This is a genomic window from Paenibacillus caseinilyticus, from assembly GCF_027533645.1.
GTDB classification, from domain to species: domain Bacteria; phylum Bacillota; class Bacilli; order Paenibacillales; family NBRC-103111; genus Paenibacillus_G; species Paenibacillus_G caseinilyticus.
Genome location: NZ_JAQAGY010000008.1, coordinates 55,646 through 111,589, shown reverse-complemented (window position 1 = coordinate 111,589; position 55,944 = coordinate 55,646). Strand labels below are relative to the sequence as shown.

Annotated in this window: 61 protein-coding genes, 2 riboswitches and 1 other annotated feature (2 of these 64 only partly in view); of the genes, 55 read left to right on the top strand and 6 right to left on the bottom strand. The window is 57.3% G+C overall.

Annotated elements, in window-relative coordinates:
* Positions 1 to 115 carry the 3' portion of a dihydrolipoamide acetyltransferase family protein gene (locus O9H32_RS14105; RefSeq protein ID WP_269866749.1) on the top strand. It extends 1,250 nt beyond the left edge of the window, so the window shows 115 of its 1,365 coding nt (coding positions 1,251-1,365); its start codon lies off the left edge, out of view; its stop codon occupies positions 113 to 115.
* A 5-nt stretch (positions 116 to 120) separates the two neighbouring features.
* Here the strand turns inward: O9H32_RS14105 and prli42 are convergent, their stop codons facing one another.
* Entirely contained in the window at positions 121 to 216 is a 96-nt protein-coding gene (gene prli42, locus O9H32_RS14100) for a stressosome-associated protein Prli42 (protein ID WP_269866748.1), read from the bottom strand.
* A gap of 73 nt (positions 217 to 289) precedes the next feature.
* On the opposite strand from prli42, the gene O9H32_RS14095 reads away from it, so the two are divergent.
* A complete protein-coding gene (locus O9H32_RS14095) occupies positions 290 to 1,432 on the top strand; it encodes a M20/M25/M40 family metallo-hydrolase (RefSeq protein WP_269866747.1) in 1,143 nt (380 codons plus the stop codon).
* A gap of 171 nt (positions 1,433 to 1,603) precedes the next feature.
* Here the strand turns inward: O9H32_RS14095 and mciZ are convergent, their stop codons facing one another.
* A complete protein-coding gene (gene mciZ, locus O9H32_RS14090; RefSeq protein WP_269866746.1) occupies positions 1,604 to 1,867 on the bottom strand; it encodes a Z-ring formation inhibitor MciZ in 264 nt (87 codons plus the stop codon).
* A 173-nt stretch (positions 1,868 to 2,040) separates the two neighbouring features.
* Here mciZ and O9H32_RS14085 point away from each other — a divergent pair, with 173 nt between their 5' ends.
* The 15 genes from O9H32_RS14085 (at position 2,041) to sigF (ending at position 14,330) form a co-directional block, all read left to right on the top strand.
* Positions 2,041 to 2,610, top strand: a complete 570-nt coding sequence (locus O9H32_RS14085; RefSeq protein WP_269866745.1) for an NUDIX hydrolase — start codon at positions 2,041 to 2,043, stop codon at positions 2,608 to 2,610.
* The gene (locus tag O9H32_RS14080; RefSeq protein WP_269866744.1) at positions 2,607 to 3,794 is read left to right on the top strand and encodes an endonuclease Q family protein; all 1,188 of its coding nucleotides are present in this window, start codon (positions 2,607 to 2,609) and stop codon (positions 3,792 to 3,794) included. Before O9H32_RS14085 ends, O9H32_RS14080 begins: the two co-directional genes overlap by 4 nt.
* Before the next feature lie 146 nt (positions 3,795 to 3,940).
* The gene (gene spoIIM, locus O9H32_RS14075; protein WP_406627314.1) at positions 3,941 to 4,585 is read left to right on the top strand and encodes a stage II sporulation protein M; all 645 of its coding nucleotides are present in this window, start codon (positions 3,941 to 3,943) and stop codon (positions 4,583 to 4,585) included.
* Positions 4,586 to 4,699: 114 nt separating this feature from the next.
* A complete protein-coding gene (gene fur / locus O9H32_RS14070) occupies positions 4,700 to 5,149 on the top strand; it encodes a ferric iron uptake transcriptional regulator (protein WP_269866742.1) in 450 nt (149 codons plus the stop codon).
* A 144-nt stretch (positions 5,150 to 5,293) separates the two neighbouring features.
* On the top strand, positions 5,294 to 6,418 hold the full coding sequence (gene ald / locus O9H32_RS14065) for an alanine dehydrogenase (protein WP_269866741.1): 1,125 nt from the start codon (positions 5,294 to 5,296) through the stop codon (positions 6,416 to 6,418).
* 141 nt (positions 6,419 to 6,559) lie between these two features.
* A complete protein-coding gene (locus O9H32_RS14060; RefSeq protein ID WP_269866740.1) occupies positions 6,560 to 6,802 on the top strand; it encodes a YqzK family protein in 243 nt (80 codons plus the stop codon).
* A 136-nt stretch (positions 6,803 to 6,938) separates the two neighbouring features.
* A complete protein-coding gene (gene xerD / locus O9H32_RS14055) occupies positions 6,939 to 7,838 on the top strand; it encodes a site-specific tyrosine recombinase XerD (RefSeq protein ID WP_269866739.1) in 900 nt (299 codons plus the stop codon).
* A gap of 297 nt (positions 7,839 to 8,135) precedes the next feature.
* Positions 8,136 to 8,963, top strand: coding sequence for a purine-nucleoside phosphorylase (locus O9H32_RS14050; protein ID WP_269866738.1), 828 nt, complete (start codon positions 8,136 to 8,138; stop codon positions 8,961 to 8,963).
* Positions 8,964 to 9,361: 398 nt separating this feature from the next.
* Entirely contained in the window at positions 9,362 to 9,766 is a 405-nt protein-coding gene (locus tag O9H32_RS14045) for a flagellar protein (RefSeq protein WP_269866737.1), read from the top strand.
* A gap of 415 nt (positions 9,767 to 10,181) precedes the next feature.
* Positions 10,182 to 10,556, top strand: coding sequence for a cupredoxin domain-containing protein (locus tag O9H32_RS14040; RefSeq protein ID WP_269866736.1), 375 nt, complete (start codon positions 10,182 to 10,184; stop codon positions 10,554 to 10,556).
* 145 nt (positions 10,557 to 10,701) lie between these two features.
* Positions 10,702 to 11,259 (top strand): YhcN/YlaJ family sporulation lipoprotein, encoded by a 558-nt coding sequence (locus O9H32_RS14035; RefSeq protein WP_269866735.1) that lies wholly within the window; start codon positions 10,702 to 10,704, stop codon positions 11,257 to 11,259.
* Between the two features lie 91 nt (positions 11,260 to 11,350).
* Positions 11,351 to 12,529 carry a D-alanyl-D-alanine carboxypeptidase family protein gene (locus O9H32_RS14030; RefSeq protein WP_269866734.1) on the top strand — a complete coding sequence of 393 codons (1,179 nt, stop codon included), beginning with the start codon at positions 11,351 to 11,353 and terminating at the stop codon, positions 12,527 to 12,529.
* A gap of 236 nt (positions 12,530 to 12,765) precedes the next feature.
* Positions 12,766 to 13,119: an anti-sigma F factor antagonist gene (gene spoIIAA / locus O9H32_RS14025; protein ID WP_269866917.1), complete on the top strand. Its 354-nt coding sequence runs from the start codon at positions 12,766 to 12,768 to the stop codon at positions 13,117 to 13,119.
* Positions 13,116 to 13,562, top strand: a complete 447-nt coding sequence (gene spoIIAB, locus O9H32_RS14020; protein ID WP_269866733.1) for an anti-sigma F factor — start codon at positions 13,116 to 13,118, stop codon at positions 13,560 to 13,562. Before spoIIAA ends, spoIIAB begins: the two co-directional genes overlap by 4 nt.
* Positions 13,563 to 13,574: 12 nt before the next feature.
* Positions 13,575 to 14,330 (top strand): RNA polymerase sporulation sigma factor SigF, encoded by a 756-nt coding sequence (gene sigF / locus O9H32_RS14015; RefSeq protein WP_269866732.1) that lies wholly within the window; start codon positions 13,575 to 13,577, stop codon positions 14,328 to 14,330.
* Between the two features lie 155 nt (positions 14,331 to 14,485).
* Here the strand turns inward: sigF and O9H32_RS14010 are convergent, their stop codons facing one another.
* Positions 14,486 to 14,695: a DUF378 domain-containing protein gene (locus O9H32_RS14010; protein ID WP_269866731.1), complete on the bottom strand. Its 210-nt coding sequence runs from the start codon at positions 14,693 to 14,695 to the stop codon at positions 14,486 to 14,488.
* 202 nt (positions 14,696 to 14,897) lie between these two features.
* On the opposite strand from O9H32_RS14010, the gene O9H32_RS14005 reads away from it, so the two are divergent.
* The 25 genes from O9H32_RS14005 to O9H32_RS13885 all read left to right on the top strand — a co-directional run bounded on the left by O9H32_RS14005 (position 14,898) and on the right by O9H32_RS13885 (position 41,084).
* Positions 14,898 to 15,545 (top strand): stage V sporulation protein AA, encoded by a 648-nt coding sequence (locus tag O9H32_RS14005; protein WP_269866730.1) that lies wholly within the window; start codon positions 14,898 to 14,900, stop codon positions 15,543 to 15,545.
* Positions 15,542 to 15,967, top strand: coding sequence for a stage V sporulation protein AB (locus tag O9H32_RS14000; protein WP_269866729.1), 426 nt, complete (start codon positions 15,542 to 15,544; stop codon positions 15,965 to 15,967). Before O9H32_RS14005 ends, O9H32_RS14000 begins: the two co-directional genes overlap by 4 nt.
* A gap of 52 nt (positions 15,968 to 16,019) precedes the next feature.
* The gene (locus O9H32_RS13995; RefSeq protein WP_269866728.1) at positions 16,020 to 17,951 is read left to right on the top strand and encodes a spore germination protein; all 1,932 of its coding nucleotides are present in this window, start codon (positions 16,020 to 16,022) and stop codon (positions 17,949 to 17,951) included.
* Between the two features lie 243 nt (positions 17,952 to 18,194).
* The gene (gene lysA, locus O9H32_RS13990) at positions 18,195 to 19,529 is read left to right on the top strand and encodes a diaminopimelate decarboxylase (RefSeq protein ID WP_269866727.1); all 1,335 of its coding nucleotides are present in this window, start codon (positions 18,195 to 18,197) and stop codon (positions 19,527 to 19,529) included.
* A 179-nt stretch (positions 19,530 to 19,708) separates the two neighbouring features.
* Positions 19,709 to 20,140: a peptidylprolyl isomerase gene (locus tag O9H32_RS13985; RefSeq protein ID WP_269866726.1), complete on the top strand. Its 432-nt coding sequence runs from the start codon at positions 19,709 to 19,711 to the stop codon at positions 20,138 to 20,140.
* 28 nt (positions 20,141 to 20,168) lie between these two features.
* Positions 20,169 to 20,351: riboswitch (FMN riboswitch) on the top strand.
* 332 nt (positions 20,352 to 20,683) lie between these two features.
* Complete coding sequence (gene ribD, locus O9H32_RS13980) at positions 20,684 to 21,841, top strand: bifunctional diaminohydroxyphosphoribosylaminopyrimidine deaminase/5-amino-6-(5-phosphoribosylamino)uracil reductase RibD (RefSeq protein WP_269866725.1); 1,158 nt, start codon at positions 20,684 to 20,686, stop codon at positions 21,839 to 21,841.
* Between the two features lie 3 nt (positions 21,842 to 21,844).
* On the top strand, positions 21,845 to 22,513 hold the full coding sequence (gene ribE, locus O9H32_RS13975) for a riboflavin synthase (protein ID WP_269866724.1): 669 nt from the start codon (positions 21,845 to 21,847) through the stop codon (positions 22,511 to 22,513).
* A 60-nt stretch (positions 22,514 to 22,573) separates the two neighbouring features.
* Positions 22,574 to 23,812, top strand: coding sequence for a bifunctional 3,4-dihydroxy-2-butanone-4-phosphate synthase/GTP cyclohydrolase II (locus O9H32_RS13970; RefSeq protein WP_269866723.1), 1,239 nt, complete (start codon positions 22,574 to 22,576; stop codon positions 23,810 to 23,812).
* 37 nt (positions 23,813 to 23,849) lie between these two features.
* A complete protein-coding gene (gene ribH / locus O9H32_RS13965; RefSeq protein WP_269866722.1) occupies positions 23,850 to 24,320 on the top strand; it encodes a 6,7-dimethyl-8-ribityllumazine synthase in 471 nt (156 codons plus the stop codon).
* Positions 24,321 to 24,363: 43 nt separating this feature from the next.
* Positions 24,364 to 25,149 (top strand): segregation and condensation protein A, encoded by a 786-nt coding sequence (locus O9H32_RS13960; protein WP_269866721.1) that lies wholly within the window; start codon positions 24,364 to 24,366, stop codon positions 25,147 to 25,149.
* Complete coding sequence (gene scpB, locus O9H32_RS13955) at positions 25,118 to 25,726, top strand: SMC-Scp complex subunit ScpB (RefSeq protein WP_269866720.1); 609 nt, start codon at positions 25,118 to 25,120, stop codon at positions 25,724 to 25,726. Before O9H32_RS13960 ends, scpB begins: the two co-directional genes overlap by 32 nt.
* Positions 25,727 to 25,855: 129 nt before the next feature.
* Positions 25,856 to 26,533 carry a DUF2953 domain-containing protein gene (locus tag O9H32_RS13950; RefSeq protein ID WP_269866719.1) on the top strand — a complete coding sequence of 226 codons (678 nt, stop codon included), beginning with the start codon at positions 25,856 to 25,858 and terminating at the stop codon, positions 26,531 to 26,533.
* A gap of 113 nt (positions 26,534 to 26,646) precedes the next feature.
* Positions 26,647 to 27,153, top strand: coding sequence for a GerW family sporulation protein (gene ytfJ, locus O9H32_RS13945; protein ID WP_269866718.1), 507 nt, complete (start codon positions 26,647 to 26,649; stop codon positions 27,151 to 27,153).
* Positions 27,154 to 27,381: 228 nt separating this feature from the next.
* A riboswitch (cyclic di-GMP riboswitch) is annotated at positions 27,382 to 27,473 on the top strand.
* A gap of 187 nt (positions 27,474 to 27,660) precedes the next feature.
* Entirely contained in the window at positions 27,661 to 30,129 is a 2,469-nt protein-coding gene (locus tag O9H32_RS13940) for an EAL domain-containing protein (RefSeq protein ID WP_269866717.1), read from the top strand.
* Between the two features lie 161 nt (positions 30,130 to 30,290).
* Positions 30,291 to 30,983: an SOS response-associated peptidase gene (locus tag O9H32_RS13935; protein WP_269866716.1), complete on the top strand. Its 693-nt coding sequence runs from the start codon at positions 30,291 to 30,293 to the stop codon at positions 30,981 to 30,983.
* A gap of 230 nt (positions 30,984 to 31,213) precedes the next feature.
* Positions 31,214 to 32,386 carry a D-alanyl-D-alanine carboxypeptidase family protein gene (locus O9H32_RS13930; RefSeq protein WP_269866715.1) on the top strand — a complete coding sequence of 391 codons (1,173 nt, stop codon included), beginning with the start codon at positions 31,214 to 31,216 and terminating at the stop codon, positions 32,384 to 32,386.
* A gap of 18 nt (positions 32,387 to 32,404) precedes the next feature.
* A complete protein-coding gene (locus O9H32_RS13925) occupies positions 32,405 to 33,004 on the top strand; it encodes a nucleoside recognition domain-containing protein (protein ID WP_269866714.1) in 600 nt (199 codons plus the stop codon).
* Positions 33,005 to 33,010: 6 nt separating this feature from the next.
* Positions 33,011 to 33,544, top strand: a complete 534-nt coding sequence (locus O9H32_RS13920) for a spore maturation protein (RefSeq protein ID WP_269866713.1) — start codon at positions 33,011 to 33,013, stop codon at positions 33,542 to 33,544.
* Positions 33,545 to 33,637: 93 nt separating this feature from the next.
* Positions 33,638 to 33,979, top strand: a complete 342-nt coding sequence (locus tag O9H32_RS13915; RefSeq protein WP_269866712.1) for an N-acetylmuramoyl-L-alanine amidase — start codon at positions 33,638 to 33,640, stop codon at positions 33,977 to 33,979.
* A gap of 18 nt (positions 33,980 to 33,997) precedes the next feature.
* On the top strand, positions 33,998 to 34,810 hold the full coding sequence (locus O9H32_RS13910) for a pseudouridine synthase (protein ID WP_269866711.1): 813 nt from the start codon (positions 33,998 to 34,000) through the stop codon (positions 34,808 to 34,810).
* Positions 34,811 to 34,875: 65 nt separating this feature from the next.
* Positions 34,876 to 35,400, top strand: a complete 525-nt coding sequence (locus O9H32_RS13905) for a redoxin domain-containing protein (protein WP_269866710.1) — start codon at positions 34,876 to 34,878, stop codon at positions 35,398 to 35,400.
* 140 nt (positions 35,401 to 35,540) lie between these two features.
* On the top strand, positions 35,541 to 37,220 hold the full coding sequence (gene resB, locus O9H32_RS13900) for a cytochrome c biogenesis protein ResB (RefSeq protein WP_269866709.1): 1,680 nt from the start codon (positions 35,541 to 35,543) through the stop codon (positions 37,218 to 37,220).
* On the top strand, positions 37,217 to 38,464 hold the full coding sequence (gene ccsA, locus O9H32_RS13895) for a cytochrome c biogenesis protein CcsA (RefSeq protein ID WP_269866708.1): 1,248 nt from the start codon (positions 37,217 to 37,219) through the stop codon (positions 38,462 to 38,464). Before resB ends, ccsA begins: the two co-directional genes overlap by 4 nt.
* 36 nt (positions 38,465 to 38,500) lie before the next feature.
* Positions 38,501 to 39,217 (top strand): response regulator transcription factor, encoded by a 717-nt coding sequence (locus tag O9H32_RS13890; protein WP_269866707.1) that lies wholly within the window; start codon positions 38,501 to 38,503, stop codon positions 39,215 to 39,217.
* Position 39,218: 1 nt separating this feature from the next.
* Positions 39,219 to 41,084, top strand: a complete 1,866-nt coding sequence (locus O9H32_RS13885; protein WP_269866706.1) for an ATP-binding protein — start codon at positions 39,219 to 39,221, stop codon at positions 41,082 to 41,084.
* Between the two features lie 124 nt (positions 41,085 to 41,208).
* Here O9H32_RS13885 and serA read toward each other — a convergent pair whose 3' ends face one another.
* Positions 41,209 to 42,792 (bottom strand): phosphoglycerate dehydrogenase, encoded by a 1,584-nt coding sequence (gene serA, locus O9H32_RS13880; RefSeq protein WP_269866705.1) that lies wholly within the window; start codon positions 42,790 to 42,792, stop codon positions 41,209 to 41,211.
* A 180-nt stretch (positions 42,793 to 42,972) separates the two neighbouring features.
* Positions 42,973 to 43,217: a binding site (T-box leader), on the bottom strand.
* 335 nt (positions 43,218 to 43,552) lie between these two features.
* Here serA and O9H32_RS13875 point away from each other — a divergent pair.
* On the top strand, positions 43,553 to 43,879 hold the full coding sequence (locus O9H32_RS13875; protein WP_269866704.1) for a rhodanese-like domain-containing protein: 327 nt from the start codon (positions 43,553 to 43,555) through the stop codon (positions 43,877 to 43,879).
* Positions 43,880 to 43,945: 66 nt separating this feature from the next.
* On the opposite strand, the gene O9H32_RS13870 is transcribed toward O9H32_RS13875, so the two are convergent.
* A complete protein-coding gene (locus tag O9H32_RS13870; RefSeq protein WP_269866703.1) occupies positions 43,946 to 44,854 on the bottom strand; it encodes a hypothetical protein in 909 nt (302 codons plus the stop codon).
* A gap of 79 nt (positions 44,855 to 44,933) precedes the next feature.
* Between O9H32_RS13870 and O9H32_RS13865 the strand changes: the two genes are divergently transcribed.
* Positions 44,934 to 45,533 carry a type II CAAX endopeptidase family protein gene (locus tag O9H32_RS13865; protein WP_269866702.1) on the top strand — a complete coding sequence of 200 codons (600 nt, stop codon included), beginning with the start codon at positions 44,934 to 44,936 and terminating at the stop codon, positions 45,531 to 45,533.
* 228 nt (positions 45,534 to 45,761) lie between these two features.
* Here the strand turns inward: O9H32_RS13865 and O9H32_RS13860 are convergent, their stop codons facing one another.
* Positions 45,762 to 46,628 carry a polysaccharide deacetylase family protein gene (locus O9H32_RS13860; RefSeq protein ID WP_269866701.1) on the bottom strand — a complete coding sequence of 289 codons (867 nt, stop codon included), beginning with the start codon at positions 46,626 to 46,628 and terminating at the stop codon, positions 45,762 to 45,764.
* Between the two features lie 158 nt (positions 46,629 to 46,786).
* Here O9H32_RS13860 and O9H32_RS13855 point away from each other — a divergent pair, with 158 nt between their 5' ends.
* The 11 genes from O9H32_RS13855 to O9H32_RS13805 all read left to right on the top strand — a co-directional run.
* A complete protein-coding gene (locus tag O9H32_RS13855) occupies positions 46,787 to 47,134 on the top strand; it encodes a hypothetical protein (protein ID WP_269866700.1) in 348 nt (115 codons plus the stop codon).
* Positions 47,135 to 47,363: 229 nt separating this feature from the next.
* Complete coding sequence (locus O9H32_RS13850) at positions 47,364 to 47,966, top strand: genetic competence negative regulator (RefSeq protein WP_269866699.1); 603 nt, start codon at positions 47,364 to 47,366, stop codon at positions 47,964 to 47,966.
* A gap of 141 nt (positions 47,967 to 48,107) precedes the next feature.
* Positions 48,108 to 49,640 carry a DnaB-like helicase C-terminal domain-containing protein gene (locus O9H32_RS13845; protein ID WP_269866698.1) on the top strand — a complete coding sequence of 511 codons (1,533 nt, stop codon included), beginning with the start codon at positions 48,108 to 48,110 and terminating at the stop codon, positions 49,638 to 49,640.
* Between the two features lie 72 nt (positions 49,641 to 49,712).
* On the top strand, positions 49,713 to 50,960 hold the full coding sequence (locus tag O9H32_RS13840) for a Glu/Leu/Phe/Val family dehydrogenase (protein ID WP_269866697.1): 1,248 nt from the start codon (positions 49,713 to 49,715) through the stop codon (positions 50,958 to 50,960).
* A gap of 173 nt (positions 50,961 to 51,133) precedes the next feature.
* Positions 51,134 to 51,826: a glutamic-type intramembrane protease PrsW gene (gene prsW, locus O9H32_RS13835; protein ID WP_269866916.1), complete on the top strand. Its 693-nt coding sequence runs from the start codon at positions 51,134 to 51,136 to the stop codon at positions 51,824 to 51,826.
* A gap of 52 nt (positions 51,827 to 51,878) precedes the next feature.
* On the top strand, positions 51,879 to 52,043 hold the full coding sequence (locus O9H32_RS13830; RefSeq protein ID WP_269866696.1) for a hypothetical protein: 165 nt from the start codon (positions 51,879 to 51,881) through the stop codon (positions 52,041 to 52,043).
* Between the two features lie 190 nt (positions 52,044 to 52,233).
* A complete protein-coding gene (gene ypeB, locus O9H32_RS13825; RefSeq protein ID WP_269866695.1) occupies positions 52,234 to 53,589 on the top strand; it encodes a germination protein YpeB in 1,356 nt (451 codons plus the stop codon).
* A gap of 165 nt (positions 53,590 to 53,754) precedes the next feature.
* On the top strand, positions 53,755 to 54,414 hold the full coding sequence (locus tag O9H32_RS13820) for a flagellar brake protein (RefSeq protein ID WP_269866694.1): 660 nt from the start codon (positions 53,755 to 53,757) through the stop codon (positions 54,412 to 54,414).
* A gap of 63 nt (positions 54,415 to 54,477) precedes the next feature.
* Positions 54,478 to 54,723 (top strand): hypothetical protein, encoded by a 246-nt coding sequence (locus tag O9H32_RS13815; RefSeq protein WP_269866693.1) that lies wholly within the window; start codon positions 54,478 to 54,480, stop codon positions 54,721 to 54,723.
* A 204-nt stretch (positions 54,724 to 54,927) separates the two neighbouring features.
* The gene (gene cmk, locus O9H32_RS13810) at positions 54,928 to 55,608 is read left to right on the top strand and encodes a (d)CMP kinase (RefSeq protein WP_269866692.1); all 681 of its coding nucleotides are present in this window, start codon (positions 54,928 to 54,930) and stop codon (positions 55,606 to 55,608) included.
* Between the two features lie 3 nt (positions 55,609 to 55,611).
* Positions 55,612 to 55,944: the 5' portion of a lysophospholipid acyltransferase family protein gene (locus tag O9H32_RS13805; RefSeq protein WP_269866691.1), read on the top strand. The gene runs 252 nt beyond the window's last position; 333 of the gene's 585 nt are visible here — the first part of the coding sequence; the start codon lies at positions 55,612 to 55,614; its stop codon lies off the right edge, out of view.

The following is a 55,944-nucleotide window of genomic DNA, read 5'->3' as shown; positions in this document are numbered from 1 at the left end:
GAACATGTGCCTCTCCCTCGACCACCGCATTCTCGACGGCGTCATCTGCGGCCGGTTCATGCAGCGCGTGAAGGAAAATCTGGAGGGGTACAATCAGGAGACGAAGCTTTACTGATTCCTCTAGTAGAACGAGGTTGCAGTCAGAAGTAACGTGGAAAGCAGCATGGATGCGATCATAAGGTAAACAACAATCTTGAAGATGGTCTTGTTTCGCAAACGGGTTCAGCTCCTTGTGAATGGAAATGCTATACTTATATTTTACCTCATCGAGGATACGGGAGGAAAGTCCATGATTCAGGAAAATCGGCTGGTCGCGGAATTTATGGAACTGGTGCAGATTGACAGCGAGACGAAATATGAAGCTGAAATTTCGAAAGTGCTCAAAGAAAAATTCACAGCCCTAGGCCTGACGGTAGAAGAGGATGACTCGGCAGCCAAAACAGGCCATGCTTCGGGCAACTTGTTCTTCACCCTGGCCCCATCGGGTGTGCCGTCGGCACCGAAGCTGTTCTTCACCTCTCACATGGATACGGTCACGCCGGGTAAGGGCGTGAAGCCTCAGCTCGGAGAGGACGGGTACATCCGCAGCGACGGGACGACGATTCTCGGCGCAGATGACAAGGCCGGCCTGGCCGCCATGCTGGAAGCGATCCGCGTCCTCAAGGAGAACAACATTCCCCACGGCCAGATTCAATTCGCCATTACAGCCGGCGAAGAGTCGGGGCTTCTCGGGTCCCGCAATATGGATGCGAAGCTGGTCGACGCTGATTTCGGCTATGCGCTGGACTCCAACGGCACCATCGGCGATATCGCAGTAGCGGCGCCTACACAGGCGAAGATTTACATCACGTTCTGGGGCCGCTCGGCCCATGCCGGCGTGAATCCAGAGGACGGCATCTCGGCTATCGCGGTAGCGAGCAAGGCCGTCTCGCGTATGCCGCTGGGCCGTATCGATGACGAGACGACGGCCAATATCGGCCGGTTCGAAGGCGGCATCGACGGCGCGACGAATATCGTAGTCGAACGTGTGCGTCTGGAAGGCGAAGCGCGCAGTATCACGGATGAGAAAATGCATGCGCAGGTGGAGAAGATGCGTGCGGCTTGCGAATCTGCGGCGCAGGAGATGGGTGCGAAGCTGGAGTTCAAAAGCGAAGTGATCTACCCGGCGTTCATGTACGATGAAACCGCACCGGTGGTCAAACTCGCCTCCGAGGCGCTGAAGAACGTAGGCTGCACGCCGCGCATCTTCCACTCCGGCGGAGGGAGCGACGCGAACATGTTCAACGGGATCGGCATCCCAACGGTCAACCTTGCCGTCGGCTACCTGGACATTCATACGACGAAAGAGCGCATCGCGGTATCGGATCTGGTGAAGACGGCGGAAGTTGTTGTTGCGATCGTCAAGGAAACGGCTGCCGGAGCCACAACGTAATACCGGTATCCCGAGTCTCGCTAACATACCAAAGGGCTGTTCCATTCTCTCTCGAGACTTGGGACAGCCCTTTGGTTATGTGCAAGTCAAAGAAGATGCCCTTGGTTGGATAGAGGGCTCAGCGAACCGCGGCCGATGGACGGCGTCCGTCGACTCCATATGATGAATCCCTCAGTTCAGAGGGGAATAGGCGGAGATGGCTTTTGTTATGGGAGATTGCCGGGTATAGGAAGGTCTGCGGACTGTTCCGGACACGGCTGCGGCGGAACGGATCACACGCTTGCCCTGCGGCACAGAGAAGCTCTGCGTGCCGTCCAGGATGGACGCCAGCGGCACATCGGCTGCCGCACGTTCGAGCGCACGCTGCAGGTATTTGCGGATTTCCCAGGCTTTGCCCACGAGTCGGAGCTGCTGTTCGGTTACATAGGATTTCATAGATTATTCCTCCCAGCTTGATAGGATGCTATAGTCCACCTTATGCTGGAGACTGATAGGTTATGTCCCTATTTTTCGCACGTTCCTTCGGTTTAGGGTTGTCCCCCGACTTCTGGTATAATGTGAGAAGGCTGTACCAATACAATACCCGCAGATGCGGAGGAGGAATCGGCATGACGCGTTCCATTCCCAAAAAATTTGAAGAAATTACAATTTCGACCCAGCCGGTTTTCCAAGGCAAGATCATTTCGCTGCAGGTGGACACCGTGAAGCTGCCGGGCGGCGGAGAATCGACCCGGGAGATCGTCAAGCATCCCGGCGCCGTGGCCGTACTGGCCCTTACGCCCGATGACCGCATTCTGATGGTCGAGCAGTACCGCAAGCCGCTCGAGCGCAGCCAGGTCGAGATCCCGGCCGGCAAGCTGGATGCCGGGGAAGATCCGCTCGATGCCGCCCAGCGCGAGCTTCAGGAAGAGACCGGCTACCGTTGCGGCAAGATGACGCTGCTCTCCTCCTTTTATACCTCTCCGGGATTCGCGGATGAGATCATCCACTTATACGCCGCAGAAGATTTGATACCGGGAGATGCCCAGCCGGACGAGGACGAATTCCTGAATGTGGAGGAATTGACGTTCGAGGAGGCGAAGCAGTACATCCGCGAAGGGCTGATCTCCGACGCGAAGACGATCATGGCGGTATACGCCTGGCAAATCTACCGCCTGACGGGTTCGTACCCCGCATGAATGCGGCCCTCACGCCTTATTACGCCGACCTTCATATCCATATCGGAAGGACGGAAGCAGGGGAAGCGGTCAAGATCAGCGCGGCGAATAACCTGACGTTCTACAACATCGCCCATGAGGCTTCGGAGACCAAAGGGATCGAGATTATCGGTATCATTGACTGCCACTCGCCCGGTGTACAGCGCGACATGGAACGATATCTCATGAACGGCGAGATGGAGGAGAGGGCGGGGGGCGGCATCGCCTACCACCGGACCACCGTTATGCTCGGATGCGAGCTGGAGGTACGGGAGCCCGGCATGGGACCCGTGCACCTGATCGCTTACCTGCCAGCTCTCGCAGACATGATCTCCTTCAGCAGGTGGCTGTCGAAGCACATGAAGAACGTGCAGCTGAGCTCGCAGCGGCTCTATGTTCCGTCCCGCGAGCTTCAGCAGGAAGTGATCGGACGAGGAGGTCTGCTCGTGCCGGCCCACATCTTCACGCCGCACAAGAGCGTCTACGGCAGCGGCTCCACCCGGATGGAGCATCTGCTCGATTTGGACGGGATCGCCGCAGTGGAGCTCGGCCTAAGTGCCGACTCCGTCATGGCAGGCTACATCAGCGAGCTGGACCGCTATACGTTCCTTACGAACTCCGATGCGCACTCTCTGCCGAAGATCGGACGGGAGTATAACCAGTTCGCGATGGCCGAACCGACCTTCAGCGAGCTGCGCCGGGTGCTGGCGGGCGAAGAAGGGCGCGGGGTGCTCGCGAACTACGGCCTGAACCCGCGGCTCGGCAAGTATCACCGGACCTACTGCGGGGACTGCAGTTCGATCCTCGACGAGAGTGGAGCCGTCGTAGTGGAGCGCTGCTTGTACTGCGGCAGCACCAAGCTGGTACGCGGCGTCATGGACCGGATTCTGTCGCTTTCAGACCGGGACGAGCCCTTCGTGCCGGAGTACCGTCCGCCATACCGGTACCAGGTGCCGCTCGAATATATTCCGGGGCTTGGTCCGAAGATGTTCAGGAAGCTGCTGGAGAGGTTTGGCACGGAGATGAACCTGCTGCACCGGGCTTCCCGCGATGAACTGGAGGAGGCGGCCGGAGAGGGTATCGCGGGGTACATCATAGAGGCCAGGGAGGGAACCCTGCAGCTTGAGGCCGGCGGCGGGGGCAAGTACGGGCGCGTCAAGAAATAGAGGGCTGCTTCGGCGGCGGGAGGTTCAGCATTTCTTGCAGTCCCGCCGCTTTGGCAGGTATGGCTGGCCACTTACATTCATAAGAGTCATACCTCGGCATCCTCCTGCATATCATGGTTCCATATGGACAAGGAGGCATGGGAGCGATGAGGAGCCGGACGCTGGAGCTGTATATGAAAGAGCACCTGTCATTCTACATTTTTGTCGGCGTCGTCTTCGTGACCGGCGTCGTCTTCGGGGCCGTGATGGTGAATGCCCTTTCGATCGAACAGCGGGAGGAGATCGCCCGGTATCTCGGTAATTTCTTCTCCTCGGTCCACCAAGGAGCCTTGGACGGCGGGGGGGCCGGCTCGTTCCGCGAATCCTTTGCGATGCACATCAAGTGGATTCTCCTGATTTGGCTGCTCGGGATCTCCGTCATCGGACTGCCGCTCATCCTGATTCTGGATTTTCTCAAAGGCGTGCTGATCGGCTTCACGGTCGGATATATGGTCGGCACCCTCTCCTGGAAAGGCCTGCTGTTCGCGCTCGTATCCGTCGTTCCGCCGAATCTGGTAATCATACCGCTGCTCCTGGTGTGCAGCGTGACGGCCATGGCTTTCACCGTGCATCTGGTTAAGAACCGATTCATCGCCCGCAAGGGGGCGCTCTACGAACCTTTCATGCGCTTCTCAGGCATCATGGTAGGGTCGGCTGTCCTTCTGGTCGGCGTGGCTGGACTCGAAGCCTACCTATCGCCCGTGATGATGAAGTGGGTGACGCCGATGCTTCTCACGTTCTCCGGGTCCTAAAAGGTTTGACTTTCCGGCGGACGGCGCCCTATAATGTAAGCATACGGCAATCCCCGAAGGGGGCTGCCGTCCGCGAAACCCGGAGCGGTTGCTTTCGATTGTAGGGGGAGAAGCATGGAAGCTCGAATTGAAAAAATCAAACAGCAGCTGCAATCGCAAGGCTATAAACTGACGCCCCAGCGGGAAGCTACCGTGCGAGTGCTCCTCGAGAACGAAGAAGACCACTTGAGCGCCGAGGACGTATTCATGCTCGTTAAGGATAAAGCGCCGGAGATCGGTCTGGCAACCGTGTACCGGACCCTGGAGCTTCTGAGCGAGCTCCATGTCTTGGAGAAGATGAATTTCGGAGACGGCGTGGCCCGTTATGACTTGCGCAATGACAGCACTCATCACCACCATCATCATCTAATCTGTGTGCAGTGCGGCGCTGTGGATGAGATCATGGAAGATTGGCTCGGACCGTTGGAGGAACGGCTGGATAAGGAATTCAATTTCCAGGTTCTCGATCACCGGCTTGACTTCCAGGGCATCTGCCACCGCTGCCGTGATAAGAACAAATCGTAAGTAACAAAAACCTTCCCCTGGATCCGCCAGATTCAAGCGAAGGTTTTTTTGCTATTCCTCACATAATACGGCCCGTTCGGCTAGATGCTATAGAACAGACGAGGAAAATCGAAAATCAGGGAGCATAGGGAGGGGAAATGACTTATGATCATCGGCGTTCCGAAAGAACTCAAGAATAACGAAAACCGCGTAGCGCTCACGCCTGGCGGCGCAGCGATGCTGCATGCGGCCGGTCACGAAGTGCTGATCGAGAGCGGCGCGGGCGGCGGCAGCGGCTTCAGCGACGAGGAGTATGCGGGCGAAGGGGCACAGATCGTCACCGAGGCGGCCGAGGTATGGGCACGCTCGGAGATGATCATGAAGGTTAAAGAACCGCTTCCCTCCGAATACGACCACTTCCGTGAGGGATTGACCTTATTCACCTATTTGCATCTGGCGGCCGAGCCGAAGCTGACCGAGGCGCTGGTCCGCAGCAAGGTCACCGGCATTGCGTACGAAACGATCCAACTGGCGAGCGGCGGGCTGCCTTTGCTCACGCCGATGAGTGAGGTCGCCGGCCGGATGTCGGTACAAGTCGGCGCCCAGTTCCTGGAGCAGTCGTACGGCGGAAGGGGCATTCTCCTTGGCGGCGTGCCGGGCGTGCCTCCGGCAGACGTCATCATTCTCGGCGGCGGGATCGTCGGAACGAACGCGGCGAAGATGGCACTAGGACTTGGTGCCAATGTCGTGGTCATCGAACGAAGCGCGGACCGGCTCCGCTATCTTGATGACGTGTTCTTCGGGCGGATCCGTACGCTGATGTCCAATCCGTACAATATCGCCAATGCGGTGCAAAAGGCGGATCTGCTCATCGGTGCGGTGCTGATTCCGGGGGCCCGGGCGCCGAAGCTCGTCACCGAAGAGATGGTGAAGACGATGAAACCCGGTGCGGTCATCGTCGATGTGGCGGTGGACCAGGGCGGGTCGATCGAAACCGTTGACCGTGTCACCACGCACAGCCAGCCGACCTATGAGAAACACGGTGTGATTCATTATGCGGTCGCCAATATGCCGGGAGCCGTTCCCCGTACTTCTACACTAGCGCTGACCAACGTAACGATCGCCTATGCCCTGGAGATCGCGGGCAAAGGAGTAACCCGGGCCCTCTACGGCAATCCGCCGCTGAAGCTCGGCGTGAATACGTATCAAGGCCATGTCACGTACCCGGCAGTAGCCGAGGCCGTCGGGCTGCCTTACGCCGTAATCGATTCGCTGCTGCCCATTTCTTAACCCGGGTTCCGAAGTGTTCGTCTTCCGATGAATAATTACCTGGCATGCTCATATATTTGACCTGTGGATCATAGTCTCTTCTTAAGTGCGCGCGGTGCCGGCCTGTATCCGGACACTGCCGGATATAGGGAGGTACAGGCTATGATCTTACATTTCTCGCTGCGCAGATGGAAGGAACGCTTCCGCTTCTTGGTCCTCTTTACGGCCTTTACGGTGGCGTTGTATCATGCGCTCCTGCTCATTACGGGCTGGATCGAACCCGGCAGCCGTTATCGGGAACCGTCCGGACGCGCGGTGAAAGTGTTCTTGAACGAAGGGGATGCGCTGGCCGGAACGGGGACGATCCGCGAACGTCTGAAGCTGTTCTATGAGATCGGGGAATAGGAGACAACCGACAGTGATCAATCCCGCAACACAGGATTGATCAGAAAATCAGCGGTGTCCGGCAGGAGAATAAGCCGCAGATGTGGAAAAGATAAGGGACTGCCTCTGTACTACATAAAAGGGGATACCTAATCGCATGAAAGATCAACTGCAAGCTTTTATCCGTTATTTGTCAGAGGACAAGGGTCTGGCCAAGAACACGCTGGATTCCTACGAGCGGGACCTCGTACAGTATCTGGATTATCTGGAGAGCCAGGGGGTAGCTGCGCTGCAGGCCAGCTCCAGAATGAACATATCGAGTTATTTGCTTGGCCTTAAGCAGAAGGGCAGAGCGGTGGCTACCTTGTCCAGAAGCATGGTTTCGATTCGTGCCTTTTACCAATATTTGGTGAGAGAACGTTGTCTCGATACGGATCCCTCGCTCCATCTGGAGTCCCCGAAGCTGGAGAAACGCGTTCCGATGGTATTGTCCATCCAAGAGGTGGGCAAGCTGCTGAACGCACCCCAGACCTCCACGCCGAACGGCATGAGGGACAAGGCGATGCTGGAGGTGCTCTATGCTACCGGTATCCGCGTCTCCGAGCTAATCTCCCTTGATGTCGACAGCGTCAACCCGTCTCTCGGGTTTATCCGCTGCTCGGGAAGCGGGGGACGGGAGCGGATCGTGCCGCTCGGCGAGATCGCATCCCAATATGTCAGCGGGTATATCGAGACGATGCGGCCGAAGCTGCTCAAAGCCTCGAAGCCTGAGCCGGCACTCTTCGTGGGGCACCTCGGGACGCGGATGACCCGGCAGGGGTTCTGGAAGATCATTAAGAAGTACGCGGCGGGCACCGGAATCCGCGAAGAAATGACGCCCCACACCCTGAGGCATTCGTTCGCCGCCCACCTGATCGAGAACGGGGCCGATCTCCGTTCGGTTCAAGAGATGCTGGGCCACGCCGATATCTCGACCACCCAGATCTACGCGCAGCTGAACCGGGGCAAGATCAAGGAAGTATACGACCGGACACATCCGAGAGCACGGATGGAATAACGTACCAGAACCAGCCGGGGCAAGAGCCATAGGGGCAAGCAAGCCTCACCCTTCATCTACCAGGGCGGGGCGGCTTGTTTTTTGCTGTGTCCAACCGCAATAAGCGGTGAGGAAAACCCAGTCGGGACGCATGTCTTTGCAAAGCGCTGCGGCATTTGCGATAATAACCTTGTATGTCTTGGTGCCCCGGGTAATCTGCCTAAGCTTACGGGCTTGGGGGCACATCGTACGACTAGATTGTACGGCTTTTCATTACTTACACTTACATAATCGTTATTCAAGGAGGCTGCTATTCGAATGGAAGCAACGAATGTACTGCAGAACATCAAGGAAGCCGCCGCATTCATACGCGAGGCGTACCCGGCCCGCCCGGAGATCGCTTTAATCCTTGGATCGGGTCTCGGCATTCTCGCCGATCTCGTCCAGGATGCGGTTACGATCCCGTATGATAAGATTCCGCACTTTCCGGTATCTACCGTGGAAGGACATGCGGGCGAGCTGCTGCTCGGCACCGTAGAAGGACGGCACGTCCTGTTGATGAAAGGACGGTTTCACATGTACGAAGGGTACGGCGTAGAAACCGTATCGTTCCCGGTCCGTGTCATGAAGGAACTGGGCGTGGAGAAGCTGCTGGTAACCAATGCGGCTGGGGGCGTCAATACGAGCTATGAAGCCGGAGACCTCATGGTCATCAGCGACCATATCAACTTTACGTCCCGCAACCCGCTCATCGGGCCCAATCACAGCGAACTCGGCGTGCGTTTCCCGGATATGTCCGAAGCTTACAGCAAGCGGCTTCGTGCCTTGGCGCATGAGGTGGCGGGCGAGCAGGGGCTGAAGCTGCAGGAGGGCGTCTACATCGGGCTTCTCGGCCCATCCTACGAGACACCTGCCGAGATCCGTATGATGCGCACGCTTGGCGCGGACGCCGTTGGGATGTCCACCGTATCCGAGGTTCTCGTGGCCCGGCATGCGGGAATCGAAGTTCTCGGCTTCTCGTGTATCTCCAACATGGCTTCCGGCATTCTGGACCAGCCGCTCTCCCATGAAGAAGTCATGGAAACGACAGACCGCGTCAAGCAGAAGTTCCTGAAGCTCGTTCTTGGTATTATTGCAAGGATGTAGCAAGCTGCAGAGAGAGCAAGTCTGGTACAATAAAAAAAGGCTGTCCCTCGCTCACGAAGAGCGAAGGCAGCCTTTTTGCTGTGAGCCGGCGTGGAGACCGGTATTTATTTGGACTTGCCTGCCCCTTTATCATCGGATCGGGTCGTCGTGTTCTGATTGCCGTGCCCTTGCTGCTTCGCCATAAGCTCACCTCCCGGCGACAAGTATCGCGATCATCCTGCAACTTTAGTATGACTTGGTGAACATGAAATTAGCCAGACAGAAACTTACATCGGGATTTTTATGTGATCCCCTCTGTTATTGGTAGGTATCTTGTGCTACAATGTGGGTACATAGAACTATTAAATGAATGACGAACAATCAAGTTACCCCACATACAGAGAAAGAAGGGCTCGGCCATGACGATGCTGAAGGTAGCGAATTGTCCCCAATGCGGTCAGGTATACCAGAAGAATATCCGCGAGCTGTGCCAGGACTGCTGCCGGTCGCTGGACACGGAGCTCAGCCGCTGCGAAGCCTTTTTGCGGGGGAACCGGAAAGCGACGACCGAGGAGCTGCTTGCAGGTACCGGTGTACCGCTCAAGCGAATTACGGCGTTCCTGAAGGAGAACCGCCTTCATCTGGCAAGTTATCCGGCCCTGACATACCCTTGCAATTCCTGCCAAGCCCCAATCCGGCAGCACCATCTCTGCTGCACATGCCGCGTACGCATCGTTACGGATTTGCGTGTATTGAAGGAGAAGGAAGCCAAAGCGGCGCCGCGCAGCTCTGCATTCCAGATCCGCAGCACGGTTTACCGGTGATAACGCTTTCTGGCTCGTTGACTCAGGCCTGTTCCCTAGCGGAGCAGGTTTTTTGCTAATACTAGAACTTATATCCTACCGGAGCTCCTTCCTGAATCTCCTTTTTCTAAAAAAATGCGCATTGTCCTTAAAGGACGGCGAAGCCGTTTATCTCGGTTCCGGGAATCCTAAACTCACCGGGTAAAGTACCTTACGGACAACACATCAGTTTAGGGTAACTCTCCATGGGGGGACCGGTACGTTTGGCTGTTCGCTGGTTTTGTGCTAAAATGTCAAAAGAATGATGGCTGTCCGCCCGGACCGGGCGATTTGTCACAAATTTTTCACGTGTATGGCTCCAAAAGGCATGTGTAATACGGCTTGGTTTTTGTACAATACTACTATACGTCTTTACCGTAGTAAGGGGGGAATACCTATGCAAAAGTGGATCATGTTCTCACTGTTCATCGTCGCTTGTCTTCTCGGTACGGGCGTGCTGTTCCAGAACATTTCGGCTCGTCAAGCCGAATTGGCCAAGGAAGCGACAGCCGGTCCGTCTCTGAAGTTCAACGCTTCGAACTACAAGTTCGAAATTTCGGGCAAAGCCAAAGCCGGCGAGAAAGTAACGCTCTCCCTGGTGAACAAGGAAGGCCTTCATGCGGTTTCGATCGCAGGCACTAACGTGAAGCTCGACGCCAACACCAAAACGGCTGACTTTACGTTCGATAAGCCGGGCGAGTACGAAGTGATTTGCGCCCTGCCATGCGGCCCGGGCCACCCTGACATGCATGCGAAGTTTGTAGTGGAATAAGCCTTAAGCTAAGAAAGCTCCGGAATGGTTTCCGGGGCTTTCTTTTTTTTGGCCCTGGGATGACGCATGAATGCCTTGGCTGGGAAGGAAGCATACTACCTTTTATGGAACTCCATTCCACAAGAGGAAGGAAGCGAAGGCAAGCATGGCATCCCTTGGCAGCCGCTCCATGAAGGCAGCCCGGCCGGGCAGCAGGCTTGCCGCCCTCTGCGGATGTCTCCTGACAGCCGCATGGCTTCAGGGCTGCACGGCACAGCTGCCCCGGCAGCCCGAGGTGCAGGGCATGCGGGCGCAGAGCATCGGCACGAAGGTAAGCGGCAGGCAGCCGTCAGCCTTGTCCGAGCGCGAGGAGGACATCGTCCCGACGGGCGAAGCCGCCTCCGCCGTCGCGAGCGTCCCCGGCGTGAACGAAGCTTGCGTCGTTGTCCACCGCCGGGAGGCTTATGCGGCCGTTGCGCTGGACGAGCCGGAGGGCGAATTGACCCCCGAGCTGCGGGAGCGGATCGACCAAGCCGTAAGGCTGAGCGGTACGGAGGTGCGGGCGGTACACGTTACCGCACAAGCCTCGTTCCTCAGGCGGCTGCAGTCCTACACCGAGAACGTCCGGGAAGGCCGCAGCGCACCGGGCTTTAACCGGGAGTTTCCGGGCCTCGTCAAGACGGCATTCCCTGATGCAGCAGTGCCGCCCGGCACAATCCGGTAGAGATGACTGGAATATTTTGCACGCAAACGGTTAACACTGAGAGGTAGGTTCTAAAATTCCAGTAGCTATAGCCAGGAGGGGTAGAACAGGTATGATCTCCAAAGTACTCAAATGGTTCGTGTCCGCCCAGCTCTTGCTGATGCTGGCGCTGCCAGCGGCGCTTGCTGAAGAAGGCAAAGGCCCGGCGCAGGTCGATCTGGCGCCGAACGCTTCGTCCGCCGTCATTATCGATGCGGATACCGGCACCGTCATCTTCGATAAGAATAAGGATGCCAAGCTGCCGCCGGCTTCCATCACGAAGATCATGACGATGCTGCTTACGATGGAGGCGCTCGACGCCGGTAAGATCAAGATGGACGATAAAGTGCCGACAAGCGAATACGCGGCTTCGATGGGCGGATCCCAAATCTTCCTGGAGCCGGGCGAAGAGATGACCGTCCAGGATATGCTGAAGGGTATTGCGATGGCTTCAGGCAATGATGCGTCGGTAGCCATGGCCGAGAAGATCGCCGGTTCCGAGGAAGCATTCGTCCGTCTGATGAATGAGAGGGCGCAGCAGCTCGGCATGAAGAACACGAAGTTCGTCAATCCGAACGGCCTGCCGGCCGATGGCCACGTATCGTCCGCCTACGATATCGCCTTGATGTCGAAGGAGCTCTTGAAGCACGAGGAAATCACGAAGTTCACGGGGCAGTATCAGGATTATCTGCGCAAGGACACCCCGAAGCCCTTCTGGCTCGTCAATACGAACAAGCTGGTCCGCTTCTACAGCGGCGCTGACGGTCTGAAGACCGGGTACACCAGCGAAGCCAAGTTCTGTCTCTCGGCCACCGCGAAGCGGGACAATCTTCGGGTGATCGCCGTCGTGATGGGGGAGCCGGATACGAAGACGCGCAATAGCGAGGTCACGCGACTATTCGACTATTCGTTCTCGCAATACACGAATCTCCCGATCTACAGGACTGGCGATGCTATCGGCGAGATGAAGGTAGGCAAGGGCGAAGTGCCGGTTGTGCCTTTGACCGCCAAGCATTCGTATTCCCTGCTCCTGAAGAAAGGCGAAGCGGCTGACGGCATCCGCCACGAGGTGCAGCTGCTGCCGGACCTCAAGGCACCGGTGGCCGTAGGGCAGCCGATCGGGAAGATTGTGGTCTATAAGGGTGATCAAGTCATGAGTGAATTCCCGCTGGAATCCCCGGTCGAGGTCAAGAAAGCCGGATGGTGGACGCTGACGAAGCGCACGGCCAAGAAGATGTTTTTCCTAGACTAAACCCATACCAACAAGAGTCCCCGCAGAAGAGTGGTTCAGCGGGGATTTTGTGTATTTTGGCGGTCCTATAAGGGTGGCGGCATTCCGCATGGTTTGCGGGCTTACCGCGCGGACTGCAGAGGCTTTGTCGCTTTTCTTCTAGTTGTGGCGCATTTCTTCTAGTTTTGTCGGGGGTGCAGGAAAAGGTTTCCGCCGCGTAGAAACTAGTGGCTATGAACCGGAAGGAGTGAAGGGTCCTGAGTCTGCAAATCGAACTGGAACATCACCGCAAAACGCTGATTGTCCGCCTGAACGGGGAGCTTGACCACCATACGGCCGACTCGGTCAAAACAAAGATGGAAGAAGCGATCATGAGGGGGAATGCCTCTCACATCATTCTGAGTCTGAAGCATCTGTCCTTCATGGACAGCTCGGGGCTCGGCGTCATCCTGGGCCGGTACAAGCTGATTACGGCCAAGGGCGGACGGATGGTCGTATGCGACGTGAATCCTTCCGTATACCGGCTCTTCGAGATGTCGGGGCTGTTCAAGATTCTATCGATCGAAGATAACGAAAGCAGGGCGCTGCAAAGTCTGGAGGTTGCATTATGAGAGAGCGTAATTTCATGACGTTGAAATTCGCCAGCCGCTCCGAGAACGAGTCGTTCGCCCGGGTCACCGTCGCCGCATTCGTCTCCCAGCTTGATCCTACGCTGGACGAGCTGACGGATATCAAGACCGTGGTCTCCGAGGCTGTCACGAATTCGATCATTCACGGCTATGACAACCGGCCCGACGGCATCGTCACCATCTCCGCGGAGATTGACGGGGATACGGTAATGATCCGGGTGGAAGACGAAGGCAGCGGAATCGAGGATCTCGACTTGGCGAAGCAGCCGCTCTATACGTCGAAGCCGGAGCTCGAACGCTCGGGGATGGGCTTCACGATTATGGAGAATTTCATGGATGAGATAGACGTCGTCTCCGCTCCTTCCAAAGGAACGGTTATCAAGATGAAGAAGCGAATCGAATCGAAAAAAGCCTTATTCAATTAGGGGTCTGATCTCATGGATGTGGATTTGAAGAAAGCTTCCCATACCTATTTGGACGATACCGAAGTCAAACGGCTCATCGCACTGAGCCAATCCGGGGATTCCCTTGCGAGGGAGACGCTGGTGAACTGCAACATCCGGCTGGTCTGGTCGGTCGTCCAGCGGTTCCTGAACCGCGGATACGAAGCGGAAGACCTGTTCCAGATCGGCTGCATCGGGCTCCTCAAGTCGGTCGACAAGTTCGATCTGTCGTATGACGTGAAGTTCTCGACCTACGCCGTGCCGATGATTATCGGCGAGATTCAGCGCTTCCTGAGGGATGACGGCACCTTGAAGGTATCCCGGTCCCTGAAGGAGCTTGCGAACAAGATCCGCAAGACGCGCGACGAGCTGTCGAAGACGCTGGGGCGGCTGCCGACGATCAAGGAAGTGGCGGAGGAGCTCGGCATTACCCCGGAGGATGTGGTATTCGCCCAGGAGGCGAACAAACCGCTGTCCTCGATACACGAGACGGTATTCGAGAACGACGGGGATCCGATCACCCTCATGGATCAGATTGCCGACGACACGCAGGACAAATGGTTCGACAAGCTGGCTCTGAACGAGGCTATCGGCTCGCTGAGCGAGCGGGAGCGGCTAATTGTCTATCTGCGCTACTTCAGGGATCAGACGCAGTCAGAGGTCGCCAGCCGGCTCGGCATTTCACAGGTGCAGGTGTCGAGGCTCGAGAAGAAAATTCTGCAGTCCATCAAGAATCAGATAGCCCAATAGCGTGCGTGATGGCGGCCTCACCGGCTGCCCAAAGACCGCGATGCCCCACAGGCGCCGCGGTTTTTGGTGTGCATGTGCGCGGGGCAGGGAGCGGGAACAACTAGCGGGAACAACTAGCGGGAATAACATCATTGCTTTGGGATCAGACAGAGAGGTTACCTGGCTCTGGAATCTTCGCGAAACAGCAGCTTGGTACAGTAGAGGCCGGCCAACCCGACGAATGTATATACGAGCCGCGAGATGCCGGAGGCTTCCCGCTGTGTGTCCCCGCCGAGGAGAGAGGCGACCAGATCCCATTGGAACAATCCCACAAGCAGCCAGTTCAGTGCCCCAATGATGACTAGCGTCAGAGCCGTCTTTTCCATGAAGAAAGCCACCTTTACTTGAGATTCGCGGTAGGAAGAGTGTGATCAAGCAACGTTTTTTTGTTACTTTTCGCCAAGTCCCATCAGATTATGCGATAGAGGCTTCCGTTATTTTTTGGAAAGACTCCCTGCGGTTATCCTCCTGTACCGGGCTCATACTACGGGTAACTAGCGAAAAGCTTGGCAAGGGAGGAATTCTGAGATGCATCCTGCTTCGGTGCCGTCTCTCTATATCCGTCTCCGGAAGAACCGGAGGATCGGGCGCGGCGAGCCGGTCCTGCTCGGGCAGGTGGCCCAGCTTCTTCTTACCGGGCTGGACTGCGAGGAAGAACTGGGGAGCATGGTCCTCTACGAACCGAGGGAAGCGGACGGATCGGTCGTCCTGATCGACATGATGCTCATTGTGGAGAAGGTGAAGGGGAGGTACCCGGAGCTGGCTGTCGAGTATTTCGGGGAACCGCATACGCTCATCGAGATCGGGGAGAAGACCCGGCCGCCGAACATGCTGCTGCTTGCGATGGTATGGCTGCTGCTCTTTGTGGGATCGGGACTTGCGATCATGAATTTTCATGCGGATGTCAGCATGGCCCAGGTGCACCAGCATATCTACAAGCTGCTGACAGGAAGGGAATCGGCTCACCCGCTTCTTCTCCAGATCCCCTATTCGGTCGGCATCGGCCTCGGCATGATCGTGTTCTTCAATCACTTGTTCAAGAAAAAATTCAATGAAGAGCCGAGTCCGCTCGAAGTCGAGATGTTCATGTACCAGGAGAATGTCAACCATTACGTCATTACCGACGAGTATCACCGGATCTATAAGGAGAAAGAGCGGGAGGAGGGGGGAGGATGAGCGCTGTCCTGACCTGGGCCATCCTTGGCTTCATCGGACTGGCGGGAGGACTTGCGGTCGGCAGCGGCCTGGTGGCCTTCCTGGTGGTGCTTGACATCATCCCCCGCTTGGCCCAGATTACCCGGTCCTATGCCCAAATCCGCTGGTACGAGGGTGCGGTGGTCAGCGGAGCTATTTTTTTTACATTGACGGATTTCTTTGACTGGGAATATGGCCTCTTCCCGCTGGCTGCTTCCTTGTTCGGCTTGTTTGCCGGATGTTTTGTCGGCATGCTGGCGGCGGCGTTGACCGAAGTCATCAACGTACTGCCTATCTTGGCCAAACGGATCGGGATGGAGCCTTACATCGTCTGGCTGCTCATGGCCATGATTCTAGGGAAGGTGCTCGGTTCGTTGATCGAGTGGCTGGGGGTCATCGGCTAACGGGAAAGTGGAGTTACATAGACAAAGACGATACAACAGGAGGTGCGGCACGATGCCGAAGCAGTTGAAACGCGCCAAGCTCATCAAGAGCATTCCGCTCGGAGGCGGCAGAGAAGAAGAATCGCATGGTGAGTTGCATAGGGGCCCGGAGGCTCAGCAGGGTCCGGATACGATGTATGCCGAACTGAAGGAAAAACTGGTGGAAAAGCTGGAAATTGATAAGGAAGGGAATATCATCCATGCCCACAGAAGGGAGCCCGAAGAGCGTCTGGAAGCGAAAGACGCGAAGAAGGGGAAACAAGAGCCTCGTCAGGAGGCCAAAGGCGGGAAGGGAGATCAGTCGCTGAAAGCCCAGAAGAAGCTGACGCCTCATGAGGAAGAATTAAAGAAGGCAACGGCCATCCCGACGGATTTCGAGGAGCTTAAGCGGGTGCTCGAAGAGCAGGTCGGGCTCCATAAGAGTTTTGACGTCGTGTTCCGGGAGATGATATTCGGAGGGCAAAAGACGGGGATCTTCTATTATAACGGTTTCGCTAAGGATTCGGCCCTGATCCCTGTGCTGGAGCGGTTGTCGTATGCCGACTATGGGAACGGCAAGCGCCATGAGGGTTTTGACGACAGAGAAGACCTCAAGGGCAGGCAGGAAGCCGGGCACGCCGGAGTAGACCGGGCAGCCGGAGGGGCCGGGGAGGACCAAGAGAGCCAAAAGAGCAAAGAGAGCAAGCACGGCGGCCTTGGTGTCATGGAACTCTTCGATGAAGCGCTGATTCCGCACATCCAAGTGGAGAAGGCCGACAAGCTGAGCAAAGTCATAGATGCTGTCGGGGCCGGCGGCACGGCGTTCTTCTTCGAGGGCCACACAGAGGCGATATGCGTAGATGCGAAGAGCTTCCCGGCGAGAGGGACGGAGGAGCCGGATCTCGAGCGGGTCGTACGCGGTTCGCGCGACGGTTTCGTCGAGACGCTCATGACCAACGTCACCCTGGTGCGCCGCCGTATCCGCGACCCGCGACTGAAGCTGGAGCTGACGAAGGTGGGCCAGCGGACGAAGAGCGATGTCTGTATCGCCTACATCTCCGATATCTGCGATATGGAACTGGTGGAGTCGGTCAAGGATAAGATTCAGAACGTAGCGGTCGACGGACTCCCGCTGGCGGAAAAACAGCTGGAGGAGGCCATCGTGGGCAAGGGATGGAATCCGTATCCGATGGTTCGTTATTCCGAACGACCCGACGTCGTCTCGGCCCATCTGCTCGAAGGCCATGTGATTGTCATGGTGGATACATCGCCTTCGGTCATGATTATTCCGACCACCTTCTTCCACCATGTCCAGCATGCGGAGGAGTACCGGCAGACGCCGCTTGTGGGTTCGTATCTCCGGTGGGTGCGCTTCGCCGGTATCGCGGCGTCCATCTTCCTGCTCCCGCTCTGGTACCTGATCGTAACCTCGCCCGAACTCAAGCCGGTAGGCCTGGAATTCATCGGCCCGCAGAAGGATGCACTGATCCCCATACTCGGGCAGTTCCTCATCGCCGAGCTGGGGATTGATCTCATGCGGATGGCGGCTGTCCATACGCCCACTCCGCTGGCTACCGCCATGGGTCTGGTGGCGGCCATCCTGATCGGGGACATAGCGGTGAAGACGGGATTATTCGTCAATGAGGTCATCATGTACCTCTCCGTGGCAGCAGTGGGCACTTTCGCTACCCCGAGCTACGAGTTGTCGCTGGCCAACCGCCTCTCAAGGCTCGCGCTGCTGTTCTCTGCCGCGATATTCAGGGTTCCCGGGTTCGTGCTGGCTTCCACGTTCCTGGTCGTGTTCCTTACGCTGCAGCGTTCCTATAACACGCCTTATATGTGGCCGTTCATCCCGTTCAACGCGAAGGCGATGATGGATATTGTGGTGCGGCGTCCCTTCCTTTCGATGAAGTCCCGTATGAGTCTTAATAAGACAACAGACCGTACCAGACAGCCTGCCAAGTAGGAGGGGAAGCGCATTTGGCAGGAAAGGCCTCATATTCGCGCCGCGGCCATTGCGCCTTATAGAGTCCCGGGAGGGGCTCTTTTTGCCGCTGGGGCGCGGCTTCCGGCCATTCTTTTGGATATTGTCATCACGGGGGACATATGGTACTTTTAATGTAGTGTAAAACGATGGGACTTTATTTTATTATCCATATGCATCCGCCGGACGGCGGGTGGTCTTCGAGGGTAGAAGGAGCAGCGCACGATGTATCTACACGGCACAAGCAAGATCAATGGGCAGGGACACTTGGAAATCGGGGGCTGCGATACGGTCGATCTCGCCCGGCAGTGGGGCACTCCCCTGTATGTCATGGACGAAGAGCTGATCCGTCAGCGCTGCCGCGAATACGTGGATGCCTTCCGGGCTTCGGGCCTGCCATTTCAAGTGGCTTATGCGAGCAAAGCCTTCTGCGTAATGGCCATGTGCCGGATCGTGGAGGAAGAGGGGATGTCGCTCGACGTCGTCTCGGATGGTGAGCTGTATACCGCACTGCAGGCCGGATTTCCGGCGGAGCGGATTCACTTCCACGGCAACAACAAGACGCCTCAAGAGCTGGAGATGGCGATCGATGCAAGGATCGGCTGCATCGTCGTAGACAATTTTGTAGAACTGGCGATGCTGAACAGCCTGGCCGGCGACAAAAAACAGCGGATGAAGATTCTGCTGCGGATTACGCCGGGTGTGGACGCGCATACGCATGAATTCATATCGACTGGCCAGGAAGACTCGAAGTTCGGCTTCGACCTCGGCAACGGAGCGGCCCGGGAAGCGGTGGCCACGGCCTCCGCACTGCCCCATGTCGAGCTGCTGGGCATTCACTCCCATATCGGGTCGCAGATCTTCGAGGTCGGCGGCTTCGAGCTGGCTGTGGACAAAATGACGAACTTCGCCGTACAGATGCGCGAAGAGCTCGGCGTTATCTTCCCGGTCGTCAACCTCGGTGGCGGCTTCGGTATCCGCTATGTGAGCGGGGACACGCCGCTCGCGGTGGCTGAATACGTCCGTGCGATCACGGAGGCTGTGAAGACGACGTTCAGCCGCCACGGGTATCCGCTGCCGGAGATTTGGACGGAGCCGGGGCGCAGTATCGTCGGCGAAGCCGGAACGACGCTGTACACGGTAGGGACGTACAAAGATATTCCGGGCGTGCGCAAGTATGTGGCCGTCGACGGCGGGATGACAGACAATCCGCGTCCGGCGCTGTACGATGCGAAGTACGAAGCGCTGCTCGCCAACCGGGCGGACGAAGCCTCGGACGAACTCGTCTCCATCGCGGGCAAATGCTGCGAGAGCGGCGATATGCTGATCTGGGACGTGGAACTGCCGGCTGTGCGGACCGGTGACGTGCTGGCTGTCGGCAGTACGGGAGCCTACAACTATGCAATGGCGAGCAACTACAACCGGATCCGCCGTCCGGCGGTCGTCTTCGTGAAGGAAGGCCAGGCGGAAGTGGTCGTGCAGCGTGAAACCTATGAGAATCTGGTAGGCAACGACGTGATTCCCGAGAGGATGCGGCGTACGGCCGCCAAAAGCCTCTAATTCGCAGGTGTGTTTCCGGCCGCCGCCATTAGCTGCGGACCGGCCGGATTCTGCTGTGAAGGAAGCGGCGCTGGGGTCTATTTGTGCCTGGGCCCGTTTCATAGTAGAATAGAGGAGATCGGCCGTAAGAACGGCCACCCATACGATGAAATCCACGGATTCGAAGGAGCGTACATACTATGGCAAAACAAGCAATCATCAAGATGACCGACGGCAATGAGATCGTTCTCGACCTCTTCGACAAGGATGCGCCGAATACGGTTGCGAACTTCGAGAAGCTGGCGAACTCCGGCTTCTATAACGGCATTCCGTTCCACCGTGTCATTCCGGGCTTCGTCGCTCAAGGCGGCTGTCCGCAAGGAACCGGCACAGGAGGCCCTGGCTACACGATCAACTGCGAGATCAACCCGAACAAACACGAGCGCGGCACCCTGGCGATGGCTCATGCCGGCCGCAACACGGGCGGAAGCCAGTTCTACATCTGCTACGCGCCTCAGCCGCATCTGGACGGCCAGCACACGGTGTTCGGCAAGGTTGTGCAGGGTATGGAGCATGTGGACGAATTCAAAGGACGCGAGAAAATGGAGTCCGTTCAGGTAGTTGAAGTGTAATAAGCAGTACGTAGTACTATCATATAGCTTGAACCTTCGGGGCAGGGTGAAATTCCCTACCGGCGGTGATGGACTGCCTTGCTGCAGTTGGGCGCTGGCCGTACTCAGTCCGTGACCCGCGCATTCGCAGTGCTTCTTAGGAAGCACGGATGCCGGTTGACTCGGTGCAATTCCGAGACCGACAGTATAGTCTGGATGGGAGAAGGGGAAGCGAATCGGATCGAAAGTCCGGTGGAAGCATGCTGCGTGCCAGGGCGGTACGGAGCCCGTCCGTCGGTACCGGTAGACTGCGTGTATAAGCGCAGTCTGCTTCGGTGCACACGGAAGGGGGGCCGTTGTCCCCGTGTACTGTCATGCTTCTTGACCGGATAGCTTAAACCAAGCTGCCGCATGCGTATACTGGATTTTTTTTTAATCCGGCGCAGGTGTATTCGAACTTTTCCGTTTCGCCGTTCCGCCGCTATCCTACAGCCCCTCTTTGCTTCGGCAGGAGGGGCTTTCTTGCGTTGTTCGCGTGTACGGAGGAAAGGGGACAAGACAAGCATGAACATCATGAATGACGAAATGTATATGCGCCTGGCCCTGCAGCTGGCCGGTGCAGCCTCCGGGCAGACCGGGGTGAACCCCGTCGTCGGCTGCGTACTGGTCAAGGACGGGCGCGTGGTCGGGATGGGCGCCCATCTCAAGCGGGGCGAGGCCCATGCCGAGATCCATGCTTTGACGATGGCCGGAGCCGAGGCGGCGGGAAGCACGGCGTATGTCACGCTTGAGCCCTGCAGCCACCACGGGCGCACCGGCCCGTGCAGCGACCGGCTTGTACGCGAAGGCGTGAAGCGGGTGGTGGTCGCGGCCGTGGACCCGAATCCGCTCGTCGCGGGGAGCGGTCTCGCCCGCTTGAGGACCCAGGGCATTGAAGTGACCGAGGGCGTGCTGACGGCAGAGGCAGAGGCTCTCAACGAAGCGTTCAACAAGTACATCGTCACGCGACGGCCCTTCATCACCGTCAAGACGGCGAGCACGCTGGATGGCAAGACGGCTGCGGCGGGAGGCGACAGCAAGTGGATTACCGGCGAGGCGGCACGGGGCTACGTCCATACGCTGCGTCACCGCCATCAGGCGATCCTCACGGGCGTCGGTACCGTGCTGGCCGATGATCCGCAGCTCACGACGCGGCTGCCGGTGCCGGGGCTGTCGCCGGTCCGCATTATCGCGGATTCGATGCTGCGCATCCCGCTGGACGCGAAGCTGCTGCAGGACCGCGAGGCGCCCGTGATCCTGCTCACCACCGCAGCAGCGCCCGAAGTGCGGCGGCGCGAGCTCGAAGCGCTCGGCGCGCAGGTCATCGAGTGCGGCCAGGGGCCGGCGGTTGACCTGGATATGGCGATGGAGCGGCTCGGAGAGCTCGAGATCGGCTCCGTTCTCGTAGAAGCGGGGGGCAAGCTGGCGGGCGCGTTCCTGCAGCATCGGCTCGCCGACAAGCTCGTGCTCTTTTTCGCTCCGAAGATCATCGGCGGCGGCGCCGCGGCGCCCGGCACCTTCGACTTCGATGGATTCCGGGCGATGCGGCAGGCGATCCGCCTGGATCGGATGAAGGTCGAGACCTTCGGGGAAGATGTATGCTTCACAGGGTATCCTAGCTATGAGGCTGCCGGGGAGGATGGAGTCCGAGGCTCATCCCCAGGCGGCGAAGGGAAGGAATAACGCATGTTCACAGGCATTATTGAAGAGATCGGAACGCTGCGCCGGATCGCCCGGCAGGGGGAGGCGATGGTACTCACTATCGCGGCATCCCGCGTGCTGGAGGACGTACGGCTCGGGGACAGCATTGCCGTCAACGGGGTATGTTTGACGGTCATCGCTTTCGATTCCGGCTCGTTCACGGTCGACGTCATGCCCGAGACGTTCCGCAGGACGAACCTCGAGCGACTCGCTGCAGGAGCTCCGCTCAATCTGGAGCGCGCCATGGCGGCGAACGGCCGGTTCGGCGGGCACATCGTACAGGGCCACGTCGATGCGACGGGAACCATCATCGGTCGGACGGCTGAAGCCAATGCGGTGGTCTTCCGGGTGGCTCCGAAGGAACCGGGGGTGCTGAAGTATGTGCTTCCCCACGGATCTATCACGATCGACGGGATTTCCTTAACGGTAGTCGAGTCGGGCACCACTGAATTCTCGGTCTCCATCATTCCCCACACGCTGTCCGAGACCGTGCTGCAGCACAAGAAACCCGGGGACGAAGTGAACCTGGAAGCGGACGTGCTCGGCAAGTATATCGAGCGGCTGCTCGGCTTTGGCGGTGCGCCCGGAGTGGGTAGAGGGCATAGGGGCGGCCGGTTGACGGCCGATTTTTTGAGCGACAACGGATTCCTGTAGGATCGGCTGCCAGTGAAGCATGAGGAGAGAGAGAAACCAAACTGAAGGAGGCGGGAGCCCATGGCAAGCAGGCAAGAGCACGATCCATCCGGTGAACTGCGGTTTCACACGATTGAGGAAGCGATATCCGATTTGCGGCTCGGCAAGGTGATCATCGTCGTGGATGACGAAGACCGCGAGAACGAGGGGGATTTCATTGCGTTAGCCGAGAAATCGACGCCTGAAGTCATCAACTTCATGATCAAGGAAGGGCGCGGGCTGGTCTGCGTGCCGATTACCGAAGAGCGGGCGGAGGAACTCGACCTTCCCCCGATGGTGGCCCGCAATACCGATTACCACGGCACGGCCTTCACCGTATCGGTGGATGCAGTCGAGACAACGACCGGCATCTCGGCATCGGAGCGTTCCCGCACAGTACAGGCGCTGATCGATCCGGCTACGAAGCCGCACGCGTTCCGGCGTCCTGGCCACATGTTCCCGCTCGTGGCGCGCAAGGGCGGCGTCCTGCGCCGCGCGGGCCATACCGAGGCGGCGGTGGATCTGGCCCGCATGTGCGGCGCATATCCGGCCGGGGTCATCTGCGAAGTCATCAAGGAAGACGGCGAGATGGCCCGGGTACCCGAGCTTATGGAGATCGCGCGCCGGCATGATCTTAAGATCATTACCATCCGGGAGTTGATCGCCTACCGCAACCGTGAAGAGAAGCTTGTGCAGCGCGAGGTCGAGGTGCGGATGCCGACGGACTTCGGCGTGTTCCAGGCTGTAGCCTATACCAACGAGGTGGATAACAAGGAGCACGTGGCCCTCGTCAAAGGGACCATCGACGGTTCCAAGCCGACACTGGTGCGCGTACATTCGGAATGCCTCACCGGCGATGTATTCCACTCGCACCGGTGCGACTGCGGTCCCCAGCTGGCTGCGGCCCTGAAGCAGATCGAGGAAGCTGGCGAAGGCGTGCTCTTGTATATGCGGCAGGAAGGCCGGGGCATCGGACTCATCAACAAATTGAAAGCCTATAAGCTTCAGGAAACAGGCCTTGACACGGTAGACGCGAATCTGAAGCTTGGGTTTGCCGCGGATTTGCGCGAGTACGGGATTGGCGCGCAGATCCTCAGGGACCTCGGCGTCCGCCGGATCCGGCTCATGACCAACAATCCTCGGAAGATCCGCGGGCTGGAGGGCTATGGACTCCAGGTGGAGGAGCGCGTGCCTCTGCAAATGCAGGAGAACGAAGACAACACGGGCTATCTCCGTACGAAACACAGCAAGCTGGGGCACCTGCTGGAATTTAACATCTAAAAATTTTGTTCACTCATGGAAGGGAAGTTAGAGGCATATGGCGAAAGTATACGAAGGACATTTGGTATCTCAGGGACTCCGTTACGGTATTGTAGTAGGAAGGTTCAACGAATTCATTACGAATAAGCTGCTCGGCGGGGCGCTGGACGCGCTCAAACGGCATGGCGTACAGGAAGACGAGATCGAAATCGCCTGGGTACCCGGTGCTTTCGAAATCCCGCTGATCGCGCAGAAGATGGCCGAGAGCGGGCGATACGATGCGGTCATCACGCTCGGCACGGTGATCCGCGGCTCTACGCCGCACTTTGATTACGTGTGCAGCGAAGCGGCCAAGGGCGTAGCGGCGATCGCACTCAAGACCGGCGTGCCTACCATCTTCGGTGTGCTCACGACCGATTCCATCGAGCAGGCGGTCGAGCGGGCGGGTACCAAAGCCGGCAACAAGGGCTGGGAATCTGCCGTTGGCGCGATCGAGATGGCCAACCTCACGAAACAATTCACGAAGTAATCGGATCATAAAGGCCCTGAGCAGTAGGGGGGAACAGACACAAGTGAAAGTCACGGTAAAGCTGGAAACCTTCGAGGGCCCCCTTGATTTGCTGCTTCACTTGATAGATCAAGCGGAAGTTGATATCTACGACATTCCGATCAAGGACATTACGGATCAGTATATGGAATACCTCGGAGCCATGCAGGAGCTCGAGCTCGAGGTGACTTCCGAATTTCTGGTGATGGCGGCGACGCTGCTCTCCATTAAGAGCAAGCTTCTTCTCCCGAAACCGCCGGTGCTCGATCTGGACTTCGACGATTATATGCAGGATGAGGATTACGATCCCCGCGCAGAGCTCGTCGCCAAGCTGATCGAATACCGCAAATACAAGGCGATCGCCGAGCATTTGCGAGACAAGGAAGCGGAGCGGAGCCTGATTTATACGCGCGAGCCTGAGGATTTGACACCGTATGCGCCTGTGCTGGCGGAGAATCCAGTGGAGGGGCTGCATGTTGCCGACCTTGTCCGCGCTTTCCGCAAGGCGATGCGGAGAATGGAGAGCCGCAGTTCTGTGGCCCGCATCCGCAAGGACGAAATCTCGGTGAAGGACCGGATGTTCCAGGTCGTTGACCTGCTAGCCCGTGAGCGCGGGCCGGTCTTCTTCTCGAGGCTGCTGGAGCAGGAGGCATCCAAGGATTCGATCGTAGTCACATTTTTGGCTCTGCTCGAGCTTATGAAAGTGAAAAAGATAACGTGTTACCAGCACAAGCTGTTTGACGACATCGTGATACAGGCAAGAGAGGATGGAAAGGCGAATGGATTCTGGGCAGATGAAATCAGTTATTGAAGGCTTGCTGTTTGTGGCGGGGGATGAAGGACTGAACGCCAAGCAGCTGGCTGAGGTGCTGGAGCATGATGCCGGTTTTGTGAGGGAGCTCGTCAAAGATCTGCAGCGGGATCTAAGCCGGGCGAAACGGGGCATCCAGATTGTGGAGCTGGCCGGTACGTTCCAGCTGACGACTGTTCCGGATCATGCGCTTTACTTCGAGCGGCTCGCCCACTCGCCTTCCCGTTCCTCCTTGTCCCAAGCCGCGCTGGAGACACTGGCCATCGTGGCGTACAAACAGCCGATCACCCGGGTGGCGATCGAGGAGATTCGCGGCGTCAAGGCCGAGCGGGCGCTGCAGACCCTTGTATCCAAAGATTTGATTCAAGAGGTAGACCGTGCGGATGCCCCCGGGCGTCCGATCTTGTACGGGACCACCAAAGCGTTTCTCGATTACTTCGCGCTCGGCACCATCGGTGATCTCCCGGAGACGACGCTCTTCGAAGATGACGAGAATCTGGAAGAAGAGACACGTTTGCTCTTCGAGAAGCTCGAAGGCCAGCAGATCACATTCGATGACGTGGCGGCCGGCCAATAACCGGGCTAAGCGCATGTTTTTAACAGATCAGGCTACACTAACTCCTGAGGAAAAGAAGCGGCTGCTTCCGGAATCGGGAGTTTTTTGTGTTGCAACGCATTGTTCATGGCAAGGGGAGGAACCAATTCGATGATGTGGACTTGGGTGGCCGCGGCGGTTCTCGCCGTTCTCGCGGCTTTGGTGCTGAGTCAGGTAACGCTGCAGATCACATTCAGGCATCAGGGCAAAGATGATGAGATCTCTGCCTATGCCAAAGCATTGTTCGGCATCGTTCACCTGAAATTTTCCATTCCGCTGATCCGCTTCAAAAACCTGCAGGAAGGCTTGGAGATCCATGCCGAGCAGGTGAATGAGAATGCGGAACGGCTGGTAGGCGAACAGCGGCAGAAGATCGGTCCTGATAAAATTAAAGACGCTTACGAGAATATCATGACGCTGCTGCAGAACTGCTTTCATTTTAACGAGTGGCTGCGGAATATGCTCTGTCACGTAAGGTGCACCCGGATGGAGTGGAGAACATCCGTCGGCATAGGAGATGCGGCGGAGACAGCTTTTCTCGCGGGCGCGCTGTGGGGCGTCAAGACCTCGATCCTCGGCTTGTTGTTCCGGTTCATCCCCCTCCAGGCCCAGCCGAAGCTAGCGGTCATTCCCGCCTTTAACCAGAAAGTCATCTTGGTGGAAGGGGTCTGCGGCTTCCGGGTCCGGATGTGGTATGTCTTGTCGGCGGGCGTTCAGCTGCTGCTGCGCATCCTGAGAATCAAAGGCGGTCTGCGCGCTTGGCGCAACGTCCTTCTGAAGCCATCGTGAGCCGCATGCCATTCGCCGCGCCAGAAGCATAATAGGGAATACGGCCGGAGCTTCGAGGGAAGCCTAACGAATGGCTAGTCAGTCTACACAACTCTGATCAGGAGGGAACAGCGATGACAGAACATCCGATTCAAGGACTTATGAAAACGGCCATGGAAAATATCAAAGAAATGGTCGACGTCAATACGATTGTCGGTGATCCCGTTGAGACACCGGACGGCAGCGTTATTATGCCGATCAGTAAGGTGGGCTTTGGTTTTGCGGCGGGGGGAAGCGAGTTCGTTACGGCAGACGAGCCTCATGCTCCGGGAATTACGCGCCATGAAGCGCACAATGCCTCAGTTTCCCTGCCTTTTGGCGGCGGCAGCGGCGGCGGTGTATCCATCACGCCGATAGCCTTCCTTGTCGTCGGCAAACAGGGAGTGAAAATCGTGCCGCTCGATAATCAAACGCATCTGCTTGAGCGTTTGATCGATTCGGCGCCGCAGGTAGTGGACCGGATCCAGTCGATGATGAAGAACGGCAGCAGCAAGTCGGGAGCTTCCGATGCTTCCGCTAGCGCAGCCTCGGGCTCGACGACGGTAACCAACAACATCGAGAATCAGAACTTTATTGTGTAGCGCCTTAATACTGGCAGACCAGCCGCTCCTCTAGGGGGCGGCTTTTTTACATGGGCATGGGCCTTAAAGAAGGATGATGCTCATGTATCTTATCGAGATGCTATAAATGTTAATGTTACCATATGGTTCAAAAGTTCTATTATTTTCATATGAAATTAGGATAAAAGTGATAGACTATACTTCCCCAGCATGCTACTATAGGTGAGAAAGTACTACAAACATACATAACTGAGATAAAGGCAAACTCACTGAAAAGTGGGGACGCAAAGCCACAGATCTAAAGTCCGCTATAGGCGGGCAATGACCGCTGGGTTACCGAGAAGAAACCGATTTTCCGGTAATAGGTTAAGATCGACGGCTGCTCTTGTTGAAGGGTGGTCTTCTTTGTATTGGTTCGCATTCCGGAGATTGCCGGGCATCCGAGTCATAAGCACTACCCTCGCACGGACGCGCTTTCTGCATTGCTACAGGCCGCCGATTCTACCGCTAATCCTTGGAGGGCTCACCATGTCTGGAACTTATCATATGTATCTTGTTCTCCTCTCCTTCCTCGTCGCTCTGATGTCCTCCTATTCGGCCTTCGATCTCGCGCGCCGGCAGGGTGATGTGCACGGCCGCCTGCGCGGATTCTACCTTTGCAGTGCGGCACTGATTATGGGATTAGGCATCTGGGCGATGCACTTTGTAGCCATGCTGGCCTATCCGCTTCCCGTGTCGGTAATCTATGATACCCGGCTGGTGGTTCTATCGGCCCTCTTCGCGGTGGCCTGCTCGTTGGGCGGGTTTTCGTTTGTGGGGCGGCCCATGCCTGCCTTTCGGAAGCTGGCTGAGTGCGGCTTTCTGCTGCTCGCGGGTACGTCCGGCATGCATTTCATCGGAATGGCCGCTATGCTGATGACCGGCGTGCAGTATCTTTGGCTGCCCCTGCTGCTCTCGGCCCTGACGGGAGTGGTGGGGATGACAGGAGCCCTGCTTTTGGGCTTCCGGCCCTCAAGAAAGACTGGCTCCATCTCTTATCTGCAGCGGATGGGCAGTTCTTTTTGTATGGCTTTTGCCATCACAAGCCTGCACTACCTTGGCTTGGAGGCGATGACCATTGCCCCCTCGTCACATGTGCATGGGGCAGGCCCGCCCCAATCCCCGTATCTGCAGGATTACATGCTTGGCATCATTCTCGCGAATTGTACGATATTTTTCCTGAGCATCATTGTGATCCGCGGATACTTCCTCGACCGCCGGTACAGGGAGGGAGACGCAGTCAAGCTGGCCATGCTCCAGTCCGCTATCGATGGGATCCTGACCATCGACTCCCGCGGCAGTATTATAGAATGCAATCCGATGATAGAGCGGATCTTCGGATATTCTCGCGAAGAGCTGGTCTGTCTCGAGATGGCGGATCTCTTGGGGCTTACACCCGGCATAGGAGGAGTTGCTGAAGACCCGGCCGAATACGGAAGATCCGGCAGCACGGCGGACCCATCAGTGCCGGAGGCCGTTGCCTTTCTGCTGGACCGGAGGATGGAGTCGACCGGCTGGCGTGCCGACGGGAGTGTTTTCCCGGTGGAAATAAGCATGACCCGGACCAAAGGGCTCGGCCGTCCGATGTTCACCGCCTTCATCCGCGACATTACCGACCGCAAGCTGGCCGAAGAACGGATGCGCCAAAGCGCCTTCCGGGATCCGCTCACGGGTCTGCCGAACCGTTCTCATCTGCAGGATAAGCTTACCGCTGCTATTGGCTGCTCCGGCGGTACTCAGGAGATGCTGGGGGTCATGTTCCTGGATTTGGATGGTTTCAAACAAATTAACGACACGTTCGGCCACGATTGCGGCGATATGCTGCTCCAGGAAGTCGCCCGCCGTCTCGAGGCGTGTGTCCGGGAGGAAGATGTGGTCTCCCGTCAGGGCGGAGACGAGTTCATCATTATGCTCAGCGGCATCACGCCCGGTACCGCCTCGCGGGTCGCCGCCCGAATGATCGAGGCGCTGGCCCGTCCGTTCCATTATATGGGCAGAGACATGTCTGTAACGCCAAGCATCGGCATTGCCATGTACCCTACCGGCGGAAGCAGCGCGAACTCGCTTGTGAAGCATGCGGATGCCGCGATGTATCAGGCGAAGCAGAATGGCAAGAATCATTTTCAATTCTACACGGAGGAGATGGAGGCGTCCCTGCAGCGGCAGTCGAAGCTGCAAGCCCGCCTGAAGCTCGCGCTGGAGAGAGACGAATTCATGCTCCATTATGCGCCTGTCCTGTCCGCGAAGACCGGGGAGATGTTGGCGGTAGAGGCCTTGCTCCGGTGGAACCGGGACGGAATCCTTCTGCCGGCGGCGGAATTCATCTCCGCGGCGGAAGAAAGCGGGCTGATGACATTTATCGGGCAATGGGTATTGCGGGAAGCCTGCCGGCAGCATGTCCGCTGGGAGGAGATGGGTGTCTCGTCTGTACCCATGTCGGTCAATATCTCGGCCCGGGAATTCAGCGAAGAAGGCTTCCTGGACAGCCTCCGGCGGATCCTGGCCGATACCGGTATGGAGCCGAAGCGTCTACAGCTGGAATTGACGGAGGAAGTCGGGCACAAAGCGGATATGTCCGTATGGGGGAGAATGGAGGAGCTGAAGTCAATGGGGCTTCGCTTGTCTCTTGACGATTTTGGCTCAGGAACGGCCTCGCTCCGTTTTCTTCAGCAGATGCCGGCGGATGAATTGAAGCTGGACCGCAGGTTGATCTCGTCCCTTGGCGAATGCCCTACCCGGCTCGGGATGGTGGAAGCGTTGATCGGGCTGGCCCACCGGCGGGGGATGCAAGTGGTCGCCGAGGGAGTCGAAGCCCCGGATCAGCTGGAACGGCTGCGTGAGCTTCACTGCGACAGCATGCAAGGATATTGGTTCGGCCAGCCGATGGCGGCCCAGGACATGGAGCGGCAGCTGCGGTACGAGCGGCTCGCGCGGAAGGGCGATTCGCTGATATCATAGACTGGATACGGTGGGGTGGAGGAGTCGGGAAGCTGGTCGCGCGCTGTGCTGTAAGCTATAGTTTACAAGTGGAGTGGAGGTCCCGCTTTACTTGCGCCGCCCACCGAATTATAGTGAAGACAAGGAAGTTGAATAGGCTGTGGGGAACGGAGGAAGGGGTCATGTGCGGACGATTCACGGTAACGGTCACTTGGGAAGAACTGCTGCTGCGGTTTATGCTGGATCCGCGCCCCGGGGCGTACCAGCCTCGTTATAATGTTGCGCCGGGCCAGTATATTCCGGCGATTATCGGCGGGGATGCTTCGGATGGCACCCGTGCGGCGAACCGGCTTGGCGAGCTGCGCTGGGGGCTTGTCCCCACTTGGGCACAGGATGAGAAGTCGGGGGTCCGGATGATCAATGCCAGATCGGAGACGGCGGCCGAGAAACCGGCTTTCCGGTCGCTGCTGAAGCGCAAGCGGTGCCTCATTCCAGCCGACGGCTTCTACGAGTGGAAGAACGACGGGGTGCGCAAGCAGCCCATGCGGTTCGTTCTCGCAGAGGGCGGATTGTTCGGCATGGCTGCGATGTACGACACCTGGCTGTCCGCGGACGGAAGTAAGCTGCACACGTGCACGATTCTGACCACGCGGGCGAATGAACTTGTGGCCGGCGTCCATGAGCGGATGCCGGTGATCCTGGAGCCTGAAGGGGAGCGCCTCTGGCTGAGCCGCAGCCTGCAGGAGGAGAGCCAGCTTCTTCCCCTGCTGAAGCCGTATCCTGCCGAATCGATGCGGAGCTACCCGGTCGATCCCAAAGTAGGGAACGTGAAGAACGACACAGCCGATTGTATCGCACCTATGGAGGTCTCATAACGAAGGAACGAATGCCTGCCTTCTCTCCCCCCAAGCCCTGCCCCTCCCCGAGGTGCAGGGCTTTTGACTATTGTTCCGGACAGAGTAAGATGCAGGCTGTCCCAAACCCAATTCATATCGCCGGATGACAAGCATATACATGTACAAGATAGGACCGGAGAAGATGCTGTTGCCCAACCGGGCAGGGGACACGCTGCTCCAGGGACCGGCTTTGATGTGGGAGGATCGCGATGAGAAGAGGAAGTCTGCTGCTGCTCGCTCTGTTATTGGTTTTTACCGGCACGCTCCTGCCGTATACCGCCTCGGCTGCCCCGGGCATCTCCACGAGCGCTGAAGCCGCGGCCTTGATCGATGTCACTTCGGGACGGATCCTGCACAGCTCCCAGGGGGACAAGAAGATGCGGATCGCTTCGCTGACGAAGATCATGACGGCGATTGTGGCCATTGAGCACGGGACGCTGTCGGACAAGGCCAAAGTGGGCAAGAATGCCTACGGCAAGGAAGGCTCCTCGATCTATTTGAAGCTCGGCGAGGAGATGGTGCTGAAGGATCTGCTGTACGGCATGATGCTGCGTTCGGGCAACGATGCCGCTACGACCATCGCCGAACATGTCGGCGGATCCGTGGAAGGCTTCGCCTATCTCATGAACGAGAAGGCGCGGATGATCGGCATGAAGAATTCAAGTTTCAAGAACCCTTCGGGCCTCGACGAAGAAGAGCATTATTCCACGGCCAACGATATGGCCAAGCTGGCTGCCTATGCCTTGAACAATCCCGTCTTCCGGGAGATCGTCAAGACGAAGGTCAAGAAGGTGCCGAATCCCAATGAGTCTTGGGATTACACGTGGCTCAACAAGAACAAGATGCTGAACTTCTATGAAGGGGCGGACGGGGTCAAGACGGGGTATACCAAGCTTGCGAAGCGCTGTCTCGTGTCCTCGGCTACCCGCGGAGGACAGCAGCTGGCGGTTGTGACCCTGAACGACCCCAATGACTGGATCGACCACGGCCGGCTGCTCGATTACGGCTTCCGTCATTATCCTCTGTTCGGCCTGATCGGCAAAGGCGAACCGGTCGAAGGAACGGATCTCGTGGCTGGAGCAGGGCTGCGGTACGCGGCGGAAGAGAAGGAACGCGGCCAGTTTTCGCGCCAGCCGGTGCTGAACGATCCGCTTTCGACCTCCTACCGCCTGGGGGAGGCAGGTAGGCTTGATTTCCTGCTGAACGGCAAGGTGATAGGTGCCGTTCCGCTGGTGGCCAAGGATAGTCCGCGCCTGCAGTGGAAGGAGAATTCCGTCTTCTCCGCCCAGGAGACCGATTATCAGGGAGAGTCACAGGCCGGCCGCTGGCTTTATATTTTGGAGGCGCTGACCCGGGTGCTGTTCACCGGACAGACGGACTAGAGAGGGGGAGGCGCGGATATGGTCAATTTCATCTGGCTGTTCTTCATCGTGGCGGGATTCGTCGTCGCTGCCTTTCAAGGCCGGGTCGAGCTGGTTACGGAGGCGGTGTTCGACGGGGCGAAGAGCGGGGTGACCGTCTGCTTCGGGCTGATCTCCATCATGGTCTTCTGGCTCGGCATCATGCGGATCGCGGAGGATGCTGGGCTGCTGCAGCTTATGGCGCGCCTGCTCGGTCCGATCGTGCGCTGGCTGTTTCCCGGTATTCCTAGGAACCATCCGGCCCTCGGGTATATCATGTCGAACATGAGCGCGAATATTTTCGGACTTGGCAATGCCGCTACCCCTATGGGGATTAAGGCGATGCAGGAGCTGCAGCGCCTCAATCCCCATAAGGACATTGCATCCCCGGCCATGTGCACCCTGCTCGCCCTGAACACGGCAAGCATCACCTTGGTGCCTACGACGCTGATCGCCATCCGGATGAGCTATGATTCCGCGAATCCGGCGGAGATCGTCGGCACGACGCTCATCGCCACGTTCATCTCCACTTTGGCCGCTATCTGGGTGGACAAATGGTACCGCAGACGCGCCAAGCCCATTCCGCCGTTGAAAGGATGAGCACCCGTGTACGATTTCGTCAATGTCATATCCGCTTGGGCGATTCCCGTCATTATTGTGTTCATCCCGCTCTACGCCGCCTACCGCAAGGTGCACGTCTACGAATCTTTCGTGGACGGGGCCAAGGACGGCTTCGACACTGCCATCCGCATCATCCCGCATCTGGTCGGTATGATGGTGGCGATCTCCGTCTTCCGCGCTTCGGGCGCCATGGATCTGTTCATCGGCTGGCTGAAGCCGCTGTGCGAGGAGATCGGCGTACCGAGCGAGATCATCCCTTTGGCTTTTCTGCGGCCGATTACCGGCGCGGGTTCCCTGGCGTTCACGACGGATCTCATCTCGCAGTTCGGCCCCGATTCCATGGTCGGACGGATCGCATCGACCATTCAGGGCAGTACGGACACCACGTTATATGTTATCACGGTGTACTTCGGGGCGATAGGGATCCGCAAGGCGGGCTATGCGCTCAAGGTAGGTCTCATCTCCGATGCCGTCGGCTTCATCGCTTCCATTGCGATCTGTTATCTCGTGTTCATGTAACCTCGCATGCCTTCAAGTCCCCTCCCCGGTTAGACACCCCCGCCTATTCCAAGGCATATACTGTGAGCAGTCCACTCCGAAGAGGTGAGCTGCATGCAGTTCCACGGCATTGTCATTCATCATTCCGTCTGTCCGGCGATCAACGGCAGAGGGTATGATTACTTCATCACCAAGCAGGGTTCCATCCTTCCCGCCTCCGAACAAACCGATCCCCTTTACATCCACATCTGTCTGGAAGGGGACTTCTCCGCTCGCAGGACCGAGCTATCTCCCGAGGAGACGGAGCAGTTTTTTGTGCTGGGCAAACTGGTGCTCCGCCTGTCCTCGGCGCACCAGTTCCAGCCGGACGACATCTTTCCCCACACGGTTTCCTGCCCCGGGGCTTTTTTTCCATGGTCCCAGCTTGTGATTTCCCCCAAGGATCGTTATCATTAGCTTGAGGTGAAACCACGAATGGAAAGATTGCAAAAGGTATTGGCCGAGGCCGGTGTGGCTTCGAGGCGCAAATGTGAAGAACTGATTACCGCAGGACGCGTACAGGTGAACGATGAGGTGGTCACGACACTTGGCGTCAAAGTGAATCCGGCACTGGACAAAATCAAAGTCGACGGACGTTCCATCCGGCGCCAGAACAAAGTCTACGTGCTGTTCAATAAACCGAAGGGCGTGATTACGAGCGCCCAGGATCCGGAAGGCCGCAAGACGGTGACCGAATTCTTCAAGGACATCAAAGAGCGCATCTACCCGATCGGCCGGCTGGATTATGATACGGAAGGGCTGCTGCTGCTTACCAACGACGGCGAATTCGCCCACCTGCTCACGCATCCGAAGCATCACGTGCCGCGTACGTACCTGGCTACCGTGCGGGGCGTACCCCATGGCTCCCAGCTCGACAAGCTGAGCCAGGGCATCAAGCTGGAAGACGGAATGACCGCTCCGGCCGAGGTGGAGTACCAAGACGTTGATCAGGAGAACAACCAGGCTGTCGTCAAAATCACCATCTACGAGGGCCGCAACCGCCAGGTACGGCGCATGTTCGATGCGATCCACCACCCGGTGAACAAGCTGAAGCGGGTGCAGTTCGGTCCGATTCAGCTCACTGGCGTGCCCCGCGGACGCTACCGCTTCCTGACCCAAGATGAAGTGGAAGAACTAAGGGCGAGTGCACTGGCTGCAGGAGAGCGGGAAGACAAGACCGCTGGGGAGCGGGAGATCAAGAGCGCCAAGCCCGGGGCCCGGTCACATAAAATTCAAAAAGGTGAATAAAAGGAAGTAACTCATTTCGTTATAATAATAGTGTTGCAGTATGAGCCGTTTGAAGGTGGGGGATCATGGGAAAACATAAGCAGTGGGTCCAATTCGGCATCTTGGCCGTGATCCTGGTCATCGGCGGATTAACCCTCGCAAACAACTTGTTCTCTAAAGAGGTGAAGCCGGTTGCCGGGAGCGCCGCGCCGGAGTTCAGACTGCTCGGCCTCGACGGGAAAACGCACACTCTCTCGGATTATGCAGGCAAGCCGGTAGTGGTCAATTTTTGGGGCACGTTCTGTGAGCCGTGCCGCAACGAAATGCCCGCCCTTGAGCGCCAGCATGCGAAGTGGGGCGACAAAGTCACGATCCTGGGGCTGAATCTGGACGAGCCCAAGGTCGCCGTCGAGAACTACGTCAAAGAAACCGGTGTTACCTTCCCGATCCTATTCGACAAGGACGAGACGATGCGCAAGCGCTATGGGGTGAAGGAATATCCGACCACATTCTTCCTGAATGGGGACGGCACCGTTGCAGCCATCAAGGTCGGAGAGATGGACGAGCCGTTCATCGAACGGACATTGGGTTCTTTATTATCACAACAATAGAGTGTGTGCGCCAGCACACGACGCCGTCAGCCCGCCGCCCTGCAACACGCGGACGGGGCTTCGGCGTTGGGTGATCCTTCCGCCTCCAGGCCAGGACGGTAGGGAGGCGTCAGTAACGGAGAGCGCACACGGGAGGGCACATGATTCACAACACAAAATGCGAATGCGGCCACCAGAATCATGTCGGCACCCTGCTCTGCGAATCCTGCGGCAAGCCGCTGCAGGAGGATGAGGGCAGCGAGCCGCTCGAGATGAAGTACGACGGCGTCGCCCGCAGATCCCAACGGACGAATCCGGGCGTGCTTGACCGGGTATGGAACTTTTTTTCTTCGGTCAAGGTTGCCATCTATCTCATCATCTTCACGCTTCTGGGTTCGGCTCTCGGAACGGTCTACCCGCAGGAGAGTACCTTCCTGAACTTCGACCCGTCCTTCTACAAAGACAACTACGGGACGACGGGCGAATGGTATTACATCCTGGGCTTGTCCCATACGTTCGAGTCGTGGTGGTTTATCACGCTGCTGTTCATGATCGGCACCTCGCTCGTCGTTTGCTCGCTGGACCGCGTACTGCCGCTGTACAGGGCGCTGAGCAAGCAGCAGATCCGCAAGCATCTGAATTTCATTACGCGCCAGAAGGTAACCTTCTCAGGGAATATCCCCCGGACCGAAGCGGCGGAAGGGGCTGACCCGGCAGCCGCATGGACAGACCTGGCGGCGCAGGCGCTGCGCAAGAAGCACTACAAGGTACATACGGATGGAGAGGCGCTGCTCGCCGAGAAGAACCGGTTCAGCCGGTGGGGGCCTTATATCAATCATATCGGGTTAATCATCTTTCTCGGCGCCGTCCTCATGAGGAGCATCCCGGGCTGGCACATGGACCAGCATTTGGCGTTTCCGGAAGGACAGACCGTGCACATTCCCGAAACCGATTACTATCTCAAGAACGAGAAGTTCACGCTCGAGTTCTACAAGCCGGAGGAGCTGTCGGACGAGTTCCGTGCCAAGGGGCAGGATGTCCCGAAGGTGTACGAGACGAAGGCCGTCCTCTACCGCTGTACGCAGGACTGCGACGATCCGTCCAAGGAGCCCGTGCTGACCGAGGTACACCGCCAGGACATCATCGTGAACAAGCCGCTGGAGTACAAGGGGCTGCTTGCCTACCAGTTCGACTTCAAGCCTTCACCGATGCTGATATCGGTCAAGCCGTCCCTGAAGAACAAAGTGACCGGCGAGAATTACGGCTCGTTCCAGCTGCCGATGGCCAATCCCGCAGACGAGTACCGGGCCGGGCCGTACCTGCTTAAGCTGCAGGCGTACTTCCCGGAATTCGGGCTGAGCGACAAAGGGACCCCGCTGACCAAATCCAAGGAACCGAAGATGCCGGCATTCGTATTCACGATTACCGGTCCGGGCTTGAAGCCGGAAGGGGAGCCATATATGTATTTCCCGAGACAGGTGGATAAGGCGAACTTCCAGCAGGATGCGATCAACGGGGCGCTGGCGGACAAGCTGGAGCTCTCGGTAGGCTCCATGCAGGATGTTGAGATATCCGAGTACGTATCGTACTTGAACATCCGCGTGGACCTTGCGATGCCGTTCATCTGGGTGGGGGCTGCCATCTCCATGATCGGGCTTACGATGGGCTTCTATTGGCACCACCGGCGCATTTGGCTGCGCATCGACGGAGGACGCCTGGCCCTCGGGGCCCATACGAACAAGAATTGGTACGGCATCCGCAAAGAGGTGTCCGAGGTACTGCGCAAGACGGGGATCGAGGTTGATCCCAAGACGCTGGAGAGAAAGGTGATTCCTTCGTGAGCAGCACGTTACTGCTGATTGCTTTTATAGTGTACGGACTGGCCATGCTCGGGTTTGTCGTTGCCGTGACGGGACGCAAATCCGTGCAAGTCCAGGATCCGGACGGTTATACGCGCCGCTGGGGGCGGGGCGGGCTGGTCTTGACGATCATCGGCTTTCTGTGCCACCTAGGTTACTTCTTCACCAGGTGGTACGAGGCGGGGCACATTCCGACGAGCAACATGTACGAATTCATGACCATGCTGGCCATGATGATCGTACTCGCGTTCATCGTGGTGTACATGATCTACCGCAGCGCGGTGCTCGGCATTTTCGCGCTGCCGCTCGCCATTATCATCATTGCTTATGCTTCCGTGTTTCCGCGGGAGATCCAGCCGCTGATCCCGGCGCTGCAGAGCTATTGGCTCAAGATTCACGTCACTACGGCGGCACTCGGCGAGGCATTCTTCGCCGTCGGTTTTGCCGGCGGGCTGATGTACCTGCTTCAGGCGGTGAATTTCTCCTCCACGGGCGTCAAGGAGCGCCGCGAGCAGCGCGGGGTGGAATTTACGATCTTCACCCTGGTCATCATTACCGCTTTCGTCATCTCGATCTTCGGTTTCAATGCGGCAGGCTACAGCGCCAAATTCGAAACGGAAGTCAAGATGCTCGCACCGGACAATTCGGAGCAGGTCGTCCGGCAGGAGGTCAAATATGTGCTGCCGCCGATCGTTAAGCCGTTTGAGAGCAAGACGACGGAGATGCAGCCGTTCCTCGGTATGACCTCGCCGCTCTTCGAAGCGCCGTCATGGATGCACGGCGCCAATGCGGGCAGGAAGCTGAACACCGTCATCTGGGCGGTGCTCGGCGGGGTGATCCTCTACGGCATTCTCCGGCTCATCGCCCGAAAGCCCCTGGGGGCGGCGCTCCAGCCTCTGACCCGGGGCGTCGATCCGGACGATGTGGACGAGATCGCCTACCGGGCGATCGCCATCGGGTATCCGATCTTCACCCTCGGCGCGCTGATCTTCGCGATGATCTGGGCCCATGAGGCTTGGGGCCGCTTCTGGGCATGGGACCCCAAGGAAGTATGGGCGCTGATCGTCTGGCTGTTCTACGCCGCCTACCTGCATCTCCGGTTGTCCCGTGGCTGGCAGGGCAAGCCGTCGGCTTGGCTGTCGGTCATCGGCTTCCTTGTGGTGATGTTTACGCTAGTGGGCGTAAACCTGGTTATTGCGGGCCTGCATTCGTACTCGGGTACGTAAGGGCCCCGACCCATTACAGTGAAATGAGGCTGAACTATGTCGGAAGTGAAAATGAACATCCTGGTCGTGGACGATGAGGAGCGGATCCGCAGGCTTCTCCGCATGTATCTGGAAAAGGAAAATTACCGCATCGACGAAGCGGAGGATGGGGAGACGGCACTCAGCAAGGCGCTTGAAACCGATTATGACCTCATTCTTCTCGATGTGATGCTGCCGGGCATCGACGGCAACGAAGTCTGCGCCCGTCTGCGCCAGGTCAAATCGACGCCGGTGATAATGCTCACGGCCAGAGGCGAGGAGACGAACCGTGTACAGGGCTTCGAGTCCGGCGCGGACGATTATGTCGTGAAGCCGTTCTCTCCCCGTGAGGTCATCTACCGGGTCAAAGCGATTCTCCGCCGCTCTTCCGTTACGGCCTATCTGTCGAAGGAAGTGAATTCTTCCAACAACATCGTGTTCCCGAACCTGGTCATCGAGCATGACGCTCACCGCGTGACGGCAGGCGGGCAGGAAGTTGCGCTGACGCCCAAAGAATATGAGCTGCTGCACTACCTTGCCGTCTCGCCAGACAAGGTGTTCTCGCGGGAGGAGCTTCTGAAGGACGTCTGGAACTATGAATTCTTCGGGGACCTGCGGACGGTGGACACCCATGTAAAACGGCTCAGGGAGAAACTCAACAAGGTGTCGCCGGATGCCGCTTCGATGATCACTACGGTGTGGGGCGTCGGCTACAAACTCGAGGTGCCGAAATAACGTGTTTATCCTAAGGACGATCGTCGGGAAGCTGTGGATCACGATCATCGGACTCGTGGTCGTCGTGCTGCTCACGCTCAGCGTGTTCCTCTTCCGCTACATCGAGACTTCGTTCCCGAAGTCGTCGGACCAGGTAGAGACGCTGAGCCGGCTGGCACAGAAGGTGGCAAGCGAAATCTCGCTTCACAAAGAAGAACGGCGGTATCTGCAGGTGGTCAACGAACTGCTCAGTGCCCAGGGAGCGAGCGTTCTCCTGGTTTCCCCGAGTTTCGAGCGGGTCGAGGCGCCGGTAGGCCAGTCCGATACCCGGATTTTCCAGCCGCAGGATTTCTTCCTCAAAGAGGATCTTAAGAAGGTCCTCTCGGGCGAGACGATCGATAACCAGCTCAGCGGCAAACTCGGTCAAAGGCCTCCTCTTACGATGCAGTATACCGCGGTTGCTGTGCCTTACATGGATGAGAGCCAGTCTAAGGTCGGAGGGGCGCTGATTCTGTACCAGCTCACCCAATCATCGGAAGAGACGCAGGAGTACGTCAAACGGCTGTTCGTGGTCGTAGGCGTCTGCGGATTCCTGATGACGACCTTCTTCGCGTTCTTCCTCCTCACGCAGATCACAAGGCCTCTGCAAAAGCTGAAGAAGGCCGCAGACCTGATCTCGAAGGGGGAGTACGGCACCCGGGTGCCGATCACCTCTTCCGATGAGATCGGGGAACTCGGCAAGACGTTCAACCACATGGGAGAACAGCTCTCCGATACGATCAAGGCGCTCAGCCACGAGAAAGAGCATCTGGCCTCCGTGCTGCGGAGCATGGCCGATGCCGTCGTGACGTTCGACTCGGAAGGGCGGGTCATCCTGACGAACCCGCCGGGCGAACGCAATATCCGGGAATGGAACCGGATCGGATGGCCGGAGACGGTGCCGGGTGAAGAAGACTCGGCAGCGCTCGCGGAAGCGGACTGGAACAACCTGCCAGTCGCGTTGATCCCTGAGCCGCTGAGGCCGCTGTTCGATACCGTCATCTCCGAAGCGAGTGAGCTCACATCCAAAATTCACGTGCAGAGCGAAGTCTGGTCCGTCGTGATGGCGCCGCTGTATGCGCACGATGTGGTCCGCGGCGTCGTCGCGGTCATGCGGGATGTGACGGAAGAGCACCGGCTCGACAAGGTGCGCAAGGATTTCGTCGCGAACGTCTCGCATGAGCTGCGTACGCCCCTTTCCATGCTGCAGGGGTACAGCGAGGCTTTGATCGACGACATCGCGGCTACGCCGGAGGAACGCAAGGAACTCGCGCAGGTCATCTATGACGAATCGCTGCGGATGGGGCGTCTGGTCATGGATTTGCTCGATCTCGCGAAGCTAGAGACCGGCAACATGGAACTGCAGTTCCGCGAATTGGATGTGCGTGTCTTCCTCCGGCGCATCCAGCGCAAGTTCATGGCGTTATCCAAGGAGAGGGACATTACCTTGAACTGTCTCGTGCCGAAGGCGGAACTGTCCCTTCACCAGGCCGACGAGGACCGGCTGGAGCAGGTGCTGACCAATCTCCTCGATAATGCGATCCGGCATACGCCGGCGGGCGCAGAGATCCGGCTCAGCGCTGCTGTCGCGAGATACAAAGGAGGGCCAGCCGTGCTCATCGAGGTCGCCGACCAGGGGTTCGGGATTTCGGCGGAAGACCTGCCGTTTATTTTCGAGCGTTTTTATAAAGCCGATAAGGCGAGAACCCGCGGGGTATCGGGGGGGACGGGGCTCGGTCTCTCGATTGTCAAGAACATCGTGGAAGCCCACCGGGGGGCCGTTGTGGCCAAAAGCACGCCCGGGCAGGGAACGACATTTTCCATCACGCTTCCCGTCCAACCGTCTTAAAACCCAAAAGAAAGCCTCCGATTCATCATCGGAGGCTTTCTTTTTTTGTTGAACGGCACGTTTTTTTCTTGTTGTCCGTGAAACATTTGTGGAAGGGACCCAATTTAGTAAGAGTAGAAAAGAATTAGAGCGTCAGCTCGCGGACTTTGATCAGCTCCGGAAGCTGTTCGAGCTGTGCCATCACTTCGGTCGGCGTCTGTTTGTCCGTGGTGAGGACCATGATCGCCTGGCCGCCGATGACCTTCCGGCCGACCTGCATGGTGGCGATGTTGACGTCATTGCTTCCGAGCAGGGTGCCGACTTTCCCGATGATCCCCGGTTTGTCCGTATGGGAGATGAGAAGCAGGTTGCCGCCCGGAGCGATATCCACCGGATACTGATCGATCTGTACGATACGCTCACCGTAGCCAGAGAGCAGGGTGCCGGCCATCACGCGTTCTTCATTCTTGGTCTTCAGGGTAACGGAGACCAGGTTCGTGAACGTCTTCGCCGCCGTAGACTGCTGAATGACGATGTTGATGTCCCGGGTTTTCGCCAGGTGCATCGCATTCACGATGTTAACCCCTTCGAGCTGCTTCTCCAGCACGCCTTTGACGATATGGCGGGTGAGTGGAGCCGTATCCACTTCCGTCAGGTCGCCGGAGTAGGCAACGGCGATCTCGCTGATGGCTCCGTCGATCGTCTGACCGAGCAGGGCGCCGAGCTTGAGGCCAAGACCGAAGTAAGGCTGCAGGGCGCTCAGTACGTTGGCAGGCACCTGCGGCATGTTGACGGCATTCTTGAACGGCTCTTCGCGGAGAATATGCAGCACTTCTTCCGAAACGTCGATGGCTACGTTCTCTTGGGCTTCCACAGTGGAGGCGCCGAGATGCGGTGTCACGATAATCTTCGGGTTGTTCAGGAACGGGTGATCCGCTTGAGGCGGCTCCTGTTCGAAGACGTCGAATGCGGCGCCGGCGACGATGCCTTCATTGATTGCTTCCACGAGGGCCATCTCGTCGATGATCCCGCCGCGGGCACAGTTAATGATGCGTGCGCCTTTCTTCATGATCTCGAATTGCGGGCGGGAGATCATATGACGGGTTTCGCTCGTCAGCGGAGTGTGCACGGTGATGAAATCGGCCACTTGGCAGATTTCGTTGACCGTCCCCAGCTTCACGCCGAGTTTCTCTGCGCGCTCTTCGGTGAGGAACGGGTCGTAACCGCGGACTTCCATACCGAACGCCTTGGCGCGGCGGGCGACTTCACTGCCGATACGGCCCATGCCGAGTACGCCGAGCACTTTGTTGCGGAGCTCTACGCCGACGAACGTTTTGCGGTCCCATTCTCCGCCGATCGTCTTCTTGTAAGCTTGCGGGATCGTACGGGCGAGCGACATCATCATCGCGAAAGTCAGTTCGCAGGTGGCGATCGTGTTGCCGTCCGGTGCATTGATGACGACGATTCCGCGGTTGGTTGCCGCGCCGAGATCGATATTGTCCACGCCCACGCCTGCGCGTCCGACGACCTTCAGCTTGCTGCCGGCCGCCATGACCCGGTCGGTCACCTTCGTGGCGCTGCGTACGAGCAGAGCGTCGTATTGCGAGATCACGGCCACGAGTTCATCCTCGGACAGGCCGTTCTTTTTTTCTACTTCCACATCGGGCGCGTCGTAGAGCAGTTGAATTCCCATGTCGCTGATTCCATCCATGACTAGCACTTTGAACATTTTCACGATACCTCCATTTTTTCTTCCTTTTCGATGCCTCTTGCATGCGGACTACCCTTTTAACCTACAACTTTTGCGTTGTAAAAACCGTTGTGGAAGCTTAGAGCGGTAGGTCGGCTATGTCCTCAACCCCGCTTTTTACAACACAAAAACTCCCCGATCCCGACACGACTAGCGTATACAAGGGACGAGGAGCATCATTCTCGTGGTACCACCCTAATTCGCTGTACGCTCGCACGGACAGCCTTAAGGGTCTGCCTATGGGGACAGACCGGGAAGGGTAACGGCTTCCGGCCGGCTGGGACTACTCGTAAGGGTTCGCCTCAGCAACTCTGGAGTGCTCCGCATATCGATACGACCGGTTCGCACCAACCACCGGTTCTCTGTACGTTTCGGACTATGCTTGGCTCCGTCATGGTATGTTTGATGTAAAATTTTCATTAGCGTAACATGAGCATACGGCCCTAGTCAATAGGGTTTGGTCCGCAATTCCGAATGCCTCTCATGCTGCCATGCTTGCCCAATGCACGAACATTATGTCCTCTTTATAGTGTTATTGTAAGGCTTTAGACGAAAAAACGCAATCGAAAAGCGAAAATTTACGGATTGCGGCTAACAATCAATGAATTTAGCAAAACACGAACGAAAATAACGCATGGACAATCGCTGTGTCCCTGCTAAGTACAGTTTTCAGCCCGGTTAGCAAAATGGTATGATAGGGAAGAAAAGAGAAGTTTGTCGATGGAAGGGAGATCATACCATGACGGAAATGCAGCGGATCGCTCCCGAAGACTTTGAGCAAAAGCGGAAAGCGGGGGAATTGGAGGGAGATCTCATCCTGGACGTACGTGAGCCTTACGAGTGGGAGTACTATCATGAGGAGCGTGCGGTGCTAATGCCGATGAACACGATCCCAGCCCGGATGGAGGAACTGCCGAAGGACCGGGACATCTATGTGGTCTGCGCCCACGGCGTGCGCAGCGTCAATGTCTGCCTGTACTTGCGGCAGCAGGGCTTCTCCAAGCTGGTGAACGTAGACGGGGGAATGGCGGCCATAGCCGCCCTGCGGGGCTTCCAGTACGATTGAGGCATGGGCTGCATAACAAAAAGCCGCAGTCCCATGGGTGAGGACCTGCGGCTTGAAGCGGCGGGATTAATTCGTGAAGAAGGGCAGCTGGGGCAGCACTTCGCTGCCGTACCGCTTGTCTTTGCCCCGCAGGAAGTCGCCCGGACGTACCGCTTCTGTAGCCAGAAGCATGTCCATCACCGGTTTTACCTGGCTGATGCCCATATTTTTCGCCTGGCCGCTTGCGACCATTTCGTCAATGCGGATTGTGAGGTCCTGGGGCGTGAAGGCCTCGAAGACTTTGCTGCCAAGCATAAGCTGGGCGCTGTAATCGTTCTTGGAGTTCAACGGGAGGGCGCTCCAATCGGCCAGACTCAGATCACGCGTGACGTCGAGCGCGGCGAACTGCGGGTTGACCGACTGGTTCCAGAGGATAATGGAGCCGTAATATTCTTTCTCGGCTTTCAGCGCAAAGTTCTTCGCTTCTTTCACATAGGCGTCACCTGCGATACTCTTGAGAAGATCGCCTTGACTTTGGCTGCTGGCCTTGGCTGCCAGGCTGCCGAGGCCTTCGCTGAACAGCTTCAGGCTCCGCATATAATCCGTGTGCGCATCCTTGAGCATGGGGGAGGAATCCGGCATCGTTTTGGTCTCCAGCACCGCGTAGGTTTCATCTGCCAGCTTGCGGAGTTCTTTGATCATGCTGGACGGATCGAGGGAGCCGCTCTGCAGCTCATCGGTTTTCTCGAACCATTTCTTGTGAAATTCCATGTAAGGCTGGTAGATGGTATGATAGAACGATACCAGATACTGCTGGTGGTAAGCGGTGAAGCCGTGCTCCTCCTCCGATTGTTTCACGATCAGCGCCTCGTATTTCGCGTCTGATTTTTGCTGGCCGAGCTTCAGTCCGAGGAAGAAGGCGCCGAGAGCCACGACCAGCATGAAGATAAAAGTAACGACATACAGGTAGTCCGAACCACTGAGACGTTTTTGCATAAGAAGCACCTCCTGCCCTGAATCTTGTTCTTGGGGTTGTTTACAAGGATAAGGAATATGTCGAAAAAAGGAAAACCGGATGAAAAAATTCAATTTTAAACTTAAAGATCTGAAATTCCGCAAGGTGGATATCCAGGAGCTGGATGACCGGATGCTGCTTGTCAACCTGTATATGACCCAAGGGCTGGTGCTGCTTGCCGGGGCCGTCATTCTGTTTTTCCAAAAAGCTTCCTTTGTCCGTCTTTTTGCCCCCGGCAACCCTTACACCGTCATGGTCTGGGGCACCGTGTTTGCCCTCCTTGTGCTCGCTTCGGATCTCCTCATTTCACGCTGGGTACCTCCGGAAGTGACTGACGACGGAGGAGTCAACCAGAGGATCTTCGGGAACAGGCCGCTATGGCACATCGCGCTGTTGTCCCTCGTGGTCTCCGTCTGCGAGGAAGTGCTCTTCCGCGGCGCCATCCAGCATGCCTGGGGACCATATTGGACGAGCATTCTGTTCGCTGCGATCCATATTCGATACCTTCAGCACTGGCTGATGACCGGTCTGGTCTTCGGCATCTCCTACGGCCTGGGATGGATTTATCTGCAGACCGGCTCGTTGTGGACGCCGATTCTTGCCCATTTTCTGATCGATTTCGTGATGGGCTGTATTCTTCGCTATAGGAGAGAAGAATAGATGAACCACAAACCGCAGGGCCGGACAGAGGAGCGGGGAACGCAGGCGGAGAGGCCGGTGACCGGTCCCTCCGCTGCTGACGATCACTATCTTCCTCCGCGCAAGACCGTACATCCGACCGAGAAGGAAAAATGGCTTCCTTTCTTTTATCGGTCACTCTTATGGATTTTTGTACTGCTTGTGATAGGACTTTTATTCTGGGGATATATGCGGCTTCATGGAGAGGGGTTATTCGGAGAGAAGCGAGGCGGGATCGGCGAAGCCGTAACCCTTCTCCTCAAGCGACGATAACAGCTGATCCAAAGCTTGCGCCGTCCAGGGCAGCTCATGCATCAGGATGTTGCTGCCGGGGCGCAGCTGCTCCAGCACATTCGTAACGACCTTTTGCGGGTCGTTTTTTTTCGTGGTCATCTCCCAGTCCTTCGAGCCGTTGGACCAGGTCATATAGAGAAGGTTGTGCGCACGGGCGGCTTCCCTGACCGTCTCGCTGCCGGAACCGAAGGGCGGGCGGAAGAAGCGGGGCGCCTCGCCGGTCAGCGTTCTTACTTCCTGCTGAACGTCGCCGATCTGCCGTTCTACGCTTTCTGCGGACTCCTTCTTCAGGTCGATATGGTCCCAAGAGTGGTTGCCGATAGTGTGTCCGCGGCTGTGGATCAGCTTCAGGATATCCGGGTTCTGCCGGACCCTGTACCCGTTTACGAAGAAGATCGCTTTGGCTTTGTGTTTGTCAAGTGTGCCCAGCAGCGACTCGTTCAGAGCGAGTTCTTTGGGGCCGTCGTCAAAGGTCAGTAGAACCACCTTCGCCGGTGCCTCCGAGCCGTCGGCGGGTTTGATATCGTATGTTTTTGTGTTCAGCCGGTACCGCTTTTTCTCCGGCTCCGGATGCTGCTCGGAAGGACTTGGGCGCGCAGCGCTGTCACCCGCGGCGGCCGGCACCGGCTCCTGCGCGGGCTCACCAGCAGCAGGAGCCGGCGGCGAAGAGGCCGGCGCTGCAGCCTGCGAAGGCGGGGCGGCAGGGGCCGCCGAATTGCAAGAGCCCAGCAGTAAGGCCGCTCCCAGCGCGGCCAACAGGCGAAGATCCAAAGGTAAATACACGTGCAATAACTCCTCTCGGCAAGTACAGGTTTGATGAATGGGCAAGAAACCCGCTGCGGCTACAAGACGCAGTGGGCTTCCTTATTTTATCATGCATGGCAGCAGCTCTCCTAACGGAAAATAAGGTCGAATACGATTATCTTACGGAGGGATCCCATATGAAGCTGAGTACGTTTCTGCTGGGCGGTATCGTAGGGGCCGCCGCAGCCGTTTATTTGTCCAACCGCAAGGGACCGATGCTGTTCTCCGCTCTGAGCAGCAGCGATGCTATGGGCAGCCTGCTTTCGGCAGGACAGGATAAGAAGGAGAAGGATAAATCGAAGCGGTCCGAGAGCAAGTCCGCCTCCTCGCGTTCCAAAAAAGAAGGCGGAGCGGAGGACCTGCTCTCGGCCTCGGACGGCATGAGCAAGGTAGAGGAAATCGTGAAGAAAGACCCGCAGCTTTCCGCTACGGTGGCCGAGATTCTGGCAAGCAGCCATGCGAAGGAAGAGCACCGGGCCCACTGATCAGCGCCGGTTTGCGTTTCAAGAGAAGGCCGTTGCTCGATACCCGGGCGGCGGCCTTCTCTTTTTCCGCAAAAGGAGCTTAAATTTAGGGGGATAACCGTTCTTTTCTTGGCCTTTTGTGATATAATAATCGTATCATGGAATACAAGCTGTAACTCGCGTTCATATCTCACCTTTGAGAACCTATTTTCATAAGCTGTTAATACAGTCGGCAAGGGAGGAATCCAGTATGAAAATGGAGCGTTTAAGTCAGGACAAGATACGGATATTCCTCACATTCGATGACTTAACGGAGCGAGGCATTCATAAGGATGACATGTGGAGAGAGATCCCCAAGGTTCATGAGCTGTTTAGCGAAATGATGGACCAAGCCTATATGGAGCTTGGCTTTGACGCTACCGGTCCGCTTGCCGTGGAAGTTCTTGCTATGCCTGCCCAAGGTATGATGGTGATTGTTACCAGAGGGAAGATGAACCTCACTCACGGGGAAGACACGCTTGAGGATGAAATGGAGGAAGTGTACGAGCTGGAAGTGACGATGGATGAGACCGACCAGATCACGTACGCCTTCCATGATTTTGAAGATCTGCTCCGCATGGCCAAAGTGATAAACCCGCTCTTGATTGATGGGGGTACATTATACTCGTTCAAGAACAAGTGGATTCTCCTGCTCGATGCGGTCGATATGGAGGAGAAGCGCCTGCAAGCGATCGTAGCCGTACTGTCCGAGTTCGGCGAATCGACTTCCGTTACACAAGCCATGCTCGAGGAGTACGGCAAGACGGTGATCGAATCCGACGCGGTCAAGGTGCTGTGCGCCAAATTCCAATAACCCGGTCCGAAAGGTCTGGAGTGTTCTTAGAGATTTGCGCTTGAAAAAACAAGCTGTAGACATGGTAAGCATTCAACAAAAACGACTGTTTTTGGGGAATGCTTTTTTTGCGGGATTCTTTAGACAGGGGGAACAACGAACATGTCCATAAGCCAGAACAAGCAAGCGGCGGCGAAGTCGTCATTCGATCTAGAAGAGCTTGCCGTCCATTACCATAAGCAGCTCCGGGAGGAAGCGCTCTTTTATCTCCAGCGCCGTGGAATTGAAGCGGAGACGGTCGAGCGGTACCGTCTCGGCTTCGAACCGGGGCGCATCGGGTTCTACGTCGCTTCCGACAAGCTCGGGGATTTCTTCGAGAACCGGATCATCGTTCCAATCGAGAATCCGGAGGGCGCCGTTGTGGACCTGATCGGCCGCTCGATCGACAACCGCGAGCCGAAGTACAAAGCGCTGCTCGGCGTGGAAGAGTACCTGTTCAACGAAGAGGTGCTGGATGACGCGGATGATGTCGTGCTCTGCAGCGGAGTGTTCGATGTGCTGAGCCTCTCGCAGGCCCGGCTACCGGCCGTATGTGTCCCTGTCTGGATGATGTTCAAGGAAAGCCATGCGGAAAAGCTGAAAGACAAGCGCGTCTTCATTTGTTTCGGCAACGATGAATTGGGGCGGCGCGAAAGTGTTAGAATACAATCAATGCTGCAATCTACGGCAAAGCAGTCCTTTATTGTTAATTTACCCGAGACGATCCGGGATGCGAACGATTTCTTCAGCCGGGTGAAGAGTCCGCTCGAAACCTTCTCGCAGATTCTTAATGAAACCATGGAAGAATCGCTGCTGCTTCCGATTGCCCCGGATGTCAAGAACATAACCGTGTATACGGAAGAGTACATGAAGCGACACCGCGGCCAGGTAACCGGAGTGCCCACAGGATTCGCCAGGCTGGACGAAGCGCTGTTCGGCGGGCTGCGCAGCGGGCTCTATCTGCTGGCAGGGTGCGCCTCTTCAGGCAAAACCATGCTCATGAAACAGATGGCCGACCATATCGCTGGCGAAGGGACGCCTGTGGTCTATGTGTCCTGGGATATGACGGCCTTCGAGCTCTGGGCGCGGAGCATTGCACGCTTGATCGGCACGGAACCCCAGAGGGTGCTGGGCGGCACGGCGGCTCCGGACGAGGTGAACGAGGCGAGCAAGCAGTTCATTCCGATCAGCAAGCTGCAGTGGACTCTCGAGTGTTCGCCCGAAACTACACTGGAGCGGGTGCTGGGCTCCATCGAACGGATAGCCGGAATAGCGGGCAAAACGCCGGTGGTCTTCATCGATCACCTCCACCGTATTCCATCCGCCCCCGGCAGCGGGCTTGCGCGGGGAACGGCAGCCGAGTATCAGACCATGCTGGCCTATGCCCTCAAGCAGTGGTCCAGAGAGTGGGGCGGCCCTGTGGTGGCAGCGATCCCGAGCGACATCGGGGAAGAGCGGCTGCCCGAAGGGGTGGAGGCCTCCGCTGACGTTATTCTGCTGCTGAAGTCCCAGTGCGCCACGGATGCGCCGGGAACGTCTGGCAGGGTGGAAGGCCACCCGGCAGGGCTTCATCTGCTCAAGCACCGCAATGGCACCTTGGCGGCCGTTCCTCTCCGGTTTCATGACAGTAAGGCCCGCTTCGACGAATTGACTTGATCCGCCGCGGGCCGCCGCCTCCTGCGTTAACTTCCTGCGTTCCCAAACTACGATGAGCAAAGGGTGGTCCGTGTGTCCGAAAACTTGAATGTTCTGCATTCGACGCAAGTCATCATAGAGCAGGCGCTGACCCGTCTTGGGTATTCCGAATCGATGGTGGAACTGCTCAAGGAGCCGATGCGCGTCTTGTCGGTCCGGATTCCCGTGCGGATGGACGACGATTCGGTGCGCGTATTTACCGGGTACCGGGCTCAGCACAACGATGCGGTAGGCCCGACGAAGGGCGGAGTACGGTTTCATCCGGATGTCAATGAGGACGAGGTCAAAGCACTCTCCATCTGGATGAGTCTCAAGTGCGGGATCGTTGACCTTCCCTACGGCGGGGGCAAAGGCGGTGTCATCTGCGACCCTAGACAAATGTCGTTCCGGGAGCTGGAGCGCCTGAGCCGGGGGTATGTACGCGCCGTCTCGCAGATCGTAGGACCGACGAAGGACATACCGGCGCCGGACGTCATGACGAACTCGCAGATTATGGCGTGGATGATGGACGAGTACAGCCGGATCCGGGAGTTCGACGCGCCGGGCTTCATCACCGGCAAGCCTATCGTACTGGGCGGGTCGCATGGACGGGAGACCGCCACAGCCAAGGGCGTGACGATCATGATCGACCAGGCGCTGAAGAAGAAGGGCATCCCGCTGAAGAATGCTAAGGTAGTCATCCAAGGCTTCGGCAACGCGGGGAGCTATCTGGCGAAATTCATGCATGATATGGGGGCCTGCGTCGTAGGCATCTCCGATGTATACGGGGGGCTGCATAATCCCGACGGACTCGACATCGAGTATTTGCTGGACCGCCGGGACTCCTTCGGGACGGTGACGAAGCTGTTCCAGAATACGCTGACGAACCAGGAGCTCTTGGAGCTTGAATGCGACATCTTGGTGCCTGCGGCCATCGAGAACCAGATTACCTCCGAGAATGCCGCCAGGATTAAGGCGCCGATCGTCGTGGAGGCGGCTAACGGGCCGACCACCATCGAAGCGACCAAGATCTTGACGGACCGCGGCGTCCTGCTCGTTCCGGATGTCCTGGCAAGTGCGGGCGGTGTGGTGGTCTCTTACTTCGAGTGGGTGCAGAACAACCAAGGGTATTACTGGACGGAAGCGGAAGTGCATGCCAGACTGCAAGAAATGATGGAAAAAGGCTTCGAAAATGTCTATAATGTTCATATGACACGAAAAGTCGATATGCGTTTGGCCGCTTATATGGTCGGTGTGCGCAAAATGGCCGAAGCCGCCCGCTTCCGGGGCTGGGTCAATTAGTTAAGCGGGTGAACCGATTTGTATAAGTGCCGGAGAGTCTATGCGCCGCCTTTGATTCCGGAATTCTACCTGAGCGTTATCTTGCTTCAGGGAATCCGGATTCAACAGCGGCCGCAGGCATTTATACAAAATTAGTGTTAGTACAAAAATAAACCCGCATCGGAGGGGTTATCCTGAGCGTCTTACCCATCTTAACCGCGGCTATAGCGCCTGGTGCCGCTCTGCTCGCTTATTTTTATCTCAAGGACCGGTATCAGCCCGAACCGGTTTCTCTCGTACTTCGGATGTTCTTTTTCGGCGTGCTGCTCGTTTTCCCCGTAATGGTTCTGCAGAGAGCCCTGGTGCTCGGGCTCGGGGAAGGCACATTCCTGTATTCGTTCATCGCTTCCTCGCTGCCCGAGGAGTTCTTCAAGTGGTTTTTGGTCTACTTTGTGATTTATACGCATACGTCCTTCGATGAGCCTTATGACGGGATCGTATATGCGGTGGCCGTTTCTCTCGGCTTCGCTACGCTCGAGAACGTATTCTACGCCTTTCTGCACGGCTCGGACTTCTCCTTCCTGATGTGGAGGGCCTTCCTTCCCGTGTCCGGTCATGCGATGTTTGGCGTAATCATGGGCTACCACTTCGGCAAAGCCAAGTTCAGCTCTCAAGGTTCGCGCAAGCATTTGGCTTTGGCTCTGCTTCTGCCGGTGTTCTGGCATGGGATGTTCGACTATATTTTGGCCTTGACGAAGTCGTATTGGATCTGGTTCATGGTGCCGTTGATGGCCTTCCTCTGGGTGCGCAGCCTGCTCAAAGTTAACCGGGCAAATGCGAAGTCGCCCCTGCGGATGGTCACGAGAGAGGAACAGGTTAAAATCTGACGCGCTTGTCTATACTGGGAATTAAAACCATGAAGACAACCGGAGGATGGGCATGACAGCAGTAAGCACTCGTGTGAAAGTGACGATTCGCTGCAAGCATTGCGGCGAGAAATTCGTTCTCAAAGGACGGAGGGACAAAGGACGCGTGGATACCGGCTTCAAGCAGTGTATCTGCAATAACGTGTCGGACTTCCACATTGAAACGCAGGACTTTTAGAATGAGAGCGCAGGATGTGTAAGGAAAGCCGGTCGTCCGCCGGCTTTTTTGTCGTTTTCGCAGCGGTCTCTCGCCGCCCCTTGATCATGCTCTTCTACAGGCCGGGCCGGGAAGAAGGAGCCGTGCATAAACGGGCTCCCTTCCGGCGAACACTAAGCCCAACTTTTGCTGTAGAAGGGAGATCCAAGTCATGTATAAACGGCTCAGCATGGTCATGTTCCCGATCCTGTTCGTGGCGCTGATGGGGACCGGGATTTGGGGATACATGGAGCACCAGGAGAAGAACGCGGTTCTGATCAAAGCGGAGAACCAGTACCAGCGCGCGTTCCATGATCTCTCGTTCCATGTGGACAAGCTGCACACGGAGCTTGGCAATACGCTGGCGGTGAACTCTACCTCCCAGGATGCCTATAAAAAGGGCCTGATCAATGTATGGCGCATCACCAGCCAGGCCCAGAACGAGATCTCCCAGCTGCCTTTAACGATGCTTCCCTTCAACAAGACGGAAGAGTTCCTCGCGAACATCTCGAACTTTACTTACCGGGCTGCCGTAAGGGATCTGAGCAAGCAGCCGCTTGATGACAATGAGCTGAAGACGCTGACGGCATTATACAAGCATGCGTCCGAAATCTCCTCTGATCTGAGGGGCGTGCAGTCGAAGGTGCTGGCAAGCAACCTCCGCTGGATGGATGTGGAGCTGGCATTGGCCACACAGAAGGAGCCCCAGGACAACGCCATCATCGACGGCTTCTCCACCATGGACAAGAAGGTAGGCGAATATTCCGAGATCCAGTGGAGTCCCGTCGTGATGAGCATGTACCAAAAACGCGATATGACCATGCTGGGCGGCAAGGAGGAAACGGCCGAGGATATTAAGCAGAAGGCGGCGAAATTCCTCGGGCTCTCGGATCCGGCGGGTCTGCAGGTCGTCGAGAATGGAACGGGAACCGAGTACCAATCGTTCAGCGTAAGCGCCGCGAAGCCGGGAACCACCGACGGGGTTCAGATGGACTTCTCCAAGAAGGGCGGACAGCTTCTCTGGTACTCGGCCGCACGGGACATTCCCGAGAAGAAGCTGGAGCTCCGCGAGGCCCGGGACACGGCGGCCCAGTTTCTGGACGAGCACGGATATAAGGACATGACAGCCGTATCTTATGACGAATATAACAATCTGGCGAACATCACCTTCGCCAGCCGTACCAACCAAGTTATTAATTATCTGGAGAAGGTCGCCGTCAAAGTGGCGCTGGATAACGGAGAGATCACGGGTCTTGAGGCCTCCGATTATGTGTTCGACAAGAAGGACCGCCAGTTGAAGCCGCCGAAGCTCACGGAGGAAGAGGCGCGCAAGACGCTGAGTCCGGCTTTTGAGGTGGAGAGCTCTTCCCAGGCCCTCATCCGCAGCGACATCCAGGAAGAAGTCCTGTGCTACCAGTTCATCGGCAGAGTCAACGGAGGGATGTACCGGATCTATATCAATGCGGAGAGCGGAGCCGAGGAAAAAATCGACCAGCTGGCCGAGCAGGAAGCTCAGGTTCAAAAGTAGCGAACGCAGAGGGCCCGGCTGAATCCGGGCTTTCTTTTTTTTGGAGTTAAGGCGGGGAAGTTCTCGGGGGCTCTTCCCATATGAGGTTCGCATGCTATAATAAAGGGTACCGTTCGTTAGAGGGTGAGCTTGAGGCGCAAACAGCACAGAGACAGACCGGGAGGGATGACGTTGCTTCCGAAAGTGAATCAAATCCTGCATATTCAGATCGAATCCATAGACGAAGAGGAAGCACGGCAGGAGTACAAGTCGCGCATTGCGGATGTGACCGACACGCAGATCGTCATGGAAGTGCCCATTAACGAGAAGACGGGCCGCTTGAAGAAATTGTACCAGGGGGACAGCGTATCGGCCTTCTTCCTATCGGAAGGCGGTGTCAAAAATTACTTTAGCTCCGTCGTAACCGGTTTCAGAGACGATGTGATCCGGCTGGTTATGATCCGGAGGCCAGAGGCGGAGGCCATAACGCAGGTACAGCGACGAAGCTTCCTGAGGGTGCCTGCGGAGCTGGAGATCGCTCTTCGCCTGCCGGACGGGGAACGCCATGTGGCGGTAACCGACGATCTCAGCGGAGGCGGACTCTCGCTGCTCTGTCCGCTGTCCGTACGGGTGTCTGAAGGACAGTCGGTGGAATGCTGGCTGCTCATTCACATGAAAAGCGGGGCCATCGAATACGTGCCCTTCACCGGCGAGATTGTACGGGCCAAACCGCACGAGAGCGGGAAGCAGCAGATCATGCTGCAGTTTGCGGACATTTCCGATAAAGACAGGCAGAAGGTCATTCGCTACTGTTTTGAACGTCAGCTCGATATCCGCAAAAGATAAGCGAATGGAACGCCTTGCTCCAGGGCACACTACCTTCCAAAATCAGGGCAGGGGATGGGTCTCATGGAGCTTCCAGCGGGTGAACAACCAGAGAAATTCGAGGCGGGCGAATATGAAGAACGGTTTCTTGGCGTAGCCGAACGAGTGGAGAAAATGACCGTTGCCGTGCTGCTCGTGCTGCTCGCCCTGCTGCTTGCCGCCCAGCTGCTGCTCCAGCATCCGCGCATACGTTATTGGGTGGTCCGGGTGGAGCAGCTCGAGGGAATACCGTACGCTGAGGATGGCGCTTTCGTCCGCAGAGGACATTGACCCTTCGGTCCTTTTGCATTCAGGTGGACAGCTATGGTATAATTTTCTACGTTCAAGGCTTCGGCCTGTTTTTTTGTGATTCGGCAGGATTCGCACCCGCGGTCTTGGCTTCACCGGGTCATTTCCGGACTTATGCCGCTGCTTACCTGCGTGTAGGGCGGCGCCGGAAGTTTCGTCCGCTTTCAGGCAGAAGGAGGCCGCATCTTGGAAAAGTTTAACATTGCTATCGACGGTCCGGCCGGAGCGGGTAAAAGCACGATTGCCCGTTTGGTAGCGGGGGCACTCGGATTCGTGTATGTCGATACGGGAGCCATGTACCGCGCCGTCACATGGAAGATTCTGCAGGAGAGCCTTCCAGCGGAAGCGACGGCGGACATGATAGCACTGACAGGCCGGACGGAGTTTCGTCTGGTGCCCGGCGAGAACGGGCAAACGGTTTACGTGGACGGGCAGGACGTCACCGGCATGATCCGATCGGCCGAAGTGACGGGTAACGTCTCACGAATCGCATCCATCGCAGAGATCCGGAGCATTCTTACCGCGAAGCAGAAGGAGATGGCCGCCGGCAAAGGTATAGTCATGGACGGCCGGGATATCGGAAGCCATGTGCTCCCGGATGCCGAAGTCAAGATATTTTTGACGGCGTCGGTGAGGGTCCGTGCGGAGCGGAGGTACAAGGAAATCTGCGATACCCAAACGGAGATTACGCTCGAGAAGCTCGAGCAGGACATCGCCCGGCGGGACCGGATGGACGAACAGCGAGAGGCCTCTCCACTCGTCAAGGCGGCGGATGCCGTTTTGATGGACACGACCGATATGCCGATTCCCGAAGTGGTGGAGCGGATATTGGAGCTTTGCCAGTCCAGAGTCGGTGGAGGGAAATAAATCATGCTGTATCGGTTTTTTCGAGCTCTTTTTCGGGTAATATTCCGTATCCTTTTCGGACTTCGGGCCGAAGGGATGGAGAACATTCCCGCATCGGGGCCGGTTATCTTGTGTGCGAACCATACGAGCAACGGGGATCCTCCGCTGCTTGGCTGCCTCATGGAACGCAAGGTGCACTACATGGCGAAAGCCGAGCTATTCGAAGTGCCCGTTCTCAGCTACATTCTTCCCCGAATCGCAGCTTTTCCCGTCAAGCGCGGCGGTGTAAGCAAAGAATCGATCCGGTTGTCCCTGGATCTGCTCAAGGAAGGCAATGTGCTCGGGATTTTTCCTGAA

Bases quoted from the DNA above. Each gene is read 5' to 3' on its own strand.
- O9H32_RS13870 (WP_269866703.1), bottom strand. From the start codon at position 44,854: ATGCAAAAACGTCTCAGTGGTTCGGACTACCTGTATGTCGTTACTTTT.
- ytfJ (WP_269866718.1), top strand. From the start codon at position 26,647: ATGACAGAACATCCGATTCAAGGACTTATGAAAACGGCCATGGAAAAT.
- O9H32_RS14080 (WP_269866744.1), top strand. From the start codon at position 2,607: ATGAATGCGGCCCTCACGCCTTATTACGCCGACCTTCATATCCATATC.
- O9H32_RS13850 (WP_269866699.1), top strand. From the start codon at position 47,364: ATGAAAATGGAGCGTTTAAGTCAGGACAAGATACGGATATTCCTCACA.
- O9H32_RS13875 (WP_269866704.1), top strand. From the start codon at position 43,553: ATGACGGAAATGCAGCGGATCGCTCCCGAAGACTTTGAGCAAAAGCGG.
- O9H32_RS13830 (WP_269866696.1), top strand. From the start codon at position 51,879: ATGACAGCAGTAAGCACTCGTGTGAAAGTGACGATTCGCTGCAAGCAT.
- O9H32_RS14045 (WP_269866737.1), top strand. From the start codon at position 9,362: ATGACGATGCTGAAGGTAGCGAATTGTCCCCAATGCGGTCAGGTATAC.
- O9H32_RS14085 (WP_269866745.1), top strand. From the start codon at position 2,041: ATGACGCGTTCCATTCCCAAAAAATTTGAAGAAATTACAATTTCGACC.
- O9H32_RS13970 (WP_269866723.1), top strand. From the start codon at position 22,574: ATGGCAAGCAGGCAAGAGCACGATCCATCCGGTGAACTGCGGTTTCAC.
- scpB (WP_269866720.1), top strand. From the start codon at position 25,118: ATGGATTCTGGGCAGATGAAATCAGTTATTGAAGGCTTGCTGTTTGTG.
- sigF (WP_269866732.1), top strand. From the start codon at position 13,575: ATGGATGTGGATTTGAAGAAAGCTTCCCATACCTATTTGGACGATACC.
- O9H32_RS14000 (WP_269866729.1), top strand. From the start codon at position 15,542: ATGAGCGCTGTCCTGACCTGGGCCATCCTTGGCTTCATCGGACTGGCG.
- O9H32_RS13995 (WP_269866728.1), top strand. From the start codon at position 16,020: ATGCCGAAGCAGTTGAAACGCGCCAAGCTCATCAAGAGCATTCCGCTC.
- spoIIM (WP_406627314.1), top strand. From the start codon at position 3,941: ATGAGGAGCCGGACGCTGGAGCTGTATATGAAAGAGCACCTGTCATTC.
- O9H32_RS14050 (WP_269866738.1), top strand. From the start codon at position 8,136: ATGGAAGCAACGAATGTACTGCAGAACATCAAGGAAGCCGCCGCATTC.
- ald (WP_269866741.1), top strand. From the start codon at position 5,294: ATGATCATCGGCGTTCCGAAAGAACTCAAGAATAACGAAAACCGCGTA.
- ribE (WP_269866724.1), top strand. From the start codon at position 21,845: ATGTTCACAGGCATTATTGAAGAGATCGGAACGCTGCGCCGGATCGCC.
- O9H32_RS13845 (WP_269866698.1), top strand. From the start codon at position 48,108: ATGTCCATAAGCCAGAACAAGCAAGCGGCGGCGAAGTCGTCATTCGAT.
- spoIIAB (WP_269866733.1), top strand. From the start codon at position 13,116: ATGAGAGAGCGTAATTTCATGACGTTGAAATTCGCCAGCCGCTCCGAG.
- fur (WP_269866742.1), top strand. From the start codon at position 4,700: ATGGAAGCTCGAATTGAAAAAATCAAACAGCAGCTGCAATCGCAAGGC.
- lysA (WP_269866727.1), top strand. From the start codon at position 18,195: ATGTATCTACACGGCACAAGCAAGATCAATGGGCAGGGACACTTGGAA.
- O9H32_RS13865 (WP_269866702.1), top strand. From the start codon at position 44,934: ATGAAAAAATTCAATTTTAAACTTAAAGATCTGAAATTCCGCAAGGTG.
- O9H32_RS13915 (WP_269866712.1), top strand. From the start codon at position 33,638: ATGCAGTTCCACGGCATTGTCATTCATCATTCCGTCTGTCCGGCGATC.
- O9H32_RS14095 (WP_269866747.1), top strand. From the start codon at position 290: ATGATTCAGGAAAATCGGCTGGTCGCGGAATTTATGGAACTGGTGCAG.
- O9H32_RS14060 (WP_269866740.1), top strand. From the start codon at position 6,560: ATGATCTTACATTTCTCGCTGCGCAGATGGAAGGAACGCTTCCGCTTC.
- mciZ (WP_269866746.1), bottom strand. From the start codon at position 1,867: ATGAAATCCTATGTAACCGAACAGCAGCTCCGACTCGTGGGCAAAGCC.
- xerD (WP_269866739.1), top strand. From the start codon at position 6,939: ATGAAAGATCAACTGCAAGCTTTTATCCGTTATTTGTCAGAGGACAAG.
- O9H32_RS14035 (WP_269866735.1), top strand. From the start codon at position 10,702: ATGGCATCCCTTGGCAGCCGCTCCATGAAGGCAGCCCGGCCGGGCAGC.
- O9H32_RS13910 (WP_269866711.1), top strand. From the start codon at position 33,998: ATGGAAAGATTGCAAAAGGTATTGGCCGAGGCCGGTGTGGCTTCGAGG.
- O9H32_RS14005 (WP_269866730.1), top strand. From the start codon at position 14,898: ATGCATCCTGCTTCGGTGCCGTCTCTCTATATCCGTCTCCGGAAGAAC.
- serA (WP_269866705.1), bottom strand. From the start codon at position 42,792: ATGTTCAAAGTGCTAGTCATGGATGGAATCAGCGACATGGGAATTCAA.
- O9H32_RS13925 (WP_269866714.1), top strand. From the start codon at position 32,405: ATGGTCAATTTCATCTGGCTGTTCTTCATCGTGGCGGGATTCGTCGTC.
- O9H32_RS14030 (WP_269866734.1), top strand. From the start codon at position 11,351: ATGATCTCCAAAGTACTCAAATGGTTCGTGTCCGCCCAGCTCTTGCTG.
- O9H32_RS13985 (WP_269866726.1), top strand. From the start codon at position 19,709: ATGGCAAAACAAGCAATCATCAAGATGACCGACGGCAATGAGATCGTT.
- O9H32_RS14040 (WP_269866736.1), top strand. From the start codon at position 10,182: ATGCAAAAGTGGATCATGTTCTCACTGTTCATCGTCGCTTGTCTTCTC.
- O9H32_RS13905 (WP_269866710.1), top strand. From the start codon at position 34,876: ATGGGAAAACATAAGCAGTGGGTCCAATTCGGCATCTTGGCCGTGATC.
- O9H32_RS13820 (WP_269866694.1), top strand. From the start codon at position 53,755: ATGACGTTGCTTCCGAAAGTGAATCAAATCCTGCATATTCAGATCGAA.
- O9H32_RS13935 (WP_269866716.1), top strand. From the start codon at position 30,291: ATGTGCGGACGATTCACGGTAACGGTCACTTGGGAAGAACTGCTGCTG.
- O9H32_RS13930 (WP_269866715.1), top strand. From the start codon at position 31,214: ATGAGAAGAGGAAGTCTGCTGCTGCTCGCTCTGTTATTGGTTTTTACC.
- O9H32_RS13815 (WP_269866693.1), top strand. From the start codon at position 54,478: ATGGAGCTTCCAGCGGGTGAACAACCAGAGAAATTCGAGGCGGGCGAA.
- ypeB (WP_269866695.1), top strand. From the start codon at position 52,234: ATGTATAAACGGCTCAGCATGGTCATGTTCCCGATCCTGTTCGTGGCG.
- O9H32_RS14010 (WP_269866731.1), bottom strand. From the start codon at position 14,695: ATGGAAAAGACGGCTCTGACGCTAGTCATCATTGGGGCACTGAACTGG.
- ribD (WP_269866725.1), top strand. From the start codon at position 20,684: ATGAACATCATGAATGACGAAATGTATATGCGCCTGGCCCTGCAGCTG.
- O9H32_RS13940 (WP_269866717.1), top strand. From the start codon at position 27,661: ATGTCTGGAACTTATCATATGTATCTTGTTCTCCTCTCCTTCCTCGTC.
- O9H32_RS13855 (WP_269866700.1), top strand. From the start codon at position 46,787: ATGAAGCTGAGTACGTTTCTGCTGGGCGGTATCGTAGGGGCCGCCGCA.
- O9H32_RS13890 (WP_269866707.1), top strand. From the start codon at position 38,501: ATGTCGGAAGTGAAAATGAACATCCTGGTCGTGGACGATGAGGAGCGG.
- resB (WP_269866709.1), top strand. From the start codon at position 35,541: ATGATTCACAACACAAAATGCGAATGCGGCCACCAGAATCATGTCGGC.
- ribH (WP_269866722.1), top strand. From the start codon at position 23,850: ATGGCGAAAGTATACGAAGGACATTTGGTATCTCAGGGACTCCGTTAC.
- O9H32_RS13950 (WP_269866719.1), top strand. From the start codon at position 25,856: ATGATGTGGACTTGGGTGGCCGCGGCGGTTCTCGCCGTTCTCGCGGCT.